Origin of the sequence: Paenibacillus sp. FSL R5-0810 (assembly GCF_038002285.1) — a bacterium.
Lineage (GTDB): Bacteria > Bacillota > Bacilli > Paenibacillales > Paenibacillaceae > Paenibacillus_AQ > Paenibacillus_AQ lactis.
In genome coordinates this window covers 2,251,544-2,309,214 of the sequence record NZ_JBBOCF010000001.1, presented here as the reverse complement: position 1 = coordinate 2,309,214, position 57,671 = coordinate 2,251,544, and the positions used below count along the sequence as shown (strand labels likewise).

The following is a 57,671-nucleotide window of genomic DNA, read 5'->3' as shown; positions in this document are numbered from 1 at the left end:
AAATCAGCCACGTCGAGCTCGTCCAGCATACGATCAACCAGCTGTTGACGGGAGCCGGCGCTGATGGCGCGGGCAATGCCGGAATCGATGAAGCTCCGCTGGATGAGGCGGTCAAGCACGCGAACCCGCATCACTTTATTATGGGAGCTCAAAGCTCGCTGCCGGTCGATGCGGCAGGCAATCCATGGATGGGCAATTATGTGTACGACCATGGCAATCTGGTGGCGAATCTGCTCGATAATCTCGTGCTGGAATCAACGGGAGTATTGCAGAAATCGAGAATTTATGAGATGAGCACGAACAAAACGTTCCGGGAAACGCTGGCCTTCCTGATCGTTCGCGACAACGCCCATCAGAACGCGTTTGCCAAGGCGCTGGAAACGCTTGGCGTCGAGTGGGGCAAGCTGTTCCCTGTACCGAATTACGATATCAATAAGTATCCGGAGTGTAAAAAATATGTGGATATGGGCTTCCATAATGCCCAATTCAATTTTCGGCTGGATAACACGCGAATCGGTGAAATTTTCAGCGGCCAGACGCCTAGCCGAAACGGCGGCAGTCTCCAAGTCATTCCGCCGCCGGAAGGCTTCCCGGTGCCGAACTTGCCTGAGCTCCCTAACGAGCATAGCCCCGGAACACGCGATCTGAATGCCTAACTTCGCGTTTCGCAAACAAAACCGCCTTTTGGTTCAAGGCGGTTTTGTTGCGGGAATGTACCACAGTACCAAGCAGCAGGGGGATCATGGAATTTCTATTAACGGCAAAGCCCGGTTCCTCAGAACGAACTGAGAAACCGGGCGGTTGCCATTACATCATCATCGCCTATAAACAGGGTTTTCTTGATCATATCATGACTCTTACGCTATGATTAGAGACAGTTTCATGATTGAGGAGGTACCTGTTTATGATCCTACATAAAGGAGAAACCTTATTTCGGCAAGGCGAATCAGGCCCGCTGTTTCATGTGAAGAGCGGCATGCTCAAAATCGAGCGTGTACACCAAGACGGAAATGCTTTGCTAGTCAATTTGATTGTCCCCGGGGAAACGATTCCGCATCATTCATTAATCACGCCCAAGCCCTATTTCGGAACGGCGGTTGCATTAGTGACAAGCGAGATTCAAGTTTACCGTCCGGATGAATGGTATGGTTCCTTGGAGCAGGACCCGGTTCGATATCGTTCCATAGCGCTTCAGCTGCAGGATAAGCTGCGAATGATGCAGGAGCGGATTGATCAATTAAGCGAAATCGAGCCCATTGAGCGATTACACAAGCTTCAGCGGTGGTTCGAGCAGTATATCTCACCAGCGCGCCTTACGGATGTCCTGACCCAAGTGGAGATCGGCCAGCTGATCGGGCTGCGACGGGAAACGGTCAACCGGCTGCTCCGTCAGGAAAGGCTTGCAGCAGGACCAAAGAACTCGTAATGGATCCGGTCAGAAGGAATATCCATTGCCAGAAGCGCGTCGTTGATCGTCTTCATGAACGGGATCGGACCGCAGAAATAATAGACTGCCGATGGCCCGGGTACGGTATCTTTTAACCATGCCAGGTCGATCAATCCGCTCTTATGGTATCCGCCATCCTCTGCGCCCGGGTTGCTGTAGCACCACCGGTAAGAAATATTCGGATTCATTTCCGCGAGCTCCTCGACATGCTGCTTCATTGCATGGACATTGGCATTTCGTGCTGCGTGGATAAACATCACCTTACGCCCCGGTTGTGCTTCAACAGCGGTGTTCAGCATGCTGATCATCGGAGTGAGCCCAACACCGCCGCTGATGAGGACGAGCGGAGACGAATCCTCCAGGTTCAATGTGAAATCGCCGGCAGGAGCCGAAAGCTCCACGATCCCGTTCTCTTCAACGGACTGATGGAGGTAATTCGATACTTTCCCTTCCGGAGTATCAATGCCTTCGGCCTCCCGTTTTACTGAAATCCGGTAGTATGGCTTGCCAGGCGCATCAGACAAACTGTACTGGCGGTTCAAGGTATAAGTTTCGCCGGGTATTTGCAGCCTGATGCTGACATATTGTCCAGGCTCAAAAGCGGCCAGCGGGCCTCCGTCCGCCGGAACGAGATAGAAGGACGTAATAACTTCGCTCTCCCGTACTTTTCGCTCGACCCGGAACGGTTTGAAGCCGCTCCACCCCCCGACCTGCGTCTCCGATTGCTTATACATCTCATCTTCAACAGAAATGAATGCATCCGCAATGACGCCGTATGCTTCCTCCCACGCCTGCAAAATTTCTTCGGTTGCTGCATCTCCAAGCACCTCTTTAATTGCTCCTAGCAGATGCTCCCCGACAATAGGATAATGCTCCGGTTTGACGCCAAGACTCCGGTGTTTATGCGCGATTTGCTTAACGGCAGGCAGGATAGCCTCCAAACGGTCGATGTGCAGCGCCGCTGCATACACCGTGTTTGCAAGGGCGGTTTGCTGGCGGCCTCGCTGCTGGTTGGCATGGTTGAAAATATTCAACAGCTCCGGATGCGCTTTGAACATATTCCGATAGAAGGTAGAAGTGATGGTAACGCCATGTTGTTCCAGGACAGGAACCGTTGATTTGATGGTTGCGATCGTTTTTTCGCTTAGCATAAAGCTGCGCCTCGCTTTCTTAAAGTGGATGATATCATTATAGATAACCCGTTTCGCATGGTATTGTGATTTGAATCACATAAAATCGCAACAATTTGTGACTTTAAAATTTGAACAGGAACATTTACAGGTACATTTTAAAGAAGGTTTGCCGTTTCCTTTAGGGCTCCATACAGGGTTTGAATGGGTGCTTCTGCTTCGGGGCCTGCCGTTCACAATTTGTCCCCAATCCGTATGACTGCAATCACTGAGGCGGATTAAAGGGCTGTCTATACTTGAGGCGTGAGAAACGGCCAGCAGCTAAGCTATGGCCACAAATGACAGGAGGTTTTTTCGATGAGCACCATTACGCTTCATACCCATGTCTCGGATATCGTTTCCTCCGTGCCTCAGACGGCTGATTTATTCCGTTCGCTTCGCATCGATTTTTGCTGCGGCGGCCAGATTCCCTTGGAGAATGCGGCCGCACAGCGGCAGCTGGATCCCGAAGCTGTCCTGAATCAGGTCAAGCTGCTGCAGGACAAATTTGAGAAATACCAGGAGAGCCGTCCGGCCTCCCTGGGCGCTCTTGAGCTCATCGAGCACATTCAGCATAAGCATCATGCATTCTTGCGTGATGAATTGCCGGCTCTAACCCCATATGTTACTAAGCTTGCCCGTGTCCACGGAGAACGGCATCCTGAGCTTTTGCGGGTTCAAGAGCTGTTCACGCAGCTCAAGAAGGAACTGCTGGAGCATACGCAGGATGAAGATCAGAATGTCTTCCCGCTTATGGTCCGGGTCATCACCGAATCCAAGACGGATGCTGGACAGCAATTGCTGCCCCTGATAACCGGGCTTGAGGAGGAGCACTCCAGTGCAGGCGGCATATTGCAGGAGCTTCGAGAGGTCACCAATGATTGGGAGCTGCCGGATGATGCATGCGGCACATACAGACTTGTCTATCAACGCCTTGCGGGTCTTGAGAAAGACACGTATGAGCATATCCATTTGGAGAACAACGTTCTGTTCCAAGAGATTCGCACGCTCCTATAGCAATGCCCATCCTGTTATTATAGATACCCATTCAAGAGCCTTTGCCCGCCGGGCAGGGGTTCTTTTTGCATCTGCATCTTCCCAAGATGGGGACCCCAGTGCGTGCATGAAAAAAAGGCTGCCGCCAGCATGACGAGGGATTTCCCCTGCGAATATAGGAGTTTCCCTAGTAGGATGCCTCCAGCGATACCTGCATAATGAATGCATACGAATGGACGATACATGGATTCCCCAACCATGGTCATTCAAGCAGAAGGAGTTGACGCGTCCTATGAAACGCAAATCGGGACTGACATTCTTCAAAAGAGTGGAGAGCTACTCGGACAATTGGTCCGTCCTGGAAGAGAAAAGCCGGGAATGGGAGGATATGTACCGCAAGCGCTGGTCGCACGATAAGGTCGTTCGGACGACCCACGGCGTAAACTGTACCGGCTCCTGCAGCTGGAAGGTGTTCGTGAAGAACGGAATCATTACCTGGGAGAACCAGCAGATCGATTATCCGTCATGCGGTCCGGATATGCCGGAATTTGAGCCGCGAGGCTGTCCGCGTGGAGCCTCATTCTCATGGTATGAGTACAGTCCGCTTCGAATTAAATACCCTTATATCCGAGGTAAGCTTTGGCGGATGTGGAGCAAGGCTTTGGAGTTGCACGAGGATCCGGTTGCGGCTTGGGCCAGCATTGTGGAGGACCCGGATCAAGCCAAGGCTTACAAGCAGGCTCGAGGAAAAGGAGGGCATGTGCGCGTAACTTGGCCGGATGCAACAAAGCTCATCTCCGCACAGCTGATCTATACAATTCGTAAATACGGCCCCGACCGGATTGCCGGATTTACCCCGATTCCGGCGATGTCGATGATCAGTTATGCGTCAGGAGCCCGGTTTATTTCCTTGCTGGGCGGAGAAATGCTCAGCTTTTATGATTGGTATGCGGATCTTCCGCCCGCCTCGCCGCAAATCTGGGGGGAGCAGACCGACGTTCCGGAGTCCAGCGATTGGTACAATGCCGGCTACCTCATCATGTGGGGCTCCAATGTGCCGTTGACCCGGACGCCGGATGCACACTTTATGACCGAGGTGCGTTACAAGGGAACCAAGGTCGTGTCCGTGGCTCCGGATTACGCGGAGAATGTGAAATTCGCCGATAACTGGCTCGCACCGAATCCTGGAACGGACGCAGCTCTTGCCCAGGCAATGACGCATGTTATCTTAAACGAATATTATCGGGAGCGCGCGGAGCCGATGTTCCTGAATTATGCGAAGCAGTATACCGACATGCCGTTCTTGATCATGCTCGATGCGCATGGAGACAGCTTGAAAGCCGGACGTTTCTTGCGGGCAAGCGATCTGGGAGACGCCTCGCCGAATGCCGAGTGGAAGCCGGTTATTCTGGACGCGGAAACGGGTGAAATCATCGTCCCGAACGGCACGATTGGCCAGCGCTGGGAGCAGGGAGAGAAATGGAATTTAATGCTGGAGCGGGAAGACGGGACACGAATCGAACCGGCTCTTTCGATGGAAGGTCATAATGCGGATTGGCATATCATTTGTTTTCCCTATTTCGATTCCAGCGGCAGCGGGATATTCGAACGGATGATTCCTGCAAGGACGGTGCGTTTGGCCGATGGAACAACATGTCTCGCGACGACTGTCTATGACTTGATGCTCAGCCAGTATGGAATCCGGCGGGTCGGGAGCGAGCTCGAGGCGGCAAATTACGAGGATGCAAGCTCGTATTATACGCCGGCATGGCAGGAGGCGATCACCGGTGTAAAAGCCTCGGTCGTCATTCAGATCGCCCGCGAATTCGCCCAGAACGCGCTGGATACCGGCGGCCGGTCCATGATTATCATGGGGGCCGGGATCAACCATTGGTTCAACAGCGACACGATATATCGCTCCATCTTGAATCTGGTGATCCTTACGGCATCCCAGGGAGTGAATGGCGGGGGCTGGGCGCATTATGTAGGCCAGGAGAAATGCCGGCCGATCGAGGGCTGGTCGACTGTCGCCTTCGCCAAAGACTGGCAAGGACCTCCGCGCCAGCAGAATGCGACCTCCTTCTTCTATTTCGCCACCGACCAGTGGAAATATGAGGAGTCGGGGGCGGATGCGCTGAAATCCCCGACCGGCGGGGATATCCGGTACCGCCATCCTGCTGATTATAACGTATTGGCTGCACGGCTCGGGTGGCTGCCTTCCTATCCGCAGTTTAACAAGAGCAGCCTTGCTTTTGCGGAAGAGGCGGAGAGAGAAGGGAAGAGCACAGCTGATGAGATCGTTCGGCATGCGCTTGATCAGCTGGTTAAAGGTGAGACGCGATTTGCGATTGAGGATCCCGATGCTCCGGAGAACTTCCCCCGCTCGCTGTTCGTATGGCGTTCAAATCTGATATCCAGCTCGGCAAAAGGTCAGGAATACTTCATGAAGCACCTGCTGGGCGCCTCCGACAATCTTCTGTCGGAGCCGAATGAAGAAGAAAAGCCGGAGGAAGTGGCGTGGCATGGCGATGTGGAGGGCAAGCTGGATCTGCTTGTTGCGCTTGATTTCCGAATGACAGCCACGCCGATGTACGCGGACGTGGTGCTCCCTGCAGCAACCTGGTATGAGAAGACGGATTTATCCTCAACGGATATGCATCCATTCGTCCATCCGTTTAATCCTGCGGTAGACCCGCTCTGGGAATCGCGTTCGGACTGGGACATTTATCGAACGATCGCCAAAGATTTCTCGGATATGGCCAAGACCCATCTGCCGGGCGTGTACAAGGATCTGGTTGCTACTCCGCTTGCCCATGACAGCAAAGGGGAAATCTCGCAGCCATTCGGTATGGTTAAGGATTGGAAGGCCGGTGAGGCCCAGGCGATACCGGGAATAACGATGCCGAATTTGACGGTGGTCGAACGTGATTATACGCAAATTTACGATAAATTTATCACGCTTGGTCCGAACTTGGCCGCCGGCAAGGTCGGCGCCCACGGCGTGAGCTTCCCGGTGGCTGAGGAATTCGACGAGCTGAAACGAATCAACGGGACGTACCAGGATGGAACGATCAAGGATGGGCTGCCCAAACTGTACACGGCCCGGCACGCAGCGGATGTCATCCTGAATATATCATCAGCCACGAACGGGAGGGTTTCCCAGCGAGCTTGGGAGGCGATGGAGGAAGACACCGGCATCAAGCTGAAGGATATTTCCGCAGACCGGGCAGCAGAGCGAATCACCTTCCAGAGCATAACCGCTCAGCCGCGCGAAGTCATACCGACCCCGGTGTTCAGCGGTTCCAACAAGATGGGCAGGAGATACTCGCCGTTTACGACGAATATCGAACGTTTGGTTCCATTCCGTACGCTAACAGGAAGACAGCACTATTACATCGACCATGAGCTGTTTCTGCAGTTCGGCGAAGCGCTGCCGGTCTACAAGCCGACGCTTCCGCCGATGGTGATGGGTCCCCGCGACAAGCAGGTCGCCGGCGGGAAGGATGCACTTGTTCTCCGGTATCTAACACCGCACGGGAAGTGGAACATTCACAGCACCTATCAGGATAATCTGCATATGCTGACGCTTTTCCGCGGCGGGCCGACGGTATGGATCAACAATGATGACGCGGATGCTCATGATATTCAGGACAACGATTGGCTCGAGGTATACAACCGTAACGGGGTCGTTACCGCACGGGCGGTTGTCAGCCACCGGATGCCGAAGGGCACGATGTACATGTACCACGCCCAGGATAAGCACATCAATGTGCCGGGCTCGGAGATTACGAAGGACCGCGGCGGCAGTCATAATGCGCCCACGCGGATTCACGTGAAGCCGACCCAGATGGTGGGAGGCTACGCGCAGCTCAGCTATGGCTTCAACTATTACGGACCGATCGGAAATCAGCGGGATGTGTACGTGGCTGTCCGCAAAATGAAAGAGGTGGATTGGCTTGAAAATTAAAGCACAGGTCGCCATGGTCATGAATTTGGATAAATGCATCGGCTGCCACACCTGCAGCGTGACTTGCAAGAGCACCTGGACCAATAGACCGGGCGCAGAATATATGTGGTTCAACAATGTAGAGACGAAACCGGGAGTCGGCTATCCTGTCCGCTGGGAGGATCAGGAGAAGTACAGAGGCGGCTGGACGCTGAACAAAGGCAAGCTGGAGCTCAAATCCGGCAGCAGATGGTCCAAAATCGCGCTCGGCAAAATCTTCTACAATCCCGATATGCCGGAAATGAAGGACTATTATGAGCCTTGGACTTATAACTATGAGCATCTGACCGCATCGGGGGAGAAGAAGCATCAGCCGGTCGCCCGGCCGAAATCGGCCGTGACAGGTGAGACGATGGATTTGGAATGGGGACCGAACTGGGAGGACGATTTGGCTGGTGCCCATGTAACGGGGCCGCGGGATCCGAATATTGAGAAGATCGAAGAAGAAATCAAGTTCAACTTCGAGCAATCGTTCATGGTGTATTTGCCCCGCCTGTGCGAGCACTGCCTGAACCCAAGCTGCGTCGCTTCCTGCCCGTCCGGAGCGATGTACAAGCGCGATGAGGACGGCATCGTGCTGGTGGACCAGGAAGCATGCCGGGGCTGGAGATATTGCATGACAGGCTGTCCGTACAAAAAAGTCTACTTCAACTGGAAAACGAACAAGGCGGAGAAATGCACCTTCTGCTTTCCTAGAATCGAGGCTGGACTGCCGACGGTATGCTCCGAAACGTGCACCGGGCGGATTCGTTATCTGGGCGTGCTGCTCTATGACGCAGACCGAGTTCAGGAAGTCGCGTCTACTCCCGACGAGCAGGATTTATATGAAGCTCAGTGCAGTTTGTTCTTGGATCCGCACGATCCTGAGGTCATCCGGCAGGCGCGGGCGGACGGGATCGCCGAAGAGTGGATCGAGGCGGCGCAGCAATCCCCGGTGTATAAGCTCGCAATCGAATACAAGCTGGCATTCCCGCTTCACCCGGAATATCGGACATTGCCGATGGTATGGTATGTTCCGCCGCTTAGTCCGATTATGAATGTGTTTGAGGGCAAGGATTCCGTAGCGAATCCGGATCTGATCTTTCCGGCGATCGAGGAAATGCGCACGCCGATCCAATATTTAGCGAACCTGCTGACGGCAGGAGATACCGCCGTAGTCAAAGGAGCGCTGCAGCGAATGGCGATGATGCGTTCCTACATGCGGGCCGAATCCTCGGGAGCCGAATACGATGACAGCCGATTGGAGCGGGTAGGGCTTACCACGCAGCAGGTGAAGGAAATGTACCGCTTGCTGGCTATCGCAAAATACGAAGACCGGTTTGTCATCCCAACCTCGCATAAGGAGCAGCATCTGGACGTGTACCGCTCACAGGGATTTGAAGGCTTTGAGTCGGGCTGCGGCGGCTGCGGGCCGGATAATCCTTTCGATAAGAGCGGCAAGGAGTTGTATGAAGAAAACTTCTACGGGGGGATATGGCGTGATTGATCTTGATAAGCTCCAGATGCAGCAACCGTCATTCGGTTTTTTTGCACGGCATCTCACCTATCCGGATAAACTGGACTTTCACCCTTCGCTCTTGGAGGAGGCCTGGGATGCGGGCCACCCGGCTTATGCTTCAATCAAGCGATATTGGGACAGCATGCATGAGTTCAGCTTGGAGCAGATTGAAGAATTGTATGTTCAGACGTTTGACTTTCAAAAAAAGACGACCCTGTACATGACCTATTTCAAGATGGAGGACAGCAGGGAGCGGGGGCAAATGCTTGTCAGGCTAAAGGAGACCTACGAGCTGTTCGGTCTGGAAATAGCCAGCTCCGAGCTCTCGGATTATCTGCCCCTAATGTGTGAATTTCTATATGCCGCCCGGTGGGAAGGGCACATGAAGGAAGCGACGGAGAGCCTGTCCCTTATGCTGGCGGTCTTGGAGGACGGAACGTATCATCTGTTGAAGGAGCTGGAACGGCTGGACAGCCCGTACTCCGGATTAATACGTGCGCTTCGCGACACGCTCAAAATGTGCACGATTCAGGAGGCGGAGCTCGGATGAACATGATGGATCAGCTCTTGTGGGTCATTGTCCCTTATGTCTGCATCGTGGTCTTTATTGTCGGACATATCTACAGATACCGGACCGATCAGTTTAACTGGACGGCCAAATCCAGCGAGTTTATCGAGAAGAAGCGGCTGAAAGCAGGCAGCCTGATGTTCCATCTGGGCATCATCCCGGTCATCGGGGGACATGTCGCGGGACTCGGCATCCCCCAGTCATGGATGGAGGCGGTCGGCGTTAATGAGCATTTGTACCATATCGGAGCGGTGTATGTCGGCGGCGCTTTCGGCATGCTGACATTGGCAGGCATGGTTCTGCTGACATCGCGCAGGTTTACGCTGCGAAGCGTTCGGAAGCTCAGCACGGCATCGGATCTGATCGTCAATGTGCTGCTGCTGTTCATCATTATTATGGGGATGTATAGTACGCTCGTTACGAATGCAGTGGAGCCGGATTTCAATTACCGGGAGACGATATCGGTATGGTTCCGCCAATTGTTCGTCCTTCGTCCGGATGCGTCACTAATGACAGAGGTGCCTTTGTCTTTCAAAATCCACATTCTGGCCGGGCTCGGTATTTTCGCTTTATGGCCGTTCACCCGTCTTGTCCATGTCTGGAGCGTTCCGTTGAATTATGTCGGAAGAAGATATATCCTTTATAGGAAGCACCGTAAATATGAATCGTAGACGAGAGAAGGCTTTGCGGCCTTCTTTTCTACATCAGAGGAGTTAGGGCTATGACGGTAATAGAACAGTCTGGCTATGATTATCAGCTGGAAATCGATAGGCTGCGGGATCGGTTTCAATTCGATTTCGTGTCGCTAGCGCTCGTCCAGCCTGCCGAAGACCGGTTTGTGCTGACGTGGCAGTATGCTTCAGGTAATCACAATGAGCGGTTTAAACGGATCGTGCTCCATTCGGGCAAAGGCGTCGCCGGAATTGTGTTCAAGACCGGAAAATCGATGCTCATTCAAAACGTTAACGCCGATATTGGTGCACGCGACTTATTTAATTTTCCGATCATTGCCGCCGAGAAGCTCAAGAGTCTAGGGGCCCTTCCGCTGTGGGTGGAGGCCCGGGTAATGGGCGTTTTGCTGGCCGGGTTCCGGGAGGAGAACCGGATGAATCCGGCGGTTTTTAACGATTTCCGGGAGCAGCTCGGGGTGACGTTAGGAGCTTTTCGGATCAGGGAGGTGTCGCAGACTTGATTACCATGACCGGGGATCGATTGAGCGAAATGCTGGATAAGCTGTACCGGAACGGTACGGAAGCCATCTTCTTTATGGATCAAAAAGGCGGCGTTGTCGGCATGAATCCGGCTGCCGAGCGGATTCTGGAGGTCGATGTCATTGAGCGGATTCAGTCGGGGATTGACGACTCGTTCTGTCAAACCTGCGAGGGATACACGGATGAACAGGAGCTGATGTCCTGCTCCCGATGCTATTTGAATTATCCTAAGGGAGAGTTTTCTTCCTTTCAAGTATATCTAAGGACAAGGGACGAAGGCATCGTGCCGTTCGCGGCAAGCTATCATACGATTGACGAAGAACAGGGCATCCGCGTATTGATGCTGCTTGATCTTACCAAACAGCTGAAGACGCAGGAAATGCTGCAGCGTAACCATATGCTGAAATACGTGATCAAAGCCCAGGAGGATGAACGCAAGCGGATTTCCCGTGAGCTGCATGACAGCGTCGCGCAGGAGCTCCTCAGCTCCCTGGTGGATTTGCGCGTGCTGAAATACATGAACGTAAGCGATGATGTGCTCAATAAAATCCAGCAGACGGAGCAGTCCTTGACGCGGCTGCTGGACGATATTCGGCATTTATCGGTAGAGCTTCGTCCCGCATCGCTGGACGATCTGGGCCTCGAAGCTGCGTTCAGATCGCACTTTAAATGGATGGAGAAGAATTATGGCCTGCTTGTGCATTTTTCCGCCGAGCTTGCGGCAGCCCGGTACAGCAACGAAATCGAGACCGTCGTTTACCGGGTATGCCAGGAGGCCGTGCTTAATGCGCTAAAGTATTCCGGGCTGGATGAGGTTTACGTGCGGCTGTGGGAGGAGAATGGGGGGCTTCAGCTGACCGTCCGGGATGAGGGCGTCGGCTTTAATATGTTTATTAACGAGGCGCAAGGGACCGGGCTCGGATTGTACGGCATGAGGGAGCGCGCGGAGCTGGTTGGCGGGCAGTTTACGCTGACTTCGTCGGCAGGCGCAGGCACAACGGTGCAGCTCAGTGTACCACTGTCTCAAGATGTAATGCAGGAGGGGGACCGTTCATGAAGATTGTCATTGCCGACGACCATGCCGTCGTTCGCAGCGGGTTCTCGATGATTATCAACTATCAGGAGGACATGGAGGTTGTAGCTACGGCAGCGGACGGGCTGGAAGCATACGCGATGGTAGCCAAACACAGGCCCGATGTGCTGCTGATGGACCTGAGCATGCCGCCTGGCGAGAGCGGACTTATCGCAACCGGCAAAATCAGTGCCGATTATCCAGGCACCAAGATTATCGTTCTGACCATGTACGACGATGAGGATTATCTGTTTCATGTGTTGAAGAACGGCGCGTCCGGATATGTTCTCAAGAACGCGCCGGATGATGAGCTGATCTCCGCCATACGGATGGTCTACGCCGGAGGCACGTACATTCATCCGCAGATGGCCACTTCACTGGTGCGGGAATTTATCAAGAAGGACAGCGAAAGTCCCGAGCAGGATCCGCTTAGCAGTCTTTCGCAGCGGGAGCTTGAGATTTTGCCTTTGATTGCCAAGGGTTACGGGAATAAAGAGATCGCGGAGATGCTGTATGTATCCGTGAAGACGGTAGAGGCGCACAAAGCGAAAATTATGGAGAAGCTCAATTTAAAGAGCCGGCCCCAGCTGGTTGAATATGCGCTCAAGAAGAAGCTGCTGGATTTCTGATACTGCTACGGACATTAGCCGTCGAAGGGAAACCATCTGCCTATGAATAGGGAAGTTCCTTGTCAAGGATCAGGGAACTTCCCTATTATCTTTGTGAATACATGCACTTACAATGGAATTGGGGATCCATGATACGAAAGCCATTCATTTTTCGAGAGAAAAGGTGATGGGGATGATCAAAAAAATGCAGCTGCCGCTGCAAACGATGAATCTGGTGCTCGGTTTTATGGTATGGGTGATCATATCCGCGCTGCTGCCGTTTATCCGCGAGGATATTCCGGTTCCTGCTGACCGCGTTGCCATCCTGACGGCCATTCCGGTGGTGCTGGGCTCCGTGCTGCGCATTCCGCTCGGCTATTATGCCAATATCGTCGGGGCAAGAGTTGTATTCATCGTCAGCTTTATCGCGCTTTTATTTCCGGTATATCTTATCAGCTCGGCTTCCACGTTTACCCATCTTGTGATCGGAGGGCTGTTCCTCGGCATCGGCGGCGCCGTATTCTCCGTCGGCGTCACCTCGCTTCCCAAATATTATGCCAAAGAAAAGCTTGGGCTGGTGAACGGCATTTACGGCATGGGCAACCTGGGCACCGCCGTAACGACTTTTGCCGCACCGGTGATTGCCACGCAGATCGGCTGGTCGAAAACGGTGCAACTGTATCTGGTTCTGCTGCTAATCTTTGCGGGGTTGAACGTGTTCTTGGGAGACCGCAAGGAAGTCATGGTTCGGACACCGATCATGGAACAGATTCGGGGCGTGTACAAGAACGACAAGCTGTGGTATTTCTCGCTCTTTTATTTTATTACCTTCGGTTCATTTGTCGCATTTACCGTCTACCTGCCGAACTTCTTGGTCACGCATTTCGAGCTTGCCAAGGTCGATGCGGGACTCCGCACTGCAGGATTCATTTTGCTTGCAACATTGATGCGGCCGATCGGCGGCTTTCTTGCCGACAAATTCAAACCGCTGTTCCTGCTGATGGGCGTGTTTATCGGACTTACGGTCGCTGCGATCCTTTTGGCATTCTCTCCGTCGATCGGTTTATATACCGTCGGTTGTTTAACGATTGCGGTCGGTGCGGGACTGGGAAACGGAATCATCTTCAAGCTGGTTCCGCTGTATTTCAACAAGCAGGCCGGGATCGTGAACGGCATCGTGTCCATGATGGGCGGTCTCGGCGGTTTCTTTCCGCCGCTGATGCTGTCGTTCATCCATTCGGTTACGGGTCAGTATGCGATCGGATTCATGGCCTTATCTCAAGTAGCCCTCGCCAGCTTTATCATCGTCGTCTGGATGTACTTTCAGGACAAACTTTCGGTCTCCTCGAAGGTGTTTAACTCGACAGGCCAAGGCATTCTTGTCACGGATCCGAATGGAAAAATCCATGCGGTCAATCCAGCATTCACTGCGCTGACGGGATATACCGAGGAAGAGGTGGTCGGGAGAAATCCGAGCATCCTGAAATCCGGACGTCAATCTAAGGACTTCTATACCGAGATGTGGACGGAAATTGCAGAACGGGGCAGCTGGCAGGGTGAAATTTGGAACCGCAGAAAGAACGGGGAAGAGTATCTTGAACTGCTTACGATCAATGCCGTAAAGGACGAAACGGGAGATATTATTCATTATGTAGGCACATTCAGCGACATTACGGAACAAGCGGCAGCGGGCCGAGCAACGGCACGGACAACGTAGGGGCAGGAGCGTCATCGCTGCGGCAGTGATTCCTTGATGAAGCGAAAGCCTTGGGAAAACCTGCAAGTATCTTCAAACATTTGTTGCCTGGAGTCAGGATCGAATATCAGTTGGAAAGCGCAGGGGAGAAGGATGAACCGAACGAAGATCGTGATACCTCGGGAACACGGAGGATGGGCGATGCTCATCGTCCCCTATATGATCGGAATGACGGCGGCCAAGCCAACCGTTCTGCATGTTCCGCTGTTTTTGGCATGGCTGCTGCTGTATTTCGCTTCGTATCCATTGTTACAATCGCTCAAGAGGAAAAAACAGACCTCAGAGGTGTATTGGGGAATCGGGTACGCTGCAGCCGGAGCGGTGTTTCTCATTCCCGTCATCTGGCATGCCCCGTGGATGCTGTGGTTCGCCCCGGTGCTGCTTGCATTGATCACCGTTAACATATGGCATGTCGTACGGCGCAAGGAGCGTGCGCTTCTGAATGATCTATGCGCGATTCTGCTGTTCTGCACAGGCGGTGCGGCTGCCTATATGCTTGGCGGCGGAACTGTCGGTAAAGAGCTGGCGGTTGTAGCCCTGGTGAATGTGGTCTATTTTGCCGGCACCGTTTTCTTCGTGAAATCCGTCTTCAGAGAACGGAAGAACAAGCGGTATACGGTCTATTCGCGGGCGTATCATGTCGCTGCGCCGGCCGTTCCTCTGATCCTCGGCTTACCCTGGCTCGCTGCTGCGTTTCTGTTTCCGCTTTGCCGAAGCTGGCTGTTTTCCGGAAAAGTCATCAAGCCGATGAATGTTGGCATTATCGAAATTATAGGTTCCGTGCAATTTTTAGGGATCAGCATGATGGTTCTTTAACCGTAAAGGGGGCAGCTCGCTGTGAAAGCCTCCCAGGCAGCCGGCATTTGTCAGGGGTGGCGGGGGAAGGTCGAAGAACACAATTTGATCCCATACAAAGCCAAACAGCCTTGGGTGCATCGACCACCGAAGGCTGTTTTTCGTGCCGGATTCCATCAGGGGACATCTTTTGAAAAAAACAGGGTAGCGAGGAGAGAAATCTATGGTATTCTGAGGAATAGCATACGAAAGGGGAGCGGATCATGCCGAAACTACCGGAACGTTCTGGAAGAGAACAAGCACTTCCAAAGATTCAGAAGTACATAGAATCTCCCGTTCTTCAAGAACGGCTGTACAAGCGAACGCTTATTATCGTGATCCTGTCGCAAATATTCGGCGGAGCGGGGCTAGCGGCAGGCTTAACCGTCGGAGCGCTGCTTGCCCAGGAAATGCTTAAAACCGCTAGCTTTGCGGGTATTCCAGCCGCACTGATAACGGTAGGCTCCGCGCTAGGTGCTTGGTATGTCGGACGGCTTAGCCAGCGTTTCGGGCGGGGGCCGGGTCTCGCAACAGGGTTCCTTGCCGGCGGGATTGGAGCAATCGGGGTCATTATTGCAGCGTCCTTACAGAACATCATTCTGCTGTTTGCTTCATTGCTGATCTACGGTGTAGGCACAGCCACTAATTTGCAAGCGAGATATGCAGGGACGGATCTGGCTAAGCCTTCACAGCGTGCATCGGCGGTCAGTGTGGCAATGGTATCGACGACATTCGGCGCTGTTGCCGGCCCCAATCTGGTCAATGTGATGGGCCGGGCCGCAGAGTCGATCGGCGTGCCCGCTTTAGCGGGACCGTTTATCCTAGCAGCTGCGGCATTCATACTGGCTGGCCTGGTGCTGCTGGTGTTGCTTCGTCCCGATCCTTACGCTATAGCGCAAGCGATCGCTCAAGCGAACCGTACCAGCGCTGGGCCATCTTCGGATTCAACAACTGGGGACGGGAACAAACGGGGGCTCGTGGTCGGGACAGCCGTGATGATATTGACTCAAGTGGTGATGATCTCCATCATGACCATGACGCCGGTCCACATGAAGCATCACGGTCACGGACTAGGTGCTGTCGGCTTAGTGATCGGCATCCATATCGGGGCCATGTATCTCCCGTCGCTCATTACCGGTTATCTCGTGGATAAAGTGGGACGGCTTGCCATGTCCATCGCATCCGGCATGGTCCTGTTGATCTCCGGGATCTTGGCAGCGTTCGCGCCGGCCGATTCGCTTGTGCTGCTCATCCTTGCCCTCGCCTTGCTTGGCGTAGGCTGGAACCTGGGCTTGATCAGCGGAACGGCGATGATCGTTGACGCTACGCATCCAACTACCCGGGCTAAGACGCAGGGAACGATTGATGTGTTGATTGCCCTTGCCGGCGCTTCGGGCGGCGCGTTGTCCGGCGTGGTCGCAGCCAGCACGAGCTACAGCACGCTGTCCCTGGCCGGAGGCTTGCTATCGCTGGTATTGATCCCAGTCTGCCTGGGATCGATCAAGCTGGGTAAAACGGCAGCGCAATCAAGCAAAAGCGCTTAATCCGGCAACGGGTTTCATAGGAATAAAACAGCCTCCGGTCTGCTTGGTCCGGAGGCTGTTTTTACGCTGACAGAGTTTATGATTCGGCAGTGCTTGCGCTCTGACCGTAATTATGAACTGACAGTGCTAATGTACTGCAGTGCTTATGCTCTGACTGTAATTATGAGCTATCAGTGCTAATGTTCTACAGTGTTTATGCTCTGACCGTAATTATGTTCTGCTAGCGCTTATGGAAGAATATTGCCTGCCGCGCGGTAGATCGCATACCATTCCTCACGCGTCAGCACGATATCGCTCGCCTTGATGCAGTCCTTTAAGCGATCGATATTCATTGTGCCGATCACGGGCTGCATGCGGGCAGGGTGGCGAAGCAGCCAGGCAATGGCGATGGTTGTATTGCTTACGCCATATTTTTCTGCGATCTCATCGATCTGCCGGTTCAGCTCAGGGAACTTGTCGCTTCCCAAGAATACCCCTTCGAAAAATCCGTATTGGAATGGGGACCATGGCTGAATCGTAATATCATGCAGCCTGCAGAAGTCCAGCACGCTGCCGTCGCGGTTGACGGCGGATTCATTCTCCATATTCACATTGATTCCGCTTGAAATCATGGTGGCATTCGTGATGCTGAGCTGAAGCTGGTTAGCCACGATCGGCTGCTTCACGGCTTTTTTCAGCAGCTGAATCTGCATCGGGTTTTGATTGGATACACCGAAGTGTCTTACTTTGCCCGAGCGCTCAAGCTGATCAAATGCTTCGGCAACCTCTTCCGGCTCAACAAGGGCATCCGGACGGTGCAGGAGCAGCACATCGAGGTATTCGGTGTTCAGTCTTTTCAAAATGCCGTCAACCGAATTCAGAATATGCTCTTTCGAAAAGTCGAACATCCCTTGACGAATCCCGCATTTCGACTGCAGAATGATCTGCTCGCGGACGCTCGCACTCATATGTATAGCTTCGGAGAAGATTTCCTCGCAGGCTCCGCCGCCGTAAATGTCGGCATGGTCGAAAAAGTTGGCCCCTTCCTCAAGCGCCGTTTGAACGAAACGCTCGGCCTCCGCTTTATCCAGCGAATTTATTCGCATACCGCCGACGGCTACGACAGGTACTTCAAGCGAACTGCTTCCAAGTTTAATCGTTTTCAAATCAAGACCCTCCGATTCTATTGTAGGTTTAGTTGCTGTGGCAAAAGTCTCTCTTGTTATTGTGACATGTTCAAAGGAGGTTGTACAAGAGTTATTTGTCCTAAACAACTCCGACATCGTGCAGCGCTTCGTACCATGGATACGGATTGGGAGGATTATTCGTCCAGACTCTTGATTACGAATTTAAACGCTTCACGTTGCGGATGATGATGCGGCTGTGCGGCAGGGACGGCATGTCATGAAAACGGAAGCTGAGGTCCTGCAAAGGCACTTCATACCGAATCCAGTTAGCCAGAACATCCGCGCTTTCCTTCATGATCTCGAGCGTAATCCATTCACCGGCGCAGCGGTGACCGGCATCATGATCTCCACCACCTTGGGGAATAAAGCTGAACGGGCTTCCGTTCCAATCCTTGAACTGATCGGGATTGAACAGCTCGGGCTGGTCCCATAGCTTTGGATGATGATTCGTTCCGTACAGGTCAAGGATCGTCAGCACACCTTCGTTAAATTCATAACCCTTCCAAGTAAAATCCCGGATTGCGCGGGCGGGGACAAAGGGGAAGAACGGATAGAATCTTCGAACCTCTTGAACAAAACGCTGAAGCTTGTCTTCCTCAGAGGACATCAGCTTCTCGCGCTCTTCCGGCTGCTGAATGACAGCAAGTGCTGTAAAGCAGACGTAGACTGCAACGGCTACAATCGGACGCAGGATATTCAGGATTTCGACCGCTGCGACCTTCGGGTCGAGCCTATTACCGGCCAGATCCCGATGCTTGGAAAAAACGGAGAGGGCCGTTCCGTTCGCCGGATGCATTCGGCCTTCGCGCACGTCCAGCACCAAGCCCTCCAGCCACTGCTCTGCCTTCGAGCGGGCCATTCTTCCTCGCCGATGCTTGATGCCGATTGCGGCCGCGGACTCAATCATGGCACCGAGCCATTCCGTCTTTTCCTTCACCTCCTCCCCGGAAATGGGGATGCCGGCCCATTCACAGGCAGCACGGCAAAGAAGCTCCTTGGCTTCATCGTAGATAACAATCTGCTCCAGCTTCTCAAAGCGTTCGACAGCGAGCATCCACTGCTTTCGAGTGATCTCGCGCATAGCCTGAAGGCCATCACGGTTCATGGTAGACATAAACATCGCTTTCCGGTGCCGGTGCTCCTCACCGTCAAGGGTTTGCACGCCGTTTTCACCGAACAAGGTCTTCAGCACACGCTTCGGTGCCGCGCCATGCCGCTGAAATTTCTCCCCGTCGTAAAAAAGCTTGGCCGCCTCTTCGCCTCGCATACAGATGGCGCGTTCGCCTAAGAGCCGTGTTTCAAAAATGTCGGATTGAAAGCCGATGGCCCGGTTGGTCACGTAGAGATAGCCTTCGCGGAGCACGCTCAAGCTGTTGTCTATGCCTTCTTCTTTTGGAATCGGTCTTGATGTTTCCATATGAAACCTCCTGCTGATTTAAATTGGGAAGCGATCATTGCTGGTGAACGAATACTACCTTAATACCCGCCGAGCTGCTGTTTGAATAAATCATGGACTTGATCGCCAGTAACCGCTTGCCTGATTCCGCGAGATTTCTCTGTTCAAAAATGTATAAGTTGGATGTCTATTGCAGGAATTGGAGATGGTTTCATCGAAAAACAAAGGATTGGGAGACCATTCTAAATTAGGAGGTTGTTAGGAGAGATGGCGGCTGAAGTCATTAAGGTTTATCAGGAGCATTTGCCAGCGCTGCGGCTGATCGGCAAACGATATACGGATCAGGACCGCGATGCTGTAGGCAGCTTTGGGGAGAAGTGGGGGGAATGGATCGCGAGCAGTTGGTTCGATGAGCTTGTTAACCTTGGTCCCCTGCCGGAGTCGGAAGGGGCTTCTTACGGAATGATGCGAATGGAGGGAGGACAGTTTGAATATTGGATTGGCATGCTGTTTCCCTCTGAGACCGAAGTTCCGGAAGGTTATGCGCATGCCGATATTGCGGAGAGTGACGTAGGCATCTGCTGGCTGCACGGATCTGATGATAGCGGGGAGCTGTACGGCATTGGCCCCCACAATCAATGCATGGACCAATTGGCCGAGCTAGGCTGGAAGCTTAAAGAAAATCCGTGGTTCTTCGAGAAGTATCACCCGCAGCGCTTTGCTTCGCCGGATGACAAGGGAAAGGTTATTTTGGATTATGGGGCGTATATTCGTTAATATCGTATGATAGATACATAACGGGCCTTTTGGACTATAAGGCCTGTCATCGAAGAATATAAACCAGCCCGCATCCTAGTCAGGAGCGGGCTCGCTCATATTTGATTAGAGGATCTCTACAAGTAGAACGCTGCATATAGGATGGGGACCTCGCTTTGGAAGGACGGCCATCGGTAGATCTTTCGCTTTAGGTCTCCGCACGAAACGTCTTTCCAAGCCGATCGCCAAGCCCAAAATAGTGCCGAAAATTATAAATGAGCGGACTCCATTGATTTGGATCAATGTGGTTCTCGTCACGTACGATATCTTCGTGGGCGTGCACATGGATTGCTTCCGTTTCCACAATGGCAAATAATGAAGCATTAGCAGGGCTGTGGATGTTGCTGACGCGGGCCTCAATTTGTATCGGACATTCCTGAATACGTGCAGGCGTGACCGACAGGGAGGGGACTGGGGTCAACCCGGCGATTCCATACTTATCTTTTTCGTGCCGGAATCCGTTTCGAAGCTTGAAGTCCGGTACGGGATCTTTACCGGTATACGGAGCAAGCTTCTCAACCTGCTCCCATAGTGAAGGATCCGGTACGTTAATCACGCATTCCGGGCGATTCTTAAGGTTCTCGATCGCTTTTCCCCCAAGCCCGATGCCTAGCACGATGGAGTGTCCTAGCGCCCATGATGAAGACAAAGGTGAAATGTTCATGCTATCGTCCTCATTCAATGTTGTTAGAAGAATAACGGGTGTACCATAGTAGAGGATGCTTGGATGAATGGTCTTGATAAGCGGTTTTTCTGCAGATGTGTGCATGGTTTCTCCTCCTGATTCATTTCGTTCTTCCAGAATCATTGTAGTCCAGGGATGTTTCGATTATCATCGAAATATGGATGACATGAGAGGAGAAATGAAATGAAGGCACAGGCAAACGCTAATCTGGCGATCGTTGCATCGCTTGTTAGCGAGGGGTCGCGTGCGGCCATGCTCACCGCGATGCTCGACGGCCGCTTTCACCCGGCAAGCGAGCTGGCTTATATGGCGGGAATCAAACCGCAAACGGCGAGCTTCCATCTGTCTAAAATGACGGATGCGGGCATCGTCAGCGTTGAACAGCAGGGGAGGCATCGATATTATGGCATCCGGGACCCGGAGGTCGCACGGATGCTGGAGTCCTTATTGTCAATCGCGCCCCCGGTGGAAATCAAATCGCTCAGGCAAGCTGACGAAGACCGGGCGATTCGTTCCGCAAGGACCTGTTACGATCATTTAGCGGGGAAGCTGGGAATCCAGCTGACGACTTCCTTATTGGAGATGGGAGTTCTTGACGAAAACCATAAGCAATTTGAGGTAACCGCTGCAGGGGAAGCCTTCTTTAGGGATTTCCGCTTGGATCTGGACCGGGCGAGAGCAAAGCGCCGTTCCTTCTCGCATAAATGCCTGGATTGGAGCGAAAGACGCCATCATCTGGCGGGATCGCTGGGAAGCGTTTTGCTTGAGAAGCTGCTCGAATTGAAATGGATCGAACGTTTGCCAAAAACACGGGCCGTGCGCGTCACGGAGAAGGGGAAGAAGGGCTTCAAGGCAACCTTCGGGATCGATGTTGAGGGCCGTTAATTCCGTTTGAGATGAGCTTCGCTGCAGCTATTTATTTCCTTATGTAAGCCGGAAAAATAAAAAAGGACTGCACGCCATCATCACCATGATGTCGCAGCAGTCCCTTATAACGTTTATTGACGCAGGGTTTTCAAAGCACCGCTCCATGCGAGCACTTGGTCCAGCATGCCGTTCACGTTCGTAAGATGAAGGTCGGCCGGCTTAAACACCGTTCCGTTCTCGAAATCTGTGAACAAGGACAGCGCAGCGTGAATGCGGACGTCGGCAACGGACAATTCGCCCAAAATGCCGCGCAGATGCTCGGCAGCGCGCGCACCGCCGACGGAGCCGTAGCTTACGATGCCCGCAGCTTTGTTATTCCAAGCTTCGCGTGCGTAATCGAGGGCGTTTTTCAGCGCGCCTGTAATACTGTGGTTATACTCTTGCACGATGAATACGAATCCGTCGAGGCTGGCAAGCTTTGCATTCCATGCGGCTGCCTGCTCGGACGCATCGGCCTCACCCAACAGCGGAAGCTTGTAGTCAGCGATGTCTACGATCTCATAATTCGCGTCCCCGCGTTGATCGGCGATGCTCTTCACCCATTCGCCTACCTGTGGGCTCAAGCGGCCTTGACGTGTGCTGCCCAAAATAATACCGATGTTCAATTTCGACACTGTAATTCCCTCCTGATTATTGAAATTGTATTTTATCTTTGTTGGTGTCCTGGTTGCATGAGATAATCATAAACTCAGTCGGTTATTAATGTCAAGTAGCTAACAAAAAGTTTGTTAATTATCCTTAAATCAAGAGAGTTTGTGTCTGTAGCTCGTTGCCATGTAAATGCTATAGTAGAGTAATCGGACCCGCTGTCCCTTATGATAAGATCTTTATCTTGTCGATACCCTTGGGAGGCGCATACCAGAAATTGCGAGGTGGATAACATGATGATCAGACAGTTGAAAACGGACGAGTTCGAAGCCAGCACATCATTAGGTGAATATGCATTTCAATACACATTGACACCCGAGGAGAAAGAAGAGCGGAAAAGCCGCTTCAAACCCGAGCAGACCTGGGGAATTTTCGATGGGGCGGACCTGCAGGCGAAGCTGACCATTCTGCCGCTGCGAACATATCTTCATGGCAAGGCTTTTGACATGGGCGGCATCGCAGGAGTTGCGACATGGCCGGAGAACCGCAGGCAGGGCCATGTTTCAAGGCTTCTGAAGCATGCTTTGAACGAGATGAAGAACGCGGGTCAGACGGTCTCCTTCCTGCATCCGTTCTCCATCCCCTTTTATCGCAAATTTGGGTGGGAGCTGTATGCGGAGTATAAGAAATACGTCATCCCTGTACATAAATTCCCGCCTAAGACCGAGTCGCCGGGACGGATCGTTCGCGATGCGGCGGATCTGCCGGCACTTGATTCCGTCTATCGCTCATTTGCAAGCAGGTATAACGGGACGCTGCTTCGGACTGAAGAGTGGTGGAAGCAATCCGTTCTGGATGATGACGGTCACAGCGTGATCTATTATTCGGTTGACGGGGAGCCTCAGGGCTATGCATTGTACCAGCTTAAGGACAAGGAGCTGACATGCGACGAGTTTGTCTTTCTGAATGAAGAAGCCCGCAGCGCTCTATGGACGTTCTTCGCCAATCATGATTCGCGCATTGAGCAAGTAAGCCTCAAGATGGTTCCTGTAGACGACGAGCTGCCATTCCTGCTTCCGGACCCGCGGGTGTCGCAAGAGACGGTCCCATATTTCATGGCACGGATCGTCGATCTGAAATCACTTCTGGAGGAGTATCCGTTTATGAGGGATGTGGAGGTTGGAATTACGCTCAAGGTGCAGGATGCCGCCGCTCCTTGGAACGACGGGGTGTGGCGCTTATCCGTCAATATCGATGGCAGGGGAGAGGCAGAATTGCTGGAGACGAAGGAAGGTGCGGAAGCTGACCTGACCCTGGACATTCAGGCGTTAAGCGCTATTCTAACGGGATATAAGAGGGTGCAAACCCTGCACAAAGCCGGCCGTATTCAAGGGGAAACGCAAAAGGCGGCAGAGCTGGATTCGGTTGTTCCTGTTCGGCAGACATTGCTGATGGACTTTTTCTAAGATTCCGTAACAAAAAGCCTGATCCCAAGGGATCGGCTTTTTTACGTTTATCACCCGTCACGGCGTCCATTCCGGACTTCATGCTTGGAGTAGATGCGGAGTTCTCCGTCATCGCCGTACTCGGCGTAGGCGATGTCATCCATGCGCTCGAAGCCTTGTTCCCGTGCTTTTCTCTTCACGAGCTCGGGATCGATCCTCCGGCCCAGCATGGATTCCTCCAGGATCGTACCTTTATCGATCACCGTTACGGTGAAGTCGTCAGGCCCGGACGAAACGCCCAGGTCCTTGGCGGAAGGAGGCTCGAATTCAGGCTTCTTCATGACAGACAACGAGCCGTCCGTTTCCAGAATCGCAAATTTAACCTCCTGGAGCGAGAAAATGTTTTGCCGCCGAAGCATGGATAATAGCTGCTTGTATTCAATATCGTATTTGTCGAGCCACTTCTGGTTCAGTCTCCCATTGTCGATGAGCAGAACGGCCCGGCCTTCCGTTAAATAACCGAACTTAACGAAATGCGTCGTTGCCTTCTCGAAGAGGTAGGAAAGCGAGGTCCATAGCGTCAGCGCGAATAACAAGTGCGTAATGTGAACGCCGTCGTCGTACAAGGTGTTGCCTACGATTTCGCTTAATATTAAGGAAGACAGGAAATCAAGCGGCGTAAGCTGACTAAGCGTTTTGCGCCCTGTAACAAATGTGATGACCCATAACCCGAAGAAGCTGATCACCAGTTTCAAGCCCAAATCTATAAACATGTCCATGGCTAAAGCCTCCTAAGCTTGGGATGCAGGAATCGAATTTGCTAATGTATTAAACGGGAAGCGAGCCCCGTAAACAAGTAGGCTGGCATGGCTTTGCCGCGTAAAGGGGACTGCCTGTATACTGTCATATAAAAACGGCCTGTCAACAACCGGTTCTATTCCGGATGACAGGCCGTTTCATTATTAATTTGCTGTATGGGCTTGAATGATCAGAAGGAATTTCCCGGCTGCTGCTCTTCCACTTCTTTAACGGCATTCTGGTCACTGCTGACTTCCTGCTTCGAGGAGGTGAACCATCCAACGAGCGCAATCAGGACAAGAACGACATAGAAGATCGCTTTCCAGATCGGATTCTCAGGGAAATGATGATTAATGATTGCAACATCCGGATGCGCCAAGGTAATCACGGCGAGCTTGATACCGACCCAACCGACAATAATAAACGCCGCAACTTCAAGTCCAGGGCGCTGCTGCAGCAGCTTAACGAAATAGGACGCTGCAAAACGCATAATGATCAGACCGATGAATCCGCCAAGGAAGATAACGATGAATTGTCCTCCATCCAGGCCTCCGATATTCGGGATGCCGCTCGGCGGAAGCGCGACCGCAAGGGCAACCGCTGCGAGAATCGAGTCCACGGCAAAGGCAATGTCGGCTACCTCGACCTTGAATACGGTCATCCAGAAGCCGGATTGTTTCTTCGGTTTCTCCGGCTTCGGTGCCGCGTCCTCGGTTGGCTTCTTGCCTTTAATGAAGTGCTTCAGGGTGTGATTGATCGAAATGTACAGAAGGTAGAGGGCACCGATTGCCTGTACCTGCCATACGTCCACCAAGAACGAGATGACAAACAGCGATCCGAGACGGAACACAAACGCACCGAGCAAGCCGTAAAAGAGCGCCTTTTTGCGCTGAGCTTCAGGCAGATGCTTGACCATGATCGCCAGGACCAGCGCGTTATCCGCCGCCAGCAGTCCTTCGAGCGCAACGAGCACAAGCAGCACCCATCCGTACTCTAATAATAGCTCCATTCCACATCCTCCTAAAACTTATTGACGAGCATAAAAAAACCTTCACCGCAGGTGAAGGTCTCAAACACACAAAAAGAGACCTTCACCACAGTGTCTGTGTGGTAAAGGTCTCGCTAACAACGAATCGTTGCCAACAAAGCCGGAGAATAATCTCGAACTGACGACTTTGTTGTAGCAGCTACTCCCCTTTAATCACGTTCATGCTTAGCAAACATTTGGATCAGCTAAGCCGTGATATAAAGATATAAAATTCGAAGCGGGAAGTCAAGAAATTTTTTATAGAATATGTCCGAAGCTAAAAGAATCGATCGGTTGAAAGATAGGGACGTTCCCTTGAATCACGGGATTATTCAAATATAAATATTTGTTACATATATGCGTCGGCCAAATTCGGCGTATGATGTTAATAACCATAAACAGGAAGGGTGTTGAAAATGAGAAGAACAGGATACGCCACCATCAAAAAAAGCAGGAGGGGTATGACAATCTAACCCTCCAGCGCGGAGGAGATCCTATTTGAATTCCCGATCGAGAAAATTCTTGTCGTACTACAAGCCGTATATCGGGCTGCTCGCGGCTGATTTGGCCTGCGCATTCATCGTATCGGCCATTACGCTCCTGCTGCCGTTATGCGTAAGGTATATTACGATCAATGTCCTGGAGGAACAAAGGCCGGATGCGCTCAGTCAGATCTACTTGATGGGGGTGGTCATGCTGGGTATGGTGATCATCCACACCCTGTGCGATATGTTCATCTCCTATAAAGGGCATATGATGGGCGCTTACATGGAACGGGACATGAGAAGTGAATTGTTTGACCATTTCCAGAAGCTTTCGTTCAGCTTTTACGACGAGCATAAAACCGGCCAGCTGATGACCCGTGCCACCAATGACATCCTTTCACTGACCGAATTGTATCATCACGGTCCGGAGGACCTGGCGATATCCGTGCTGAAATTTACCGGTGCCTTCATCATTTTGATGTATATTGACGTAAAGCTTACATTCATCGTTTTTATGTTTCTTCCGGTGATGGCCGTGTTCGCGTTCTATTTCAATAAGAGAATGAACAAGGCGCTCCGGGTCAGCAAGGACCGGATCGGGGACATCAATGCCCAAGTAGAGGATTCCTTGTCCGGCATCCGGGTCGTGAAGTCGTTTACGAACGAGCAGGTGGAGAAGGAGAAGTTCGAATACGAGAACCGCCGCTTTGTCGACAGCAGGAGAGAAGGGTATAAGAGCGAGACTTATTTTCATGAAGGCTTGGTCGGGTTTACGCAGCTGATCACCATTGCAGTGATCGTCTTCGGCGGTGCGGCGATCGTGGATGCTTCGCTTGAGCTTGCGGACCTGCTGACCTTTTTCCTGTGCATCGGCATCCTGATTGAACCGATACAGCGGCTGGTAAATTTTGCGAGGTTATACCAGGAGGGCATCACCGGATTCGACCGGTTTATGGAGATTCTGGAGGTCGAGCCGGACATCGTGGACGCCCCTGATGCCATTGAACTGGCCCATGTGCGCGGCAGCGTGGAATTCCGGAATGTAAGCTTTAAGTATAAGGAGGATTACGGCGAGGTCCTTAAACATGTGTCTCTCCACATCAAACCCGGGGAGTATATTGCCCTTGTCGGGCCGTCCGGGGTCGGCAAAACCACCTTCTGCTCCTTGATCCCAAGATTCTATGAAACGAGCGAAGGCAGCATTCTCATTGACGGCATCCCCATCCGCGATGTTACGCTGCGCTCGCTTCGGAGAAGCATTGGCATCGTTCAACAGGATGTATATTTGTTCTCCGGAACGGTTGCAGACAATATTCGGTATGGGAACATGGAGGCAAGCATGGAGGAGATCGTGGAGGCGGCAAAAAGGGCGAATGCCCATGATTTCATCATGGCATTGCCCGGCGGGTATGACACGGATATCGGTCAACGCGGCGTCAAATTGTCGGGCGGACAGAAGCAGCGGCTCAGCATTGCGCGTGTGTTTTTGAAGAATCCGCCGATTATCATTTTCGACGAAGCGACAAGCTCATTGGATAACGAGAGCGAGCGGGCAGTCCAGCAATCGCTGGAACAGCTGAGCGAGAACCGGACAACAATCGTCATTGCCCATCGTCTGTCGACCGTCCGCAACGCGCAGCGGATTATCGTCCTATCCGATGACGGAATTGAGGAGCAGGGAACGCACGAAGAGCTGATCGGGAAGAAAGGGCGATACGCCCATTTATATGAAATGCAGCTGCGCGTTTGAGGATCAGTTAAGGCATGCAAGGCAAGGGCTTGAAAAAAACACCATCGCGGTGCGTTGGCATGCTGTTAACCGGTTGCCGGCGCGATTTTCATGGAAAGCCTGCGAAAGCAGGCTTTCTTCCTGTTCCATCTGACAGGACATTGGATCGCTATTCCTCGGGGGCCAAAATATGGTTTATTTGTCTTCCTTCATCGAGTACAATGTACATAATTTATTCGAAGTACGCTCTATAGCGTAAACATTGCCGCAGCGATAAGGGCTGAACATGCCTGTATACACTGCCGTATTTTATTAGTATGGGTGGCAGGGCGGCTTTTGGCGTGATGCCAATCTATAAGAGGAGGCCTATTGAAATGGGGAAACAATTTCCGTCCATGCTCCCGGAGCATATGGCGTTTATCCGGAAACAGCATCTGTTTTTTGTCGGGACTGCGGCATCGTCGCCTGATGGGCATGTGAATCTGTCGCCGAAGGGGTATGATACCTTTCGCATCCTGTCCGAGAATCAAGTTGCATACCTGGATCTGACCGGGAGCGGGAATGAGACAAGCGCTCATATTGTGGAGAATGGCCGGATTACGGTTATGTTCTGCGCGTTTGAAGGCCCTCCCAACATTTTGCGCCTCTATGGGACCGGAACGGTTCTGCTGCCTGGAGACGAGCGATGGGAAGAGCTGTACAGCCGCTTCGAGCCAATTGCCGGCGCGAGGCAAATTATTGTCGTTGACGTGCACAAGGTACAGACTTCATGCGGTTATGCCGTGCCTTTCATGACTTATGAGAAGGAACGGGACACACTCCAGCGATGGGCGGAGCATAAAGGGGAAGAGGGGCTCGCGAGTTATTGGCAGGAGAAAAACATGCATACCATCGACGGATTGCCAACCCCTCTGGGAAGGAGAATCGGTAAGTAGAACTCGGGAGTTTTTTATTTAGCGAATGAACTTGAGCGTCCGGCTGAGCTGAAGGATGTGGCCTCGATCCGCCCATAAAATAAAATAAGGATAAGAGCTGCCTTGAATAACAATCGGCTCCGGATATTTAACGATCAGTGCGGACTGGTTCCCCATTTCGGCGGGCTGATCTGCGGAAGGGAATATATAGCAGGCAGCTTGAGACTGAATGACAGCCGGGATGATCCTCGGATTGCTGCCATAGGGTCTTAAGGGGTGAAATGCCTCCGATCTGCACACTTCGTGGATGTCCGCTTCGGACATGATGGCGGATATTTGGAAAAAACCGTCCGGGCCTTCGTATCGCTCATCGGTCACCCGCACCCAATTCATTGGGTAGTAGAATGATACGTTGTACGCTGAATTGCGATATAAGCGGTACGGATGGATAGCCGGTCTTGGCGGTGACCACGCTAAAGCCGTAATTCGTCCTGCATCAACGATTTTAACGGGTGGTAAGGAGGCTGCTGTATCCACGATCCAAATTTGAGATGCAGGCTCTTGTTCGCCGCAGCCCGATAAATAAGCGATGCGACTGCCGTCCGGCGACCAGCTTACCGGCGTTGCGAAGCAGCTTGAGATCGCCAGTGTTCGCTGCTGCCCCCCATTCCGAGCATCGGTCTGGATGTAAGAAATATACTGATTCTGAATCAAATCCGTCGCACTATATGAGATTAGAGAGGAGTCCGGCGACCATGCGGGATAATAGTTTTTGGCCTGCGGACCGCCTTCGAGCTGACGGCGCTCGCCCGTTGCCAGGTTGACAACCGATATCAAGGATATGCTGACTCCCGGCGATGTATAGAGCGCAAACTGCCCGTCAGGGGAAATCCTGACGTCGTGAAGCGGACCTTCGGTATTCTGCGTTAATTGAACCCTGTCTGTGCCAGCTATGTCGGTTCGGAATAGCTGCACGTTTCCCATTTCATCCGGGGCGGCATAGAGGAGCGCTTCCCCGGAAGGAAACCACTGGGCATCGGCTGCCCCCTCGTGAACGATCCCAGTGCTGACATGTAAGCGAATGTCGTAGATGACGATCCGGCTGCCCTTTACGTAGGTCAAATACCTGCTGTCCGGCGACCAGCTCAGCAGCGTATAGGGCTCGATCTGATCGATGCGGGCCAGGTTGCCGTCCTGCATATCCAACACAAACACAATACCGTTACGGCCGATGAAGGATACAAAGCGGGTGTCCGGCGACCAGTATGGAATGGAATGCGCTTCGCCCAGATTCTCGGTCAGCCTGAATATGCGGCCGTCTGCAAGCCGGTACATCCAGATGTCGTAAGCCGTGCTCCCAGAAGCTGCCGTAAATAGAATTGCATCTTCCATGTTATTCATCCCTAGGGATCCACCTTTCGTGAACGATGATCCTATAGTGTATTCATTCGTCCGAAATAGGCGAATCGGAAGCCTCGGTTACGCATTTTATTTCATGCGGATCCATTTTTTCTTTAGTGACCACCTGAATCCACAGGTATTGATCGAGAAAGATATGGCCTGCATTCCACCGTATATTGTAATTGAAACCCGAAGGGACTAGATCGGCTTCCTCATCCGTAACATCCCTCAGTACATCCATAACCGTGCTGCGATAGCTCTCTAACTGTTTGAATAAAATCTCGTGCCGTTTTTTCATCGGTGGGGCCCCTTATCTATTCGCAATCATCTTATGCATTTTCAATACCAGCTCCGCATTTCCTTTCCCGAAGAGATTCTTAAAATGAGAAAATTGTTCAGTCGCATCGCAGCTAAGTTTGCTATCATAGTTTCAAAAGATCATGATTATCAACGTTGCAAGCGGGGAGATAAGCAGCATGCATACAAGCCACATTGTCAGGCGAGCCATGGATTATATGGAGGAGTTTCTTGACGAGCCCCTGGATCTGTCCGATATCGCCAAGACGGCTGGGGTCTCGGTAGCCCATTTGTACCGGGTGTTCTACAGCTTGACTGGCCATCCGGTCAAAGAATACATACGCAAACGCAGAACCAGCGAGGCTGCCGGCTTGCTGCGTACAACCGACTTGGGGGCAATGGATATCGCAATCCGATGCGGTTTCGAGACCTATCGAGCATTCTTGAAGGCATTCAAGCGATACACGGGACTGACACCGACCGAATATCGGGACGCGAAATCCTTCTTCAGCTTTGAACGCCTCCCGCTCGAAGATAGCGGCACCTCCCATGAGAGGCAGGTGTTCGGCCAGCATACGCATTCGGATATCCGAATTGTCCGGCTGCCGCCGCGGAAAGGAATCGGATACTTGCATGTTTCGGAGCGAGAGGATGGACTGGAAGAAGATGCCCTGAAACGTTTTCGCGCATGCTTGGCCGCAAGGGGACAGGAGCTTTGTGACATGAGTGTATTCGGCTGGAACGTCGATCTTGACGAGGGGAGGCCTTTGTTTGGGTATCAGCTGCTTGCTCCTGATATCCCGTTCGGTCCGGGAGGCATCGTTCATCCGGAGCTAAAGCCCGTTGATCTTCAGGGTGGGGTGTATGCCAGCTGCAGAGCCCGTGCTTTGTCGGCTGAGCAGATTGTCGGGGACTGGAACAGGCTCTATTCCGGCTGGCTTCCGGGGAGCCGGTTCGAACCAGCCTCGGACCGGCTTTTTGAACAATTTGTGTTCAAGGGAGATCAGATCATGCAGGTGCATCTTTATCTCCCGGTGGTACGCAGCCGGAAGACACAACCCATAGAAATCGTTGAGCTCAAGCCGGTCGACGTCTTGGCGTTTCGGGCCGAAGGGTCCGGGTCGATAATACGTGCCGACCAGGCTGCGATCGAGTGGTTGAAGAGCAGCGGATGGGACGGGGATGACGGCTTCGCAGTGTTTATGAGCTGGCGGAAAGCTACGACAGATGATGAACCATCCGCTTGCGAAGTCTTCATAGCTCTCCCGCAAGGATACAGGCGATCACCAGCGGATAACGGTAGGCTTACCCGGCTTGATGGGGGCTTATACGCATGCTTGGCTTCAGAGGCGGGCGGTACGATGACTGGTGTGCTGGCGGTCTTGAATCGCTGGTTGGAGGCCTCGGCAGACTATAGTCCAGACGCTGGCCGATCTTGGCTCATTCGTTATCTGCCTCAATCGAACGGATCTACGCAGCTCTCTAGTTCTCGCTTCCGATCGTATGCGTTCTGCTGCGTGCCGATAACCCGATCACATGGATAAGGAGAGACGACTATGAATCCGCTGAGGAGAAAAGAACAGGAAATGCCCGAAGGATACCGCCCCTTCAAGGCACCTCGAGTGATGAAATTGCTGAACGGAGGAACTAGTATGAACGGATCTCGGAAAGAAGCGGATGGACTGTCATCCGCCAGCCCGATCATGAATAAAGTAGGGAGCATTTTCGTGCCGGTCCGCGATATCGAACGATCCCGTGCCTGGTACTGCCGCATGCTTGGATTAAATGAAGAGGAATGTTCGATCCTGAACGGTCATTTATGTCCGCTGCCGATGGAGGGGACCGGGATTATCCTGGATACGATGCCAATGTGGAGTGGCGGTCGGGAAGAGGGAGCGCCGCATATCGAGACGCCTGCCTTCATGCTCCTGACGCAAGACTTGCAAGGAGCTTATACGTACATGAAGGAGCTGGGCGCAGAAATCGTAACGGAGATCGAGCACGACCACTGGTTCGTAGTCAAGGATCCGGATGGAAACAAGCTGATGATCTGCAAAGAATAATAAGATTTCGTCCACACAAGAAGATCCCATCAAAGATGAATAAAGCCGGCGGATACCGCCGGCTTATTCGGCATATGCAGAACAGCAATCACATTGCCGACCAGCGGCTTGTTCAGGACGGCGAGAGAATTGCTACATGCCATTGTTTGCACTTTCGATACCGAAACCTCATCTTCTCGTAACCTCTGACAAGCCGTACCTGTTTATAATGTGGTAAATCATATTGGCCAGCGCTTTTCCATCCAAACCGATGGTTTCGCCGGATGGACTCAAATTAGCTTTTATCGCTCCGTTCGAATTCGAATTGTCGGGCGAAATTTGGCTGTACGATCATACCCGGAACAATACGAACAAAATATTGTCATCGGATGACTTTCCTTCTGATCTTTCGCCGAAAAGAGTGTATTGGCTGGATGACGCACATCTGCTGATCTCCACGGGCAATAAATATGGAACCATTCCTTCCACAAGGCAGCTTTTTGTCTATTCGTTGAATAGCGGAGATATGCAGGAGAAATATGCAGTTCAAGAAACGCAGCATATCGCCTCGATTACCCTGCAAGAAGCCTTGATCCAATTAAAGATCGAAACCTATGACAATAATTTTATGGAGATTACGGGTACTCAAAACGTCAATTACCCAGTCAGTAAATTTCTGGAATAATCCAATATAAATAGCGAAAGGACCTCGCAGGCATTTTTTCCCGCAGGTTCTTTTTTTGATGCCGGCCTTAACGCATGTTATGCTGGACTTCCCAAAAGCCGAATTTGGGGATCCGTATAATTTTGCAAACGAAACCGTACGAGGTTTGCGCTGTTGTCATGCCTCGCTGCTAACGTATAATTCATTGCAAGCAGGGATACCCGCAATAAGAAAGGAGGGGTCACCATTCTTGATGAACGCAGCATGTCGATCCTGGAGCTTCTGCAGAAAACGGCCGACTACGTTCCGATCCAGGAAATGATGGATACCTTCAACATCTCCAAACGAACGGTTTATTACGATATGGATAAAATCAACGGATGGCTGCGCTTTCAGCAGCTGCCGCCGGTCGCATACGTTCGGGAAACCGGGTACCTGCTGCCTCAGAAAACGCGGTCGGAGCTGCCGAAACGGATGAAGGACATTCCGGCGACCCACTACTATCTTTCCCGCGAGGAACGCAAGGCATGGCTCGGCCTGCACTTGATCAGCCGCAGCGAGCCGATGTATCTGCATCATATGGAGGAGCTGCTGCAGGTCAGCCGGGGCACCGCCCATTCGGAGCTGAAGGAGCTTCGCAGCGAGTTGAGACGTTTTTGCTTACAGATCGTTTATGAACGCAAACGGGGCTATACCGTGCAGGGGAACGAGAAGGATGTAAGAGCTGCGATATCCTCCTTTTTGAATGATTTGCTTCCCTCCGTCAGCACCGAAGGGATTCGAGTTCGAATCGAGCAGCTGATGACGGAGGAACTGTTCCGCGCATCTGCGATGATGCTGGAAACAGAGCAGTGGTCCGCGGTATATGACATGATCGCATCCGGCGAACGCTTGATCGGTATGGAATTGTCCGATGAGACCATTGCCCATCTGGCGTCCCGGCTAATCCTGTACACGAGCAGATTTCTCCAAGGGCACCCAGTCGAGCTGGATGACGAGGAGAAATCGGCGCTGCTGCAGGTCCCGCAATACCGGGCGGCTCAGGAAATCGCGGGGCGCCTGGGGTCATTGGCAGGAGCGGATTTGCCGGAAGATGAGGTGTGTTATATTACGATCCAGCTGCTGACGGGCAAAGTGAACAAGCTCGAGGTCGAACCGGACAGCCAGGAAGCGAGGCGGGTCCGGGAAGCGGTTCGACGGATGATCGAGGCCTTTGAGCATCAGGGCTGCGTTCATTTCCGCAACCGGGCGGAGCTTGAGAAGCCGCTCGTGCTTCATGTGAAGTCATTATATTACCGTGCAAAGTACGGGATCCCGGCAGATAATCCGTTGGCGGGGACGATCATGGTGAAATACCGGGAGATATTCGAGCTGACGAAGCAATCGGCTCAGCCATTGGAAGGGCTGCTGGGCCGTCCGCTGAGCGAGCATGAAATCTCATATCTGACGATGCATTTCGGGGGCTGGATACGCAGTCAAGACATCGTATTGTCGCCCCGGAAGACAGCGGTCATCGTATGCGTTAACGGCATATCCGCTTCCCGGCTGCTCAAGGTTCAGATCGAGCAGCTGCTCCCGTCCGTTGATTTGGTTGCGATCCTGTCGCTGCGGCAATACGAGACGTTTGAACGAAGCGTCGATTTCGTCTTTTCCACAGTCCCGCTTCATGGCAGCAAGGTTCCCGTATTTACCGTTCCGGCCGTTCTGAACGATACCGAGAAGGTTCACTTGCTGAATCAGCTGACCCCTTACATTAAAGGGAACGGCGGACCGCTGCCCGGACCTTCCGCGCAGGCCATCGTCGATCTGGTAGGAAAGCATGTCGAGATTCCCGACAAAGCGCTGCTGCTGGAAGAGATTCAGCGGTATCTGACGGCAGCGAAAAGCATCGCACCCGCAGACTACAAACCAACGCTTGCGGAGCTGCTGCCTGCAGCGCGAATACAAATACTCGACAGCGTTTCCGATTGGCGAAGCGCGATTCGTACAGCCGCCGATCCGCTGGTGAAAGAAGGGTGTATCCAGACGCAGTACGTTCAGGCGATGATCGATAACGTCGAGCGGTACGGACCGTACATCGTCACTGCACCAGGAATCGCCATTGCCCATGCGAAGCCGGAGGATGGAGCCTTCCGTCATGCGATGGCGTTGATCAGCATCCGCAGCGGCGTGCCCTTCAGCGATGAATCCAGGCATTTGGTTCACGGACTGTTCGTCATGGTGAGCGCGGACGGCGAGTCGCATCTGAAGGCATTGTCGCAGCTAACGCATCTGCTTAGAGACGACGGCAACCGCATTTTGATGGGACAAGCGGACAGCAAAGAGGATGTGCTGCAGCTCATCCGCAAGTATTCGACGACCTCAGAAGAATGAAGAGACATGAAGGAGGAGCAAGATGCGTTTGTTTGATAAAAGCCTGGTAAATCTCGATATCGAAGTTAAGGATGCGGAGGAGGCCATCCGCGGTGCCGGACAGCTGCTGGTGGACAGCGGCGCAGCGGAGGCATCCTATGTGGAAGCCATGTTGGCGGCCTACCGAGAGAAGGGGCCTTACATCGTGATCGCCCCGCATATTGCGCTTCCCCATGCCAAAGCGGAGAGCGGCGTCCATGAAGCTGCGGTCGCTTTTGCCCGATTAAAGGAGCCGGTCAAGTTCGGCCATGCCGACAATGACCCGGTGGATCTGGTCTTCGCGCTAGGATCATCGTCAAGCTCTGACCATATCAAGCTGCTGCGCACCTTATCCTCGCTCCTGACCGATCCGGCAAATATCGAAGCGATCCGCAGCGCCAAAAGCGCGGAGGAGCTTGAGAATTTATTGAAGTAATCCGTCATGGATATCCGTATCAAACCTAAATTACAGGAGGTAATCGAAATGAAAATCATATGTGTGTGCGGACTAGGACAAGGCACGAGTTTGATTCTGCGAATGAACGTGGAGAATGTGCTGAAAGATCTCGGTGTTCAAGCGGACGTCGAGCATACGGATGTCTCAACGGCTTCAGGGATGTCTGCCGATTTTATCGTGACCAGCAACGAATTGGCGCAAAGTCTGCCGGGCCATTCCGCTACAATTGTCATCGTCAACAATTACTTCGACCTGAACGAAATCAAGGAAAAGCTTCAGGAAGCTCTATAAAAAGTAACGAGGGGGAACGCTCGTGAGTGTTATATCCTGGATTGCAACGAATATTTTCGGGACTCCTGCCGTTCTGCTTGGTTTCATTGTTCTGCTCGGATTATTACTGCAGAAGAAATCGGCAAGCCAGATCGTCAGCGGCACCTTCAAGGCGATTATCGGCTTCTTGATCATCAGCGCAGGATCCGACGTTATTGTGAAAGCACTCAATGTTTTCGAACCGATGTGGAAGGAAGTGTTCGGCCTTAAATCGGAATCGCTGGGGCAGTTTCTGGGCCAGGATTCGTTTAATGCCCAATACGGAAGCGCGATTACGCTGGCGATGCTGGCCGGATTTATGATCAACGTCCTGCTCGCCCGGTTTACCCGGTTCAAGTATATTTACCTGACCGGACATATGATGTTCTGGACCACCACCGTATTTGCGGGCATCGTCGTGCACACGGCAGGCGGGAGCGTCCCGCAATGGAAGCTTGTGCTGTTCCTGGCGGTTATCCTTGGCCTGTACTGGACGTTTCAGCCTGCGCTCACGCAGCCGTTTATGCGAAAAATTACCGGAAACGATAACATCGCGCTCGGGCACAGCTCGGCATCCGTCGCGCTGCTTGCGGCCCTGCTCGGGAAGTGGATCGGCAATAAGGAGAATGATTCGGAGAAGATCAAGGTACCGAAAGGGCTTGAATTCCTAAGGGATTCGAACGTCATCACGGCGCTTAGCATGGGTGTGCTGTTACTGATTGGCGCGATCATTCTCTCGCTGAAAGGAACGCCTGCTGCACAGGAGCTGATCGCCCAGTCCGGTGAGCAGAACTTTTTGGTCTATTCCATCATGCAATCGTTTACTTTCGCCGGGGGCATCGCGATCGTGCTGCTGGGGGTCCGGATGTTCATCGGCGAGCTGGTGCCGGCTTTTAACGGGATTGCGACGAAGCTCGTGCCTGGCGCGAAACCTGCGCTTGATTCACCGGTGACCTACCCTTATGCCCCGAATGCCGTCGTGCTCGGATTCGTCGGCGCATTCGCCGGTGCGTTAATCTGGCTTGTCGTCCTTGGGAACACGATGGCGTATATCTTTGTTCCGACGATGATCGTCCTGTTCTTCCATGGCGCCACCGCCGGCGTGTTCGGCAATTCGACAGGAGGCGTCCGCGGAGCGCTGCTAGGCGGATTCATCACATCTACCGTCGTGGCATGGGGTCAATTCATCATGGTGCGATTCCTGATCTCGACCACCATCCCGGATACGGCCATGTGGGCCGCCGATTCGGATATGTTTATCCTCGGACCGATCATCCGCTTCTTGTCGGAGCTGTTGTTCTGAATCGGCGTGCCGATCTTCCTGATCGGAATCAATTATGGAGAAGAAAGGGGAACACAACATGAGCTTTATACGAACGCTTGACGCGGATATTCCCAGAGAAGAACTAGGCTTCACCTATTCTCACGAGCATATCGTGTGCCGCCCTGCCTACTGGTCCGAGCGGGGGGAGGATGATCTCCTGCTCGATGACCCGGCTAAATCCAAACAGGATGTCCTTGATTTCAAAAAGCACGGGGGACAGACGATTGTAGACGCCACGGCCGTCGATTACGGACGTGACGTGCCTGCCGTCCACGACATCATGGAACAAACGGGCGTCCGGATCATCGGGACGGCAGGCTTTAACAAGAGCTTCCTCTGGGATGCGTCTATCAAGGAAGAGCTCAAGCCGATCATCGGTAATTACCGTACGTACTATGAATGGATTGAGAGCGCTACCATCAATGAATTGGCTGATTTCGTCATCCGGGAAGTGGAAGAAGGTCTGGAAGGAACGCCGTTTCGCGCCGGTCAGGTGAAATTCGGAACCGGATATAACCGGATAACCCCGCTCGAGGAGAAGACGCTGCGCGCGGTAGCCCGGGCCCATCATGAGACGAAGGCTCCGGTTCATTCCCACACCGAAGTCGGCACGATGGCTTTGGAGCAGATCGAGCTGCTGCGAAGCGAGAACGTGGACCTGAGTTACTTAAGCCTCGGTCATATGGATCGTAATCCGGATCCGTATTATCATGAACAGATTGCAAGAACAGGGGCCTACTTGTCGTTCGATGGCATCGGCAAAATCAAATACGCTCCAGAGAGCACCCGGATCGAGCTCATTCTGGAGCTTGTCCGCAAAGGATACGCCGGTCAAATTCTGATCAGCGGGGATACCGCCCGCAAATCGTATTACAAGCACTATGACCACGGTCCCGGATTGGAGTTCATCATTGCCAAGTGGGTGCCGCGATTCATCGATGAGGCCGAGCGGGCGGGGTTTGACGGACAGGAGCTGATCCGCCGGTTTTTCGTCGATAATCCGGCAAACTGCTTCGCTTTTAAGCGATAGGGGGGATTTGGATGGATTATCAACAGCAGAATGCTTACGAGATCGGCGAGCTGATTAAACGCAAGGGCTGCGCGATATTGCCGGTCGGCGCCGTTGAGGCGCATGGACCCCATCTGCCGCTAGGAACGGATAATCTGCTGGCGGAGCGTCTGGCCGAGCGTCTGGCAGAACTTACGGACAGCCTGGCGCTGCCGACGCTGCCTTACGGGCAGGTTTGGAGTCTTCAGCATTTCCCCGGCAGTCTGAGCGTATCCAATGAAGCGCTGATCCGAATCCTCTATGATATCGGCGAGAGTCTGGTACGGCAAGGCTTCCGAATTTTTGTCATGCTGAACGGACACCTCGGGAACATGCCCGCATTAAAAGACGCCGCCCGAATGCTGTACAATGATCACCCTGAATTGAAAGTCTATTATTTCTTCTATCCGGGTACCGGAGAGGCCATATCCAGGATTCGTGAGACGCCGTCCACCCACGCATCGTATTTTCACGCATGCGAGCTTGAGACCTCCTACATGCTCTATCTTGCCGAAGAATATGTCGACATGGACAAGGCAATCCGGGATATACCCCAAATCGGGCTTGAAGCCGATTGCACCCCAACACCATGGGAAACCTTCACCTCTTCGGCTGTTTTGGGCGATGCGACGCTGGCTACGAAAGAGAAGGGAGAGCAAGTGATCGAGGCGTCGCTGGCCGCGATGACCGCCATGATCCTTGGGGCGAAGCAGCGGCTTCAACAGCGCAGGGAAGCTTAATGGAGCTGCTCGGTGCCTTTATGAAGCGTGCGGCTTTAACAGGCATCATCAAAAAAGGGAGTATGTTTTCGATTAATCGAAAACATACTCCCTTTAGCGCTTACGAGCGGCCCGCTTCGTTTTGCTGTTTCAGCAGATCGCGGATTTCGGTTAGCAGAACCTCTTCCTTGGATGGTGCAGGAGGCTCGTCCGGTTTGGCTTCTTCTTTTCGCTTGAAGCGGTTGAGGGTTCGAATGAACATGAAGATCGAGAAAGATACGATCAGAAAGTCCACGACCGTCTGCAGGAATACCCCATAAGTAATCGTTGCGTCTCCAAGGGTTGCCTTCAACCCGGATAAATCAACGCCGCCCATCAGCAAGCCGATTAGCGGCACGATAATGTCGCTAACCAGCGAGGATACGATTTTACCAAAGGCGGCACCGATGATGACCCCGATGGCCAGATCCAATACGTTCCCCTTCAGCGCAAAGGCTTTAAATTCTTTTAACAGATTCATAAATAATCACCTGCTTTCCTTCTTTAGATGAAATAGCGTTCATCCATGCGCTGAAAATCTCTGACCCTAGCACCAGATCTATGTACGGGGAATCGAGATCATCCTTATCTGATATGTGCTTGGTTTCAGAAGTTTTGCGATGTTCAAACGCCAGCCGTTCGATGATCGGACCCTATTTCGAGAGAAGAATGCCCCTTACGAAATGTCCTTCATCATGGTAGCGTCAAGATTTCGGTTCGTCAATCTTTTTTCTTTCAACAACCATAGACATAAATAGACAAGTTCACACCCTTGATGACGATTCTCGCCAAACGGGACAAGGGGCGCCCTCCAGATCCGAGATCATGCGGGACACCCCAAATTATTTACGCAAAACCGTCAAGGCTTAGCGTTCTTCCAGTATTCGTAAGCATGAACCACATTGCCGGCGTAAGCAGGGGAATCCTGCAGCAATTCAGGCAGCTTTGCCAGCTCTTCTTCCATGTAGGCCGCGCCTTCTTCATAGAAGGTGATATGGTTGCCTTCATGGCTTGCTTTCATTTCTACAGAGAGGATGATCGGCTTTCCAAGCTCATTAGCAAATCCGATTTCCTCTTTGGAGACGCTGACGATCCCGTTCGAGCCTGCTGCGGTGTCACGGAAGGCCATCAACGATACATGATCCATCCGGTCGATCATCCATTTGCTGAGGGATATGTCTGAGCCGGGAGCCTTGTGCTTGTCAAGCCAGACGGCCATATCCATGCTGGCTTCAAGGCTGGAGTCCTTCTTCAGCTCGCTTACGAAGGCGTCCAAATTGGACGTCCATTCCGCAATAACCCGGTCCGAATCGGCCCACCAGGCGGGCAGGACATACGGCTCGATATCCAGATGGATGCCATGGAATCGTTCATCGCCGGCAACGGAGCGGTTATATTCTTTTACATAGTTCACCAGTTTCATCATCCGTGGACGGTTCTCCTGCAGCGCCCATATCGGATGGCCGCCCATGGCATGTACTTCAATGCCTGCTGCGGAGGCTTGTTTGACAAAAGAAGAATACGAATCGAACGGCTGTTCCAAATCCAACCTTACATACAGCCAATTCAGTTTCTTCTCCTTGGCAAACGCCAAAATGCCTTGACCGTCTTCAACCACGTCACGCGCTTCCCAAATATAGGTGCCTCTTACCCGGGAATCCCGCTCAATCGGGTCCGCATCCGGAACCGTCCCGCCGCCACCAGGATCAGGGGTTGTAGGAGGGGTCGGATTCGGCGCAGGGTTCTCTCCGTTAGGGGGTGTAGCCCCGTCACCGCCTGTCGGCATGTCCCTCCAGCTGCGGGCATCGTGGACAGCCAGTCCCGCGAATGAGCTGTAAGAGCTCAGATCGGCGGATAATTGTTCCAATGTGCTGGACAGATATTCCCGGCCAAGTCCATGGAATGTCGTGTGGGCTTCGCCGGGCATCTCCTTCGTATTCACCGCCACTACGACCCGCTTTCCGAGCCGATCCGCCAGCTCGAGCTCAGCCTGGGTCAGGGACCGGATTCCATGCTCGGAATCCAACTGGTTCCGGTAAGACATAACGGTGACATGGTCAAAGGATCCCATGAGCCATTCATTGATCGGAGTGCCGTCTTCCAGGGTGTATGAATCAAACCAGAAGGGGATATCGATCCCTAGCTCTAGCCCGCTTCCCGAGATACGGCTAAGAAAAGCGCTTATATTGCTCTTCCAGGATGATATAACCTCTTCCTGACGAATTTCCCATTCGGGCAGCACGTAGGGCTCGATATCAAGATGGAGCCCGTCAAACCGGCCGTTCTCCGGCACGCCTGCGTTATAGTCATTCACCCAATCGGCAAGGCCCAGCATATCCGGCAAATGCTTCTCAAGCGCCCACCCCGGATCGCCCCCCAGCGCGTGGACTGCAATATTAGCCGCATGGGCCTTCTCGACAAAGGTTTGATAAATCTCTGCAGACATTTGACGATTAATTTGCAAATAGATCAGGTTAATGCCTTCCTCATGCGAATAATCAAGGAGCTCTTCACCGCCATCCTTGATCCATTCGGTCTGCCATACCCAGGTAGCTTTCACCTTGGCCTGCTCTGCATATGCCGGTGTCTGCAACCCTACCAGAAGCAGTGCCATTAGAAGGCCGGCAAGCTTCTGGCATGCTCGTACATTCATAGTTTCCCTCCATTCCTCCAAAACTCTTTCTTTGTAAACGGGGTTATTATATCACTGATGATTTGGAAAGGGATGAGCCCTTGTTCTTACAGGACTCTGCCTATCGCACAATCAGGAATATACGTTCGGGTAACATGGAACTAGTCCCTGATTAAAGTGAAATAACGCTGAAAGAGAAAATTGATAAAACTGGAAAATTTGAGGCTAACCGCTCAGGTAAAAAGTTACGGGGCCAGAGTCCGTCCTTAACCATGCGTCATGGTTTCCGCTGTTCGCCGTTAAAAGGTCCTAGAGTCCAACCCGGGGAAGATTAAATCCGAATGTGTTTATGTATTTCTATCCATTTAGCAAATTCCACAAGCCGAATGCCCGCTGTTTGGAATACTGCGCAGGTTCGAAATTGCAACGGGTGCGAAAAATCACAGATGGTGGAAATACGCTCCTTTACGAAAATAAGAAGGCATTCATATACTAAAGGTGCCTATAGCTGCTTCTAGGTTGGTGATGGAGGAGCTGAACCGATGCAGCCCCAGCAACTCATCTTGGAAGGCGAATGGCGGGACGTCCAATAGATTACCGATCATGACGGTCGTGATGGTGAAGGTCGTGATCACGAAGGGGGGGAAGAGGCGAAATCGAATCCAACGGTTTGACATTGAAATTGGACGCGTTACACGCGGATTACGGCACGAGGAGGGGGATAGCGAGCTTATAAGTTCAATTTTGCTGACGAACGGATGTAAAGCGCTTTCACAAAAGACAAGAAACGGGGGATCTCATTTATGCAAAAAAGGGTCGTTTACGCAAAAAAGAGCTTGGTTTTCATGCTTGCGCTCATGCTGGTTCTCGTATCGCAATGGTGGCTCGCCGCTCCAGCGGATGCACGGGTGGACAAAGCATTCGGCGAACCGGTAACCATCGGTTCCCCGATTGAGAATGTAGCCATTTTTGATGCAGCTTTCGGCAAAGAAGATGGCAGGGATGTCATGTATACGACGGTAACGGGCAAGCCGGCCATTTTCCAGGTTGTTGATCTGGTCAGCAGGGAGGTGCTGCGCAAATACAGACTGGAAGGAACCGAGAGCTCCTGGACTCATGTAACCCTGCCGGACGGTACAGTCTATATTGGCGGTAACGGCAAGCTGTATACGTATTCGCCGGCAACGAAAGAGCTGCGCGATCTGGGCGGGATCGGAGAGAGCGTTGTTTATGGGCTGACATATGACGAGCAGGGCAGGGTCTATTTCGGTTCTTATCCGAATGCCAAGGTAGGCCGCTATGATCCCTCCACCGGCGAGATGAGAGATTACGGCAGCGTGATGCCTGGCCAGAGCTATACCCGGGCCACGGCCTACCATAACGGATACTTGTATGCTGGGATCGGCATTCAGGGAAGCCTTGTGAAAGTGAACGTGGAAACGGGGGAGAAAGAGCCTATTCCGCTGCCGACATACGGCGGTGCGGTGCAGACTGCGCAAGTGTATCAGCTTGATGCTGCCGGCAAGTATATCGTAGCCGGCTTGAGCGGAGGGAATAACGCACTGCTGTTCTATGACACGGAAGCCGGAGCTTGGAGCGACACCTATTTTCTGGACAATAAGGGGATTCGCTTATCGTATGGCGAGCCGGGCAGCAATAAGGTGTATTTCGTACAGAACAACCGATTGATGGAGCTGGATCTCATCTCGATGGAGGCGGTCGACACCGGAATCGAATATACCACCTATCTTCGCAATACCGCTTGGATCGAGATGCCGAATGATCCGGATCTCCCGGGAAAATCGCTTGCGACCGTCATGTGGTCGGGGGCGGTTGCTTATATGAATTTGGAGACGAAGAAGGTCAAGTCGGTTACCTACCCGTTCTCTGGTAATCCGATTCCGATCCAAACGCTGGAGAAAGGGCCCGACGGCAAGCTGTACATGAGCGGCTATCCTGGAGGAAAAGGGGCTTCATATTCCCCGATCACCGGCGAAATCGAGACCTTTTCCTTAGGTCAGGCCGAAGGCATGGCTGCACTTGGTGACAAAATGTACTTCGGTCTCTATCCGGGAGGCCGCATTTGGGAGCTGGACGTCAATCAGCCGATCCAGGATGGGGTGAATCCGAAAGAGATTTATAAAATTCCCCACCAGGACAGGCCGTTCATCATGACGCCTGGCGATGGCAAGCTGTTTATCGGCACAATTCCTGACTACGGCGAACTGGGAGGCTCGCTGACCGTGTATGATCCTTCGCTCGGGCCTGAGCAAGGGTTTACCGTCTATGAAGATGTCGTGCACAACCAATCGATTGTCGGCCTTGCCGTCCGCAACGGGAAGCTGTATGGTTCGACTACCGTGGCCGGCGGGCTTGGCATCGATCCGACGGAGACGGCAGCCAAAATATTTGTGTGGGATATCGCCAGCGGTAAAAAGCTTCAGGAATTCGTTCCTTCGATCCCGGGCGCAACCGTTCAACCAGGGATGATCAGCGGACTCAGCATCGGCCCTGACGGATTGCTGTGGGCAGCGGCGGACGGATTGATCTTTGCCATGGACCCGGAGACGATGGACATCGTGAAGAGCGCGAATATTTATCCGTCCGTATCCAATTATGGAAGATGGCGCCCGGTACACATCCGGTGGGGCGAAGACGGTTATATGTACACCACGCTTGCGGGCAGGATTACCGTGATCGATCCGAACGAGCCGGAAGCGGCGATTACGCTGTCGACAACGCCATTGATGACGCTTGGTGATGACGGGCATATCTATTATTCTGATGATACATTGCTTAAAAAAATCGAAGTGACGAAGGGCAGCGGAGCCGTTCACATTCCGATCGAGATCCCTCTCTTGAACGGAAGCTTTGACCAACCTGCAGAGAACGGCGTGATTCCGGGCTGGAGTTCCTTGTTCAATTTAACGCCGAACGTGTCTTTCGGATTAAGCAATGAGCAGAGCGTAAGCGGCCCGAGCAGCTTGTACATCACGGATGCTTCCGCGACGGAAACGGTGGCCGTTGCATCCGATTCCGTTCCCGTGAAGCCCGGGACGGCGTATACGGCGAGATTCCAGGTTTACCTTAAGGAAGGACGCACCCTTGCATCAATGAACTACTATGATGCCAACCATAAGCAAGTGGGCGGGACCTCGCTTCAAATTACAGCAGGCAGCGGCAAATGGCAGCAGCTTGAGATGAGCGCCGTCGCTCCGGAGAATGCAGCTTACGTAAGATTGGTCTTGTTCTGCTCCCAGCTGTGGACGACGAAGGCGTATTATGATGATGCATCCATATCCTATACGGAGACAGTCACGCCGGATCAGCTGCCGGATTGGCTGGAGTCCCAAATCGACCAAGGGAAGGTTCGACACCCGCTCGCGCAGCAGCTTACAAATGCAATTCGGCAAGCGCATTTCCACTATGGGGAGGGACGCCTCGAACAAGCCGTTCATCAGTTGGAAAATGCGCTGAAGCATCTGGAACGCTCGGGGGAGGAGGACATCCAGGCAAATGCCCGGAATGGGATCCAAAGCGTAATCCGCGCGTTCATCCAGTCCTGGCAATGAAATAGTTATAAGAATTCATTTTATTTGGTCCATGAAGAGAGAGCTGGAAATTAACCCTTTCCATGCTCTCTTTTTTGTGCGAATGGATCGTATGGGTGCTCATTTCAGGCATTTGCCCAGAATTTCGTCTAGCGTTTATACTAAGAAGGTGAGTTGAAGAGTATAATATATGATCTGATACAAGTAATAACCAAGAAGCTGTCCAGGATCGGCAATGGAACGCTAGCCCTTATTCCGATTGTTGCTTGTCAAAGGTCCCGCACGGCATTTACAGTCATAAGTGGACAAGCACAAGTGCGAGCCTGCAAAACGCTGATCCTTTCGAGCGTAAAGATCTATGCAAGTTATGCTGATAGCCAAATGAGGTGGCTTATGAACACGGAAGAATGGAAGCAGGCTGAAAAGGCTTTATCCAGCATGGAGGTCATGAAGCAGGGAACTAACGATCCGGTGACCATTGAAGGCGAATCGAATGACCTGCACTGCATCGGGATCGGCACAGATGCTGCGGTATTTGTCTATGAACCGCTGCCACACTATGCTTACAAGTTGTACGCGGCAGAAGCGCTTCCCAAAAAGGAAGCCGAAATTCGCGTGTACCGCTCTCTGCAAGGAAGCCCTTATTTCCCTACGTTTTACGGTGCGGGAGAGCGTTATGTGGCGATCAGCCGGGAGAGCGGGATGACATTGTATGATTGTCTACTGTACGGCGTGCCGGTACCGAGGCAAGTCATTGATGATGTGGAGGCAGCACGAAGCTTCGTCAGGGAGAAAGGGCTCAATCCCAGAGATATTCATTTGAAAAATGTGCTGCTGCAAAACGGCCGTGGCAAAGTGCTGGATGTTTCAGAGTATATCCAGAGCGGTAACGACAGGCGATGGGAGCATCTTCTGTGGGCGTACGACAATGTGTATCCGCTCATCGAAGGCAAGAAGCTGCCGCTGTGGGTATTGGAGGCGGTGAAGAACGGGTATTATCGGCTCGATCCGTCCAGCGTTAATCTGCAGGAATTCGCCGAGCGGATCAAAAAGCTGTTTTTCAACCGGTAGCTTGCAGAACGGATGTCCATGTCAATTGAAGAAACCGCGTATGCTGCGCGGTTTCTTTCTTATGTAAATGTGAGAGCTCTTACCCCTGGCGGTGTCCATCGAACGGACATGCCCTAATCAGGTGCACAGCTGGTCCCGTTTGGTTGTCAAAACATGCTCCAATCAAGCTCTCTCGATATAACCTCCAGTAAATGCACGCCAGCTTGGCTGTTTCCCTTGTCGTTAAGCGCGGGGCCGAATACGCCAATGCCGTACTGTCCGGGGACAAGCGCTAAGATGCCGCCGGAGACCCCGCTTTTGGCGGGCAGCCCGACCTGAATGGCGAATTCGCCTGACGCATTGTACATTCCGCATGTCGTCATGAAGGTTTTGGCGATCTGAACGTATCGCCTTGGGATCAGCCGGTTTCCCGTGAGCGGATCGAGACCTCCGCAAGCAAGGACCAGCCCCATGCGGGCCAGGTCGGCGCAATCGGCCTGGATGGAGCAATGCCGGAAGTAGACGTCAAGCACAGCCTCGACATTTCCCGAGAGCACCCCGTTTTGTTTGAGAAAATAAGCAATGGACCTGTTCAGATTGCCGGTTTCGGATTCGGAGCGGTACACTGCCTCATCGCAGCTTAGCTGCCGGTTGCCAGCAAGCACCCGCAGGAAATCGAGGATCCGTCCGTATACCTCTTCCGGGCTGCTGCCCCGGATTAGCGATGAAATCGTGATGGCCCCTGCGTTGATCATCGGATTGAACGGAATGCCCGGGCGAACGAGCTCCAGCTTCAGCATGGAGTTGAAGTTGTCGCCGGTCGGCTCCATGCCGACCTTACGGAACACCTCCTCTTCACCGTTATCCATCAATGCAAGTATCAGCGTAAAGACTTTAGAGATGCTCTGCATCGTGAACTTTTTTCCGCAATCTCCTGCAGTCGCGGATTCGCCGCTTGCATGCAGCAGGCTGACACCGAGGGCATTGTGCGGGGATTTGGACAGTTCGGGAATGTAGGACGCAACTCTTCCGCTTGCGGCGAATGGACGGCTCGCTTCCACCCATTCCGCCAGCCGTTCTCGTATCGTTCCGATGTCATAAGATGGCACGGTCCCATCTCCTTTGGCAAATATATAAAGAATTGGTCATAGCATTCGTTGATGGAAGCCGCTTTATCCCTTCATTATGCATTTCATAGTTTTGGTTCGTGGATTTCTTCCGCTTGAAAAGTATAGCAGCAGCTGCCTGAGTCCATCCTTTAATATATAACGGGCAAGGGGGCTAAGCGAATGAGAAACCTGGAATCTAGGCTGGAGAACATCGAAGGCAGATTCGACGAAATCGATAAATACTTTTGCACCCATCAGTTCTCTTTAGCGGGCAACTGGGATTATAAGCACGGGTATTTGGACAAGCGACTGGATCATGAACGAATGGTATGGCTGCGGATCCCGTTTCATGTCACGAGGGGCAGCCTGGACGGGGAATGCGGCGGGTGCAAGGCCACGGTCAAACTCGGACGTCCCTTTGTGTTCCGTCATATCTACAATACAGGGACGGACAAGCATGCGAGGCCGCGATTGATCGGAGCGTTGTTTGATCAGTTTCAGTCGCCGATTGATCCGGATGCCTCTTTGGATGACCAATGGGTTGAACAAGCCAAGCAAGCACTGCAGGAAGTAGAAGCAGGATATCTTCAATAAACGGGAGAACGCAGCGGCAGGACGTTGATCCTGGCTGGTTCCGATTTGAGAGATAAGTAAGCATCATACCTGAACGATAAAGGCTGCTGATCATCGGCAGCCTTTATTGTGTATGCTAAAAGATACAGCAATAGACCCCCCGGATGTTATCACGATCACGGAAAAAACGATAAACGAAAAGGTTTGCTGCTTGAGGTAGAGGGAACGGAACATGCATAGACTGGATATGAAAGACGATTCAAAGCGTTTTAGCTGCGCGGCAGGCTGGCGTATCCCGGATTTTGGACGATCGCTGATCTTCTGATGACGATTTCGTAACCGATGGAGTTCTTTCACGTATAAAGGAATGAATATGTTCGGACGTTTAACGTATCTAATCCAATTAGAAGCTGAGGTAATGCATCAATGAATGTGGAGCTTACAGATTATGCCGACCTGTGGTATCAGCAAGCAGAGCAGAAAGCTGCCCGGTATTTTGAGACCTTGCATGCACAGGTTACGGATCAAACCTATGTGAACGGTCTGGCAGAAGATATCCGATTGTGGAGCAGGAAGCATATCCGCCGTCAACCGTGGCTGTCCTTTATGAGCCGGGGAACGGGCAAACCTGATTCACGGGATTATCATCGATATATGAGATGGCTGAATTATACTGGGAAATTGAAGGACTACCTGGATCGCAGCGTGTCCTATATTTATATGAGAGATCTTGGCAAAGCGCTGGATTGTCCGAAGACCCAGTCCCGGATCAAACAAGTCGTCAATGGTCTTGAACAGTTTCTGATCCGCTCTGCCGGGACCGGCGGGGGGCAGCAGCCGCCGTTCATAAGCTTGGCTGGCCTGTACCGCTGGGCCCAGAAGGAAGGCGTTGAGAGCGCCGTGATCTGGGTGATGAACAAGCTGAAAAACGTTGCGGGCCATATCCCGGAAGACATGAATCCGGAGCATGCCCAGCGCAAGCTCATCAAAATCATCGTCGGCGTCGTGATGCATGCCATCGAAGAGGTGGAAGAGTCCCCCGGCGAAATATTTCCCGCAGAGCGTGCACGCAGGCTGGATCATGCCATCCGACTCGGCTATTCTTACGGATTGACTTACCCGTATATTGACGATCTTCTCGATTCCGGGGTGCTGAATGATCAGGAGAAGGAGCGTTATTCCCGCATGATCCGGAGCGCGCTGCTTACGGGCACGGTACCGTCGCTTGGAACGTGGAGCGGCACCAATATGAACCTGATCCGCTTTATACACGCCGAGCTTCGCGAAGCCTTTGAATACATTAAAGGACATCAACGGCCGGAATTCAGAATGCTGTTCTTCGAGCAATCCTATGTATTCTTTCATTCCCAGCATCTGGACCGCGTGAAGGATTTATCGAATGCCGATTACACCAATGAAGAGCTTTATTTGCCGATTATTTTGAAATCCTCCTCCTCCCGATTGATTGTTCGTTCGGTATTGAGCGCTCCGGAGGACGAGGGCTTCGACCAGCGTACGTTTTATTACGGAATTTATAACCAGCTGGCCGATGACTTCGCGGATATGTTCGACGATATGAGGAATGGAGCGGTAACGCCGTATACTTATTTCTTGAAATACAGGGAGCAGCGTCCCGATTTAATCAACCCGTACGAATTGTACTGGACGGTCATTGCGCATTTGATTCGAAACGTATACCGTTCGGACGCCATGACGCGCGAGGTGATCCTGGATCGTGCCATCAACGGTCTTAAACGATGCAAAGCGCGGCTCGGTTCAGACCAATATAACGAGATTATGAGCGTGCTCGCCTCCGGGCAGCCGGAGCTCCACCGCCTTATTCAGAGGATGGTCCGAAAAGCGGACGATGTGGATTTTCTCGATAAACTGCTTCGGGACCAGATGGTCACGATACTGAAAAATGAAAGACAGCAGCAGGAAGAGTTCTTCGATACGGTTCAGTCGGTCCGCGAGCAGATTAATAATCAGCTCCGCATCGCAGAGCCGGAGAATCTTCCTCCGATGAAGACCTCGCTGATTGAAGCGGCCAACTACAGCCTGGATGGGGACGGAAAGCGGCTGCGGCCCATCCTGACATGGGTGATGGGCGTGAAGGAATACGGGCTTGATGCCTCAGCGATTATCCCTCTTTTAAAATCACTGGAGTATATGCATACCGCATCCTTGATTTTTGATGATTTGCCATCGCAGGACAATGCGTCCACCCGCCGGGGAAGAGCAACCCTGCATGAGGTGTATGACAGCTCAACAGCCGAGTTAACCGGTCTGTACCTGATCCAGAAGGCGACGGAAGAACAAGCGTCCCTGAGCGGTTTCGATCCCAAGGTCGTCCTCCGCTTGATGCGCTATTCTTCGCAGAAAGCCGGGGAGATGTGCATGGGGCAGGCGATGGACCTTCAATCCAAGGGAGCGGCGCTCACGCTTCAGGAGCTGAACCGGATCTGCTTCTACAAAACCGGCATTGCATTCGAGGCTTCGCTGGTCATGCCGGCGATCCTCGCCCGTGTCAACGAGACGGAGATCTCCGCCTTGAAGCGGTATGCCTACCATGCCGGCATCGCATTTCAAATCAAGGATGATCTGCTTGATGCGGAAGGCGATCAGGTTGTCCTCGGGAAGCCGACGCGTCAAGATGTAGAGAACAATACGTCCACTTTTGTGACCATCCTTGGCATAGAGGGCGCCAAACAAGAAATGTGGGAGCATTATTGCCTGGCGATGGAAGCGTTGGATGAACTTCCCCGTCCGATCGCCTTTCTCACGCATCTCCTGAATTATATGGTGAATCGCGAAAATTAAAAGGACCGCCAACGTGCTCAAGGCTAGTGATTCATCCGGCGATGTCGATCAGGTTTGGCGACAACAATATGCGCTGATGCAAATGGAACCGCGAGCTTCGCGGTTTTCATTTTTTTCATGGGTATTGATCTCGAAGCCTTACATCATGATTTTCCCTCTTGACTTTATAGTCGACTCGAAGGTATATACTCAATCCGACATTCATAGGAGGAAGGTGAGATATTGTTTAAAATCAGCGAATTTTCGAGGCTGAGCCGGATCCCGATCCAGACATTGCGCTATTATGATCAGATCGGGTTATTCAAGCCTGCACGGATCGATAGATCGACCGGGTATCGGTACTACGCCGCCGAGCAGCTTCTGGAGATCAACCGCATTGTCATTTTCAAGGAGCTTGGGTTCACGCTGCAGCAAATGGTTCAGCTGCTTCAAGAAGATATATCCGCGGAACAGATCCGCGGTATGCTGAGGTTGAAAGAAAGTGAGATTCAGCAGCTGTTGGAGAACGAAATGTCCAAGCTATCACGTATTAAAAAACGAATGCAGCTCGTGGAACGAGAGGGAAGGATGGAGATGGAGCAGGAGGCCGTCATCAAGCAGGTTGATGCCCTGCAATTGATTTCGTATGCGTCGTTTGGTACTGCCGAAGAAATTCCACAGCTATTTCAACATTTTGAAAGTCTTCTTGAAGGAAGTATACGTTCTGTCCTGACTGGGCCACAGACGGTGCTTTGGAAGGAAAGCAGCCGTCAAGATGATGAATTCGAGCTGGAGGTCGGCTTTGCCGCCAAACCGGGAACCTACAAGCTTCCTGTCGGTCTTGAACAGCGCTTCATGCCTGCTGAGACGATGGCTACGCTTCTGTTCCGCTCCGATTCTTCTTTCTCGGAAACGGCTTGCGCTGACCTTGCCGCCTGGATCGAACATAACGGCTATCTCATCCGGGAGGATCGGCCTGGAAGGGAAATCTATGTGCCCTTATCGGATGAACCGGGCATGTGCCTGGTCGAGGTTCAAATTCCGATCATCGATCCGGGGGCAGCCGAATGAACAATAAATGGGTCGTGTATTTGCTCGCTTTGGCGGTTTTTCTGATTGGGACAGTTGAGTATATTATCAGCGGCATTATTCAAATGGTGGCTTCCGAACTAAGCGTAGCAACCTCTGCCGCCGGATTGCTTGTCACCGTGTTTGCCCTTTCGGCTGCCATTGGCGCCCCTGTCGTCATTGCGGTTACGATCAATGCAGACCGTAAAAGCGTGCTGCTTACCATGCTCGGCATTTTCATTTTAAGCAGCCTTATGGTTTATGCAAGCCATTCATTTGAGATGATGCTGGTTACCCGCATATTCCAAGGGGTTAGCGGAGGGGTGGCCACCGTCGTTGCGATGGCGGTAGCCACCAGGCTTGCCGGAGAGCAGCATCGAGGGAGAGCCATCGGTATCATATTGATGGGATTGAGCGGTTCCCTGGTGCTTGGCGTACCCGTCGGCACGTTCTTGAGCGAATGGCTGGGCTGGAGAGCACTGTTTATCGTAATCGGTCTCTTGAGCTTGGTCCCGCTGTTCGCCGTTTACCGTAAAGTTCCCTCGATGCGGGAAAGGAGTACCGTCACGCTCGGGATGCAGCTGTCGATTTTGAAGGATAGAAAGATTGCCCTAGCACTCATGATAACCCTGTTGTATATCGGCGCTTACTCTACCTTATTTACGTATATCACGCCTTATTTGCAGGCCAACGCCGAGCTTTCGGCAGCAGAGCTCTCCATCATTCTGTTCGCAGCAGGCATTTGCAGTTTTATCGGCTCGAAAATGGGAGGCGCGATGGCGGATACCAAAGGATCGAAGTTCACCATCTATTTGGGACTTTCCCTACAGGCAGCCATGCTGTTTATGCTCTCGATGGTCAACGGGTGGTTGTCGGGTGTCATTGCAATGATCATGCTATGGATGGTGGCGACATGGGCGACATCACCGGCACAGCAGTTATATCTCGTCACTCGGGTGCCCCGGTCCCCGGATATCGCCCTCAGCGTGAACACGTCCTTTATTCAATTTGGATTTGCATTAGGCTCGGGCATTGGTGGAGTGGTGATGAGTCGCGCATCTGTAGAGGTTCTAGGCTGGGCGGGATTCTTCGTCGTATTGTTGGCATTGCTGCTGGCGATCGGGTTGTTTGCGGGTGGCCGGAAAGCCGGTCGAGAGCGGCTGTCAGAGCCAATGTAAAGGGATCGATGACGAAAACAGCGGTTGAAGTCGACTGCCCGGGCGGGTGTATGATAATTCGAAGGGATGCAAGGTGTGGTCCCTCGAGGCTTGGCGGTTAAAAGCATGAAAAAACCCTCAATAATTAAGAGGGTAAGGAGAGCTTTAGGGGTTAGCTGGAGCTGTATTTTCTGCCTTTGTAGTAGCCGTGCCCACGGTGACCATGCTGATGCTTGAAGTCTGAGGAAGAGGCTTTGCGGCGAGAAAATCCGTGGCTGCTGCTATAGCGTTTGCCGTAGTGTTTTCCTGAGCTGCTGTATCGCTTACCAAGGTGTTTTCCTGAACTGCTGTAACGTTTGCCATAGTGCTGTCCTGAGCTGCCGTAACGCTTCCGTCCATGCGTGCTGGATGCGGAGTGAAGGAACTTATTGACGATTTTTTTAAACATTCTGTTTGGCCTCCTGTCTTGTTCGAGGTCATTCCATCGTGCTAATCGGATATTATCATAGATTAATCCCCGTATTCAACTTTACCCGGCGTTGTGGAGGTTGAAATGAATCATCGTCATTTATCGGTCATGCCGCTTATTGTTGGATCATATGACGAATAAAGCTCACGCAGCTCATTCATGAAATGCGAGGATCCCTGGTATGGTTCCCGGATCCCAAGCAAGCGTTCAATCATCTGGTGCAACTCAGCGGAAAGAATCAATTCTTCCTGCCAGCTTCGCTCACTTTGATCCGGATCGTCATCAACGTCATAAGCAGAGTACAGCATGAACAGCATAAAATGACCGATATCCGCCAAATCCGAGTTTTCTTCGGCGCTCTTGGCCGGTATAGAGATATCCAAACGGGATTTGCGGGTCCATCGTTGTTTTGGCTTTTGCAGCGGCGGGGGTTCTCCGACTCTCCGTGCGAGGCCAAAGTCGATTAACTGCAGCTCTCCGTTCTTAAACAGCACGTTCGGTATCCGAAGATCGAGATGAATGATTCCTTGATCATGAATGTAGGTCACAATCTCCAGAAGCTGCAGCGTAATTCGCAGGCATTCTTGTTCCGTGTACCGGAAGCCTTGGTCAAAGATTAAATCCTCCAGGGTATCCCCCTCGATATAGGACATCACCAGAAAGTCCTTATTCTTGTACGTAAACAAATCTTTGTATGCCGGAATATGAGGATGTGCTAAGGACTTAAGAAGGGCTGCCTCCCGGCGAAGCAGTTTTTTTGCAAAAGGGCCCTTGCTCGGTCTTGCCTGCTTCACAGCTACGAGCTCCTTGCACTCCAAGTCTTCGCATCGGTAGGTTATTCCGTAGCTTCCTTCGCCAAGCAAGCCTTGGACGGTATATCGGTTTCCGAGTATGGAATCCGCTTCTGCCGGGTAATCCCGCCATGCGGCGATGAAGGAAGCTGCATATGAAAAAAGACGCATTCCAGTTCGTATCTCCCTTAGTATCCATGACATGAGGTGATTGATGATCGATGATCGATCGGATCGCTTACCGTATCATTATAACAGGCACAGGCAGCATTTGCCTCAGGTCCAATCGAACATGTGATATTCAAGACGGTGCGAACTAAAACTGAGCCTCGGCCGAACGATTGATTACTGCTAGTATTAGAGGGAAACCGATTCGGACCGATCATGCGGCTTTGGCATCGCATCGTTCCTGTGAGCAAGGATCTTGATGGCCATTTTTCGTTTCTTACCGGTTTCCAAACCCTCCTGACTCATACAAGAAGCCAGGAGGTTTTTTTATGGTGTGGCTATATTTTAAGGCATAAAGGCTTGCTATAGCTTTTGGCTATAACTAGATATAGCTTAAAACGGTTACTGCCCGCCAGGGGATCCGTGATATCTTACATGTAATCAAATATGTGTGTAAGGGGTGTTACGAGAATGGCAATTAGCAGTATTTTGGGATACCCGCGAATTGGCGCGGACAGGGAATGGAAGAAAGCGCTCGAGGCTTTCTGGTCGGGCAAGTCGGATGAGCCGTCATTTCAGAGCAGATTAGAGGAAATCCGGCTAGGGCACTTGCTCAAGCAGCGGGAAAAGGGGATCGACCTCATTCCGGTAAATGATTTCAGTTATTACGATCACATGCTGGATACAGCCGCCATGTTCGGCATCATTCCCAAGCGCTTCCGATATGAAGGAGGCACGGTTCCTCTCTCCGTATATTATGGAGTTGCCCGTGGCACGAAGGATGCCGCAGCCAGTGAAATGACCAAGTGGTTTAACACGAATTATCATTATATTGTGCCGGAGCTCGAAGGGGCGGTTCCTGTCATCACCGAAAATAAGCCGCTGGCCGCTTATCGCGAAGCGAAGGAGAAGCTCGGGATTGAAGGGAAGCCGGTGATCGTCGGGCCGCTGACCTTCTTGAAGCTGTCAAAGGGCTACGCAGAAAGCGAGACGGACGCTTGGCTTGGCCGCCTGCTGCCATTATATTTACATATTCTTCAGGAGCTCGAACAAGAAGGGGTGAAATGGGTACAGCTGGATGAGCCGATATTGGTTACAAAATTGGAGGATGCGGATAACAAGCGATTAAAGACTGCTTATGAGACAATTGCGGCATCCGTACCCGGACTGAATATTATGCTGCAAACCTATTTTGAATCGGTGGAGAATTACCAAGATATCGTGAGCTTGCCGGTTCAAGGCATCGGTCTTGATTTTGTACATGGCTTGAAAGGCAATATCGCTTCCTTGCGAGCCTTCGGTTTCCCGAAGGATAAAATACTCGGTGCCGGGATCATTGACGGCCGTGGAATCTGGAAAGCCCCGCTTCGTGACAAGCTCGGCCTGCTGCAGGAGCTTACGAATGTGGTAGCGCCCGAAAGGCTCATCGTGCAGACCTCATGCAGCTTGCTTCATGTGCCGGTGACCGCAAAGCGCGAGGCCAAGCTCCCGCCGGAGCTGCAAAATGCCCTGGCATTTGCGGACGAGAAGCTGGACGAGCTCAAGCTTCTGACCAGAGCGTTTTCGTCAGGCGTCGAGTCCATTCGAGATGATCTGACTCAATGCGATCATGATCTTGAAGCCTTGAAGCTGTCCGATGCCCGCAATCGGCAGGACGTGCAGCACGCCGTCCTCGAGCTTCGCTCGAAGAAGCCGCAGCGAAAGCAACCGTTTGAGCAGCGGCACATCGCGCAGCAGAAGAAATGGCGGCTGCCGATTCTGCCTACCACGACGATCGGCAGCTTCCCGCAGTCAGCGGAGGTGCGGAAAGCACGGCAGCAGTGGCGCAAAGGCGAATGGTCCGAGGAGCGTTACGAGGCCTTCATTCGAGAGCAGATCGACATATGGATCAAGCTGCAGGAGGAGATCGGACTGGACGTTCTTGTGCACGGCGAATTCGAGCGTACGGATATGGTCGAATTTTTCGGAGAGAAGCTTGCCGGTTTCGCATTCACACAGTTTGGCTGGGTACAGTCATACGGCTCCCGCTGCGTGAAGCCGCCGATCATATTCGGGGATGTTGCGTTTGAACAACCGATGACGGTCAAGGAGACGAAATATGCTCAATCGCAGACGAAACGTCCGGTGAAGGGCATGCTGACCGGACCGATTACGATTATGAACTGGTCTTTCGTCAGAGAGGATATCCCGCGCGAGCATATCGCGTATCAGCTGGCTTATGCGCTCCGTCAAGAGGTTGAGGAGCTCGAACGAGCCGGAATCGGGATGATTCAGGTCGATGAACCGGCTGTTCGCGAAGGACTTCCTTTGAAGGCGGAGGAGCAGGCCGAATACTTGTCCTGGGCGGTAGCGGCGTTCCGCATGACGACATGCACGGTCCAGGAAACCACGCAAATCCACACCCATATGTGTTATTGCGAGTTCCATGACATGATCGATTCGATTGAAGCGATGGACGCGGACGTCATCTCGATCGAAACGTCGCGCAGCCATGGGGAACTCATCCACAGCTTCGAGGAGAACACTTACAAGCTCGGCATCGGCCTGGGGGTATATGATATCCATAGCCCGCGCGTTCCGAAGGTGGAGGAAATGACCAGTATGATCGAGCGCGCCCTGCGCGTGTTGGATCCGAAGCTGTTCTGGATTAATCCGGATTGCGGCCTGAAAACGAGAGGAATCGAGGAAACGGTCGATTCATTGCGCAACATGGTGGAGGCCACCCGGATCGCCCGCGGCAAGTATACTCTTAAGGTGTGAGCGGAGCGTACAGGTTCTTGATAAAATTTTTTAAAAATTGGATTCCCCAGATCCCGATTTATGTATTATAATCTTATTAAATGCGATGAAGAGATGAGTAAATATTGAATTCTTTGTGCAGAGAGCTCCGGCAGCTGAGAAGGAGTAAAGAATTCCTTATTGAATAAA

At 52.3% G+C, this 57,671-nt stretch carries 48 protein-coding genes and 1 other annotated feature (2 of these 49 running past the window's edge); of the genes, 34 read left to right on the top strand and 14 right to left on the bottom strand.

The window, feature by feature from the left end; all coding sequences use genetic code 11:
- A protein-coding gene (locus MKX76_RS10355; RefSeq protein WP_007130335.1) for a manganese catalase family protein crosses the window boundary here: on the top strand, positions 1-656 show its 3' portion. 199 nt of this gene lie to the left of the window's left edge; the window shows 656 of its 855 coding nt (coding positions 200-855); the start codon falls outside the window, past its left edge; the stop codon is at positions 654-656.
- 248 nt (positions 657-904) lie between these two features.
- Complete coding sequence (locus MKX76_RS10350) at positions 905-1,426, top strand: Crp/Fnr family transcriptional regulator (RefSeq protein ID WP_007130333.1); 522 nt, start codon at positions 905-907, stop codon at positions 1,424-1,426.
- Here MKX76_RS10350 and hmpA read toward each other — a convergent pair.
- A complete protein-coding gene (gene hmpA, locus MKX76_RS10345) occupies positions 1,390-2,628 on the bottom strand; it encodes an NO-inducible flavohemoprotein (protein WP_341035037.1) in 1,239 nt (412 codons plus the stop codon). The genes MKX76_RS10350 and hmpA overlap by 37 nt on opposite strands.
- A 306-nt stretch (positions 2,629-2,934) precedes the next feature.
- On the opposite strand from hmpA, the gene ric reads away from it, so the two are divergent.
- From ric to MKX76_RS10290, 11 genes are all read left to right on the top strand, one after another.
- Positions 2,935-3,633: an iron-sulfur cluster repair di-iron protein gene (gene ric / locus MKX76_RS10340; protein WP_028405539.1), complete on the top strand. Its 699-nt coding sequence runs from the start codon at positions 2,935-2,937 to the stop codon at positions 3,631-3,633.
- 271 nt (positions 3,634-3,904) lie between these two features.
- On the top strand, positions 3,905-7,579 hold the full coding sequence (locus MKX76_RS10335; RefSeq protein WP_341033689.1) for a nitrate reductase subunit alpha: 3,675 nt from the start codon (positions 3,905-3,907) through the stop codon (positions 7,577-7,579).
- The gene (gene narH, locus MKX76_RS10330; protein WP_007130329.1) at positions 7,569-9,104 is read left to right on the top strand and encodes a nitrate reductase subunit beta; all 1,536 of its coding nucleotides are present in this window, start codon (positions 7,569-7,571) and stop codon (positions 9,102-9,104) included. The genes MKX76_RS10335 and narH overlap by 11 nt, the downstream gene beginning before the upstream one ends.
- A complete protein-coding gene (gene narJ, locus MKX76_RS10325; RefSeq protein ID WP_040738713.1) occupies positions 9,097-9,666 on the top strand; it encodes a nitrate reductase molybdenum cofactor assembly chaperone in 570 nt (189 codons plus the stop codon). Before narH ends, narJ begins: the two co-directional genes overlap by 8 nt.
- Complete coding sequence (narI, locus tag MKX76_RS10320; RefSeq protein ID WP_007130327.1) at positions 9,663-10,355, top strand: respiratory nitrate reductase subunit gamma; 693 nt, start codon at positions 9,663-9,665, stop codon at positions 10,353-10,355. Before narJ ends, narI begins: the two co-directional genes overlap by 4 nt.
- A gap of 50 nt (positions 10,356-10,405) precedes the next feature.
- Positions 10,406-10,876, top strand: a complete 471-nt coding sequence (locus tag MKX76_RS10315; protein ID WP_007130326.1) for a GAF domain-containing protein — start codon at positions 10,406-10,408, stop codon at positions 10,874-10,876.
- Positions 10,873-11,952 carry a sensor histidine kinase gene (locus MKX76_RS10310; protein ID WP_007130325.1) on the top strand — a complete coding sequence of 360 codons (1,080 nt, stop codon included), beginning with the start codon at positions 10,873-10,875 and terminating at the stop codon, positions 11,950-11,952. The genes MKX76_RS10315 and MKX76_RS10310 overlap by 4 nt, the downstream gene beginning before the upstream one ends.
- Complete coding sequence (locus tag MKX76_RS10305; protein ID WP_007130324.1) at positions 11,949-12,596, top strand: response regulator transcription factor; 648 nt, start codon at positions 11,949-11,951, stop codon at positions 12,594-12,596. The genes MKX76_RS10310 and MKX76_RS10305 overlap by 4 nt, the downstream gene beginning before the upstream one ends.
- A gap of 172 nt (positions 12,597-12,768) precedes the next feature.
- On the top strand, positions 12,769-14,292 hold the full coding sequence (locus MKX76_RS10300; protein ID WP_034273399.1) for a nitrate/nitrite transporter: 1,524 nt from the start codon (positions 12,769-12,771) through the stop codon (positions 14,290-14,292).
- Between the two features lie 132 nt (positions 14,293-14,424).
- Positions 14,425-15,147, top strand: coding sequence for a YwiC-like family protein (locus MKX76_RS10295; protein ID WP_040738711.1), 723 nt, complete (start codon positions 14,425-14,427; stop codon positions 15,145-15,147).
- 242 nt (positions 15,148-15,389) lie between these two features.
- Positions 15,390-16,709, top strand: a complete 1,320-nt coding sequence (locus tag MKX76_RS10290) for an MFS transporter (protein WP_007130321.1) — start codon at positions 15,390-15,392, stop codon at positions 16,707-16,709.
- A 227-nt stretch (positions 16,710-16,936) separates the two neighbouring features.
- Here the strand turns inward: MKX76_RS10290 and MKX76_RS10285 are convergent, their stop codons facing one another.
- Positions 16,937-17,854 carry an aldo/keto reductase gene (locus MKX76_RS10285; RefSeq protein WP_007130320.1) on the bottom strand — a complete coding sequence of 306 codons (918 nt, stop codon included), beginning with the start codon at positions 17,852-17,854 and terminating at the stop codon, positions 16,937-16,939.
- Positions 17,855-18,029: 175 nt separating this feature from the next.
- Positions 18,030-19,292, bottom strand: coding sequence for a cytochrome P450 (locus MKX76_RS10280; protein WP_341033687.1), 1,263 nt, complete (start codon positions 19,290-19,292; stop codon positions 18,030-18,032).
- 246 nt (positions 19,293-19,538) lie between these two features.
- Here MKX76_RS10280 and MKX76_RS10275 point away from each other — a divergent pair, with 246 nt between their 5' ends.
- Positions 19,539-20,048: a GyrI-like domain-containing protein gene (locus MKX76_RS10275; protein WP_341033686.1), complete on the top strand. Its 510-nt coding sequence runs from the start codon at positions 19,539-19,541 to the stop codon at positions 20,046-20,048.
- A 187-nt stretch (positions 20,049-20,235) separates the two neighbouring features.
- On the opposite strand, the gene MKX76_RS10270 is transcribed toward MKX76_RS10275, so the two are convergent.
- Positions 20,236-20,856, bottom strand: a complete 621-nt coding sequence (locus MKX76_RS10270) for a flavin reductase family protein (RefSeq protein ID WP_028406715.1) — start codon at positions 20,854-20,856, stop codon at positions 20,236-20,238.
- Positions 20,857-20,955: 99 nt separating this feature from the next.
- Between MKX76_RS10270 and MKX76_RS10265 the strand changes: the two genes are divergently transcribed.
- Complete coding sequence (locus tag MKX76_RS10265; RefSeq protein WP_007130316.1) at positions 20,956-21,657, top strand: ArsR/SmtB family transcription factor; 702 nt, start codon at positions 20,956-20,958, stop codon at positions 21,655-21,657.
- 113 nt (positions 21,658-21,770) lie between these two features.
- Here the strand turns inward: MKX76_RS10265 and MKX76_RS10260 are convergent, their stop codons facing one another.
- The gene (locus MKX76_RS10260) at positions 21,771-22,313 is read right to left on the bottom strand and encodes an NADPH-dependent FMN reductase (RefSeq protein WP_007130315.1); all 543 of its coding nucleotides are present in this window, start codon (positions 22,311-22,313) and stop codon (positions 21,771-21,773) included.
- A gap of 267 nt (positions 22,314-22,580) precedes the next feature.
- Between MKX76_RS10260 and MKX76_RS10255 the strand changes: the two genes are divergently transcribed.
- The gene (locus tag MKX76_RS10255; RefSeq protein ID WP_341033685.1) at positions 22,581-23,753 is read left to right on the top strand and encodes a GNAT family N-acetyltransferase; all 1,173 of its coding nucleotides are present in this window, start codon (positions 22,581-22,583) and stop codon (positions 23,751-23,753) included.
- Positions 23,754-23,803: 50 nt separating this feature from the next.
- Here the strand turns inward: MKX76_RS10255 and MKX76_RS10250 are convergent, their stop codons facing one another.
- Positions 23,804-24,511: a YetF domain-containing protein gene (locus MKX76_RS10250; RefSeq protein WP_028406716.1), complete on the bottom strand. Its 708-nt coding sequence runs from the start codon at positions 24,509-24,511 to the stop codon at positions 23,804-23,806.
- Positions 24,512-24,720: 209 nt separating this feature from the next.
- Positions 24,721-25,539: a TerC family protein gene (locus MKX76_RS10245; protein WP_341033684.1), complete on the bottom strand. Its 819-nt coding sequence runs from the start codon at positions 25,537-25,539 to the stop codon at positions 24,721-24,723.
- Positions 25,540-26,055: 516 nt separating this feature from the next.
- On the opposite strand from MKX76_RS10245, the gene MKX76_RS10240 reads away from it, so the two are divergent.
- Both MKX76_RS10240 and MKX76_RS10235 read left to right on the top strand, forming a co-directional pair.
- Positions 26,056-27,792: an ABC transporter ATP-binding protein gene (locus tag MKX76_RS10240; RefSeq protein ID WP_341033683.1), complete on the top strand. Its 1,737-nt coding sequence runs from the start codon at positions 26,056-26,058 to the stop codon at positions 27,790-27,792.
- A 353-nt stretch (positions 27,793-28,145) separates the two neighbouring features.
- Complete coding sequence (locus MKX76_RS10235) at positions 28,146-28,706, top strand: pyridoxamine 5'-phosphate oxidase family protein (RefSeq protein ID WP_007130310.1); 561 nt, start codon at positions 28,146-28,148, stop codon at positions 28,704-28,706.
- Positions 28,707-28,724: 18 nt separating this feature from the next.
- Here MKX76_RS10235 and MKX76_RS10230 read toward each other — a convergent pair whose 3' ends face one another.
- Together MKX76_RS10230 and MKX76_RS10225 are read right to left on the bottom strand one after the other, a co-directional pair.
- Positions 28,725-30,086, bottom strand: a complete 1,362-nt coding sequence (locus MKX76_RS10230) for a TolB family protein (protein WP_341033682.1) — start codon at positions 30,084-30,086, stop codon at positions 28,725-28,727.
- A gap of 43 nt (positions 30,087-30,129) precedes the next feature.
- Complete coding sequence (locus MKX76_RS10225; protein ID WP_341033681.1) at positions 30,130-30,384, bottom strand: DinB family protein; 255 nt, start codon at positions 30,382-30,384, stop codon at positions 30,130-30,132.
- A 178-nt stretch (positions 30,385-30,562) separates the two neighbouring features.
- Between MKX76_RS10225 and MKX76_RS10220 the strand changes: the two genes are divergently transcribed.
- The 9 genes from MKX76_RS10220 to MKX76_RS10180 all read left to right on the top strand — a co-directional run bounded on the left by MKX76_RS10220 (position 30,563) and on the right by MKX76_RS10180 (position 39,358).
- A complete protein-coding gene (locus tag MKX76_RS10220) occupies positions 30,563-31,927 on the top strand; it encodes a helix-turn-helix domain-containing protein (protein ID WP_341033680.1) in 1,365 nt (454 codons plus the stop codon).
- 108 nt (positions 31,928-32,035) lie between these two features.
- Positions 32,036-32,446, top strand: coding sequence for a VOC family protein (locus MKX76_RS10215; RefSeq protein ID WP_050954036.1), 411 nt, complete (start codon positions 32,036-32,038; stop codon positions 32,444-32,446).
- Between the two features lie 223 nt (positions 32,447-32,669).
- Positions 32,670-33,110, top strand: coding sequence for a DUF4652 domain-containing protein (locus MKX76_RS10210; RefSeq protein ID WP_251535189.1), 441 nt, complete (start codon positions 32,670-32,672; stop codon positions 33,108-33,110).
- A 243-nt stretch (positions 33,111-33,353) separates the two neighbouring features.
- Positions 33,354-35,462 carry a BglG family transcription antiterminator gene (locus MKX76_RS10205; RefSeq protein WP_341033679.1) on the top strand — a complete coding sequence of 703 codons (2,109 nt, stop codon included), beginning with the start codon at positions 33,354-33,356 and terminating at the stop codon, positions 35,460-35,462.
- A 22-nt stretch (positions 35,463-35,484) separates the two neighbouring features.
- Complete coding sequence (locus MKX76_RS10200; protein WP_007130303.1) at positions 35,485-35,916, top strand: PTS sugar transporter subunit IIA; 432 nt, start codon at positions 35,485-35,487, stop codon at positions 35,914-35,916.
- 48 nt (positions 35,917-35,964) lie between these two features.
- Positions 35,965-36,228, top strand: a complete 264-nt coding sequence (locus tag MKX76_RS10195) for a PTS sugar transporter subunit IIB (RefSeq protein WP_007130302.1) — start codon at positions 35,965-35,967, stop codon at positions 36,226-36,228.
- 22 nt (positions 36,229-36,250) lie between these two features.
- On the top strand, positions 36,251-37,549 hold the full coding sequence (locus tag MKX76_RS10190) for a PTS ascorbate transporter subunit IIC (RefSeq protein ID WP_341033675.1): 1,299 nt from the start codon (positions 36,251-36,253) through the stop codon (positions 37,547-37,549).
- 58 nt (positions 37,550-37,607) lie between these two features.
- Positions 37,608-38,600, top strand: a complete 993-nt coding sequence (locus MKX76_RS10185) for a phosphotriesterase family protein (protein WP_341033674.1) — start codon at positions 37,608-37,610, stop codon at positions 38,598-38,600.
- A gap of 11 nt (positions 38,601-38,611) precedes the next feature.
- On the top strand, positions 38,612-39,358 hold the full coding sequence (locus MKX76_RS10180; protein ID WP_341033673.1) for a creatininase family protein: 747 nt from the start codon (positions 38,612-38,614) through the stop codon (positions 39,356-39,358).
- Between the two features lie 100 nt (positions 39,359-39,458).
- Here the strand turns inward: MKX76_RS10180 and mscL are convergent, their stop codons facing one another.
- A complete protein-coding gene (mscL, locus tag MKX76_RS10175) occupies positions 39,459-39,857 on the bottom strand; it encodes a large conductance mechanosensitive channel protein MscL (protein ID WP_034274289.1) in 399 nt (132 codons plus the stop codon).
- A 378-nt stretch (positions 39,858-40,235) separates the two neighbouring features.
- Positions 40,236-42,029: a hypothetical protein gene (locus MKX76_RS10170; protein ID WP_341033672.1), complete on the bottom strand. Its 1,794-nt coding sequence runs from the start codon at positions 42,027-42,029 to the stop codon at positions 40,236-40,238.
- Positions 42,030-42,853: 824 nt separating this feature from the next.
- On the opposite strand from MKX76_RS10170, the gene MKX76_RS10165 reads away from it, so the two are divergent.
- A complete protein-coding gene (locus MKX76_RS10165; protein ID WP_251535180.1) occupies positions 42,854-45,580 on the top strand; it encodes an FIMAH domain-containing protein in 2,727 nt (908 codons plus the stop codon).
- Between the two features lie 372 nt (positions 45,581-45,952).
- Positions 45,953-46,630 carry a serine/threonine protein kinase gene (locus MKX76_RS10160; protein WP_251535178.1) on the top strand — a complete coding sequence of 226 codons (678 nt, stop codon included), beginning with the start codon at positions 45,953-45,955 and terminating at the stop codon, positions 46,628-46,630.
- Between the two features lie 146 nt (positions 46,631-46,776).
- Here MKX76_RS10160 and glsA read toward each other — a convergent pair whose 3' ends face one another.
- Complete coding sequence (gene glsA / locus MKX76_RS10155) at positions 46,777-47,718, bottom strand: glutaminase A (protein ID WP_213613865.1); 942 nt, start codon at positions 47,716-47,718, stop codon at positions 46,777-46,779.
- A gap of 180 nt (positions 47,719-47,898) precedes the next feature.
- Here glsA and MKX76_RS10150 point away from each other — a divergent pair, with 180 nt between their 5' ends.
- The 4 genes from MKX76_RS10150 to MKX76_RS10135 all read left to right on the top strand — a co-directional run bounded on the left by MKX76_RS10150 (position 47,899) and on the right by MKX76_RS10135 (position 53,336).
- Positions 47,899-48,312, top strand: a complete 414-nt coding sequence (locus tag MKX76_RS10150; protein ID WP_007130292.1) for a YugN-like family protein — start codon at positions 47,899-47,901, stop codon at positions 48,310-48,312.
- Between the two features lie 405 nt (positions 48,313-48,717).
- Positions 48,718-51,111, top strand: a complete 2,394-nt coding sequence (locus MKX76_RS10145; protein ID WP_213613867.1) for a polyprenyl synthetase family protein — start codon at positions 48,718-48,720, stop codon at positions 51,109-51,111.
- A gap of 222 nt (positions 51,112-51,333) precedes the next feature.
- Positions 51,334-52,161 (top strand): MerR family transcriptional regulator, encoded by an 828-nt coding sequence (locus tag MKX76_RS10140; protein WP_251535176.1) that lies wholly within the window; start codon positions 51,334-51,336, stop codon positions 52,159-52,161.
- Positions 52,158-53,336 (top strand): MFS transporter, encoded by a 1,179-nt coding sequence (locus MKX76_RS10135; protein ID WP_251535174.1) that lies wholly within the window; start codon positions 52,158-52,160, stop codon positions 53,334-53,336. The genes MKX76_RS10140 and MKX76_RS10135 overlap by 4 nt, the downstream gene beginning before the upstream one ends.
- A gap of 151 nt (positions 53,337-53,487) precedes the next feature.
- On the opposite strand, the gene MKX76_RS10130 is transcribed toward MKX76_RS10135, so the two are convergent.
- Both MKX76_RS10130 and MKX76_RS10125 read right to left on the bottom strand, forming a co-directional pair.
- Positions 53,488-53,763, bottom strand: a complete 276-nt coding sequence (locus MKX76_RS10130) for a hypothetical protein (protein ID WP_213613873.1) — start codon at positions 53,761-53,763, stop codon at positions 53,488-53,490.
- A gap of 116 nt (positions 53,764-53,879) precedes the next feature.
- Positions 53,880-54,746, bottom strand: coding sequence for a serine/threonine protein kinase (locus MKX76_RS10125; RefSeq protein WP_213613875.1), 867 nt, complete (start codon positions 54,744-54,746; stop codon positions 53,880-53,882).
- Between the two features lie 468 nt (positions 54,747-55,214).
- On the opposite strand from MKX76_RS10125, the gene metE reads away from it, so the two are divergent.
- Positions 55,215-57,503 carry a 5-methyltetrahydropteroyltriglutamate--homocysteine S-methyltransferase gene (metE, locus tag MKX76_RS10120; protein ID WP_251535171.1) on the top strand — a complete coding sequence of 763 codons (2,289 nt, stop codon included), beginning with the start codon at positions 55,215-55,217 and terminating at the stop codon, positions 57,501-57,503.
- Between the two features lie 76 nt (positions 57,504-57,579).
- Positions 57,580-57,671, top strand: a binding site (T-box leader); it runs 220 nt beyond the window's last position.

Bases quoted from the DNA above. Each gene is read 5' to 3' on its own strand.
- MKX76_RS10350 (WP_007130333.1), top strand. From the start codon at position 905: ATGATCCTACATAAAGGAGAAACCTTATTTCGGCAAGGCGAATCAGGC.
- ric (WP_028405539.1), top strand. From the start codon at position 2,935: ATGAGCACCATTACGCTTCATACCCATGTCTCGGATATCGTTTCCTCC.
- MKX76_RS10335 (WP_341033689.1), top strand. From the start codon at position 3,905: ATGAAACGCAAATCGGGACTGACATTCTTCAAAAGAGTGGAGAGCTAC.
- narI (WP_007130327.1), top strand. From the start codon at position 9,663: ATGAACATGATGGATCAGCTCTTGTGGGTCATTGTCCCTTATGTCTGC.
- MKX76_RS10315 (WP_007130326.1), top strand. From the start codon at position 10,406: ATGACGGTAATAGAACAGTCTGGCTATGATTATCAGCTGGAAATCGAT.
- MKX76_RS10305 (WP_007130324.1), top strand. From the start codon at position 11,949: ATGAAGATTGTCATTGCCGACGACCATGCCGTCGTTCGCAGCGGGTTC.
- MKX76_RS10300 (WP_034273399.1), top strand. From the start codon at position 12,769: ATGATCAAAAAAATGCAGCTGCCGCTGCAAACGATGAATCTGGTGCTC.
- MKX76_RS10295 (WP_040738711.1), top strand. From the start codon at position 14,425: ATGAACCGAACGAAGATCGTGATACCTCGGGAACACGGAGGATGGGCG.
- MKX76_RS10290 (WP_007130321.1), top strand. From the start codon at position 15,390: ATGCCGAAACTACCGGAACGTTCTGGAAGAGAACAAGCACTTCCAAAG.
- MKX76_RS10280 (WP_341033687.1), bottom strand. From the start codon at position 19,292: ATGGAAACATCAAGACCGATTCCAAAAGAAGAAGGCATAGACAACAGC.
- MKX76_RS10275 (WP_341033686.1), top strand. From the start codon at position 19,539: ATGGCGGCTGAAGTCATTAAGGTTTATCAGGAGCATTTGCCAGCGCTG.
- MKX76_RS10270 (WP_028406715.1), bottom strand. From the start codon at position 20,856: ATGCACACATCTGCAGAAAAACCGCTTATCAAGACCATTCATCCAAGC.
- MKX76_RS10265 (WP_007130316.1), top strand. From the start codon at position 20,956: ATGAAGGCACAGGCAAACGCTAATCTGGCGATCGTTGCATCGCTTGTT.
- MKX76_RS10255 (WP_341033685.1), top strand. From the start codon at position 22,581: ATGATGATCAGACAGTTGAAAACGGACGAGTTCGAAGCCAGCACATCA.
- MKX76_RS10250 (WP_028406716.1), bottom strand. From the start codon at position 24,511: ATGGACATGTTTATAGATTTGGGCTTGAAACTGGTGATCAGCTTCTTC.
- MKX76_RS10245 (WP_341033684.1), bottom strand. From the start codon at position 25,539: ATGGAGCTATTATTAGAGTACGGATGGGTGCTGCTTGTGCTCGTTGCG.
- MKX76_RS10235 (WP_007130310.1), top strand. From the start codon at position 28,146: ATGGGGAAACAATTTCCGTCCATGCTCCCGGAGCATATGGCGTTTATC.
- MKX76_RS10230 (WP_341033682.1), bottom strand. From the start codon at position 30,086: ATGAATAACATGGAAGATGCAATTCTATTTACGGCAGCTTCTGGGAGC.
- MKX76_RS10225 (WP_341033681.1), bottom strand. From the start codon at position 30,384: ATGAAAAAACGGCACGAGATTTTATTCAAACAGTTAGAGAGCTATCGC.
- MKX76_RS10220 (WP_341033680.1), top strand. From the start codon at position 30,563: ATGCATACAAGCCACATTGTCAGGCGAGCCATGGATTATATGGAGGAG.
- MKX76_RS10215 (WP_050954036.1), top strand. From the start codon at position 32,036: ATGAACGGATCTCGGAAAGAAGCGGATGGACTGTCATCCGCCAGCCCG.
- MKX76_RS10205 (WP_341033679.1), top strand. From the start codon at position 33,354: ATGTCGATCCTGGAGCTTCTGCAGAAAACGGCCGACTACGTTCCGATC.
- MKX76_RS10200 (WP_007130303.1), top strand. From the start codon at position 35,485: ATGCGTTTGTTTGATAAAAGCCTGGTAAATCTCGATATCGAAGTTAAG.
- MKX76_RS10195 (WP_007130302.1), top strand. From the start codon at position 35,965: ATGAAAATCATATGTGTGTGCGGACTAGGACAAGGCACGAGTTTGATT.
- MKX76_RS10185 (WP_341033674.1), top strand. From the start codon at position 37,608: ATGAGCTTTATACGAACGCTTGACGCGGATATTCCCAGAGAAGAACTA.
- MKX76_RS10180 (WP_341033673.1), top strand. From the start codon at position 38,612: ATGGATTATCAACAGCAGAATGCTTACGAGATCGGCGAGCTGATTAAA.
- mscL (WP_034274289.1), bottom strand. From the start codon at position 39,857: ATGAATCTGTTAAAAGAATTTAAAGCCTTTGCGCTGAAGGGGAACGTA.
- MKX76_RS10170 (WP_341033672.1), bottom strand. From the start codon at position 42,029: ATGAATGTACGAGCATGCCAGAAGCTTGCCGGCCTTCTAATGGCACTG.
- MKX76_RS10165 (WP_251535180.1), top strand. From the start codon at position 42,854: ATGCTTGCGCTCATGCTGGTTCTCGTATCGCAATGGTGGCTCGCCGCT.
- MKX76_RS10160 (WP_251535178.1), top strand. From the start codon at position 45,953: ATGAACACGGAAGAATGGAAGCAGGCTGAAAAGGCTTTATCCAGCATG.
- MKX76_RS10150 (WP_007130292.1), top strand. From the start codon at position 47,899: ATGAGAAACCTGGAATCTAGGCTGGAGAACATCGAAGGCAGATTCGAC.
- MKX76_RS10145 (WP_213613867.1), top strand. From the start codon at position 48,718: ATGAATGTGGAGCTTACAGATTATGCCGACCTGTGGTATCAGCAAGCA.
- MKX76_RS10135 (WP_251535174.1), top strand. From the start codon at position 52,158: ATGAACAATAAATGGGTCGTGTATTTGCTCGCTTTGGCGGTTTTTCTG.
- MKX76_RS10130 (WP_213613873.1), bottom strand. From the start codon at position 53,763: ATGTTTAAAAAAATCGTCAATAAGTTCCTTCACTCCGCATCCAGCACG.
- MKX76_RS10125 (WP_213613875.1), bottom strand. From the start codon at position 54,746: ATGCGTCTTTTTTCATATGCAGCTTCCTTCATCGCCGCATGGCGGGAT.
- metE (WP_251535171.1), top strand. From the start codon at position 55,215: ATGGCAATTAGCAGTATTTTGGGATACCCGCGAATTGGCGCGGACAGG.